We start from the raw sequence: 57,671 nt of genomic DNA on the forward strand, positions 1-57,671 counted from the left end.
AGTAACGTTCGTAAAATGTGACGATGATGCGAATATTGAATTCGTGAAGGCCGGGCTTCTTCTGAAGGATGGAGTCCGCGTCAGTGCGGACGTTGTTGTCTTGCCGACTTTCCTCAAGCCGCGGCCGGGTTCTGACAAGCTTGCCGAGCTTCTGCGAATTCCGGTAGACGCTCATGGTTTCTTCGTCGAATCCCACATTAAGCTGAGGCCCGGCGATTTTGTTGAGAGAGGCATATTTGTAGTGGGAAGCTGTCATTCACCTGCAACCATTCTCGAGTGTGGCACGCAGGCCATGGCTGCAGCCTCTAGAATTTCCCGGTTTCTCGGGAGCGAAATCGTGAAAGCCCCGCTTTTCTCGAAGATTGATGAGAATGTGTGCAGGGGTTGCAGCCGGTGTGCCGAAGCGTGCCGGTGGGACGCGATAGAAATGGTGACGCTCGACAATGGTCTCAAGCGTGCGAACGTTGACGAGACCCTGTGCACCGGTTGTGGAGTTTGCTCGACCGTGTGTATAAACGGAGCGCCCTCTCTCGCGCCGGTGACGCAGAGGCAGATAAAGGCGATGGTGGAAGTCGTTGGAGCCTAGAACTAGCGGGTGCCCAGCGCGAGCGTAGAGGATGGAGGTTTCGGGCGATCTGTGGAGGTCGCCGGGCATGCCTGGACGCGTTTGGACGCCGAGAGGCCATAGAGAGATCGAGACACTATGAAGAAGGATAACGCGAAGGTGAGCCGTCCATCTAACGTCGTCATATTCACCTGCAATTGGTATCCGGCAATCGCCGCAGACAACGCTGGGGTCGTCGGTGAAGAATATCCTGCGGACACCAGGATAGTGACATTGACGTGTGCCGGACGGCTTACTCCAGCTCTCATTCTGGATGCCTTTGGCTCGGGTGCGCAGGGAGTGCTGGTGGCGGCATGCAAACCGGAGATGTGTCACTACGTGAACGGAAGCTCCACGTGCGAGCAGGTGGTCGCCGATTCGAAGGAGCTTGTCGGGCTTCTCGGAATAGGGTCTGAGAGGATTTACCTGGCGACGTTCGACACGGAAGAGGGGAAGCGTTTCGCCGACTGCGTGAAGGAATTTCACCGGAAAATAGTGGGGCTCGGCGCCGTCGCCGTGGAGCGGTAATGAGTTGCAGCCGGAACTTCTCGTGGAGGTCAGTTTGAAACCCGACGCGGGTCTGGAACGAAAAATCGCGGAGACCAAGGCCTACAACTGCGTTGAGTGCGGGATTTGCACGGGCAGTTGCCCCGTCTCCCGCGTAAATCCGAATTTTTCGCCCAGGCTTATGGTTGAGAAACTGCTCCTGGGGCCTCAGGACGAGATTCTGGCTGACAAGGAACTGTGGTCCTGTCTCACGTGCAAGACGTGCAGTGTTCGCTGCCCCGCGCAGGTCGACTACAACGAATTCATGAGAGCGGCCAGAGTGGCGGCGCGACAGGAAGGCTTTGAGGGGGTCGACACACACGCCGGTGTCTTGCGTTCCATCATGGAACTGCACGCCAAGGGCTTCAGACCCAAGAGTACTCGCTGGCTCGACGCCAGCCTCCGAACGTGCACGCGAGGCGACGACTTCTACTTTGTCGGATGCCTCCCATACTTTGACGTAGTGTTCAAGAACATCGAACTGGAAAGCACTCCGGTTGCGCGGTCGGCGGTCAGGTTGATGAATTTGGTGGGCATCACGCCTGTCGTTTCCGAAAACGAACGCTGTTGCGGTCACGATCTGTACTGGTCGGGGAACCACGACGATTTCGTCAGACTGGCGAAGTACAATCTGAAGCTCATCTCCGGTTCGGGCGCGAAGAGGGTGATCTTCACGTGCCCGGAAGGATATTACACATTTAGTAAGCTATATCCGGAGGCTCTCGGCAAGCTCAAGTTTGACGTTCTGCACGTCACCGACATCCTGCTCGAGAAGGTGAAAAAGGGCGGGCTGGTATTGCACGCGCCTCGTTCGGGTGCTGAGCGAACGTCCGAGTCCGGCGCCGAACCGCTCAAGGTGACTCTCCAGGATCCGTGCAGGATGGGAAGGATGATGGGACGAACGGAAGAAATGCGGGAGTTGTTGGCTCTGATTCCAGGGGTCGAGCTCATCGAAATGCCGAGGAATCGCGCCAACGCAGTCTGCTGTGGTTCGAGCGCGTGGATCACCTGCACGCTCTGCAACAAACAGATTCAACTCGACAGGCTGGCCGAGGCAAAGGAAACAGGGGCGTCTACTCTGATCACAGCCTGCCCGAAATGCAGGATTCATCTGACGTGCGCCCAGTACGACAAGGACAGGGAGCTCAATATTGGAATCAGGGACATCGTTTCGCTTGTGCTGGATGCCGCGGGATAGGGGCGCGGCAGGTGACCCTTGGAATGCTTCGCCCTTTGGGAGGCGATTCTCGAGGAGGGAGAGCGAGTGGCTGAGGTACTGGTAATAGGAGGAGGCATAGCGGGGATTCAGGCCTCTCTGGATCTCGCTGACATGGGGGTAAAGGTCTACATGGTTGAGCGCAGGCCGAGTATCGGCGGCGTAATGGCTCAACTGGATAAGACGTTTCCCACGAATGACTGCTCCATATGAATACTGGCGCCTAAGATGCTGGATGCCGGTCGGCATCCCAACATTGACATCCTCGCGTACAGCGAGATCGAGAGCGTCAAGGGTGAGGTGGGCGCTTTCTCGGTTACCGTGAAGAAGAAAGCCCGCTTCGTGAAAGCCGATGTGTGCAACGCCTGCGGCGACTGCGCGGCCAAGTGTCCGCGAAAGGTCGGCGACGAGTTCGACATGAAGTTGAAGGACAGGCGGGCCATTTACCTATATTTTGCGCAGGGAATCCCTGCCGTCATGACGATCGACAAGGACAACTGCACGTTTTTCGAGAAAGGCAAGTGCAGGCTGTGCGAGAGGGTGTGCCAGAAGGGTGCGATCGATTTTGAGCAGAAGGACGAAACGCTTGAGCTGTCGGTCGGAGCAATAATCGTGGCCACCGGTCTTGACGTGTTCGATCCGACGCCGTTGACCCAATACGGCTACGGTCGGATCAAGAACGTCATCACAGGGTTGGAGTATGAACGACTGATCAACGCGACCGGTCCGACGGGCGGGCACCTTTATCGGCCCTCGGACAAGACGCTGGCGAAGAAAGTGGCGTATCTCCAATGCGTCGGGTCGCGGGACCTCAACTACTGCAAGTATTGCTCGAGCGTATGCTGCATGTACGCGATAAAGGACGCGATGCTGGCGCGAGAGCACGATCCCGAGGCGGTCTCTTACATTTTCCACACGGACTTTAGAAACGTGGGAAAGTGGTTTCAGGATTACGAGATAAAGGGGCGGGAGATCTACGGCATCAATTACGTCAGGGGACGAGTGGCGGAGGTGGAAGAAGACAAGAGCGGGAATCCGATCGTCTGGTACGAGGACACGCGGAAACGGGAAGTGAAGTCCCTCAAGGTCGACCTCGTCGTTCTCTCGGCGGCGGCTACGGCGGCCAAAGGTTCCGACCGACTGGCAGAGATTCTGGACATCAGACTTGATGAGAATCGGTTCGTGAGTGTCGGCGACCGAGAGCCCGCCGATACTTCCAGGCCCGGGATATTCGCCTGCGGTTTTTGCAACGGGCCGTGCGACATTCCGGAAGCCGTTTCGCAGGCAAGCGCGGCCGCAATGAGGGCGGCGGAGATGGTGTTGCCGGAAGTAAGTGTGGCGTCAGGTTCTTGAGCGAGTGATGCGCGGAAGAATGCGTGCACGTGAAGGGGGGGAGAGAGAATCTCGGTCCGGAGACGGACTGTCAGAGTGGGGGGCTTCGAGGTGTGCGAAGTACATAGGAGCGAGTGAGAGATAGTCGATGATGAGTGAGTCAATGAAGGGCGTCCGATCCGACGACGACGTGGCTGCGAGCAGCGACGAGATCCGCATCGGTGTCTTCATATGCAAGTGTGGGACAAACATTGCGGGTTTCCTCGACACCAAGGTCGTGTCCGATTATTCCCGCACGCTTCCAAGCGTGGTCTTCTCGCGGGAGAATCTTTTCTCGTGCTCGGAGGCGGGCGTGACTGACATAAGGAACGCCATCAAGGAGCAGAACCTCAATCGCGTGGTCGTTGCGGCCTGCACGCCTCGGACTCACGAGCCGGTGTTCCGGGCCGCGTGCGAGGAGGCGGGACTCAACAAGTACCTCTTTGAGTTCGTGAACATCCGTGAACAGTGCTCCTGGGTTCACAAGGCCAGTAGAGAGATCGCGACCGAGAAGGCCAAGGATCTCGTGCGGATGGGAGTTGCAAGGGCGACGAGACTCGAGCCCAAAGAAGAGATCACCGCAGACGTGGCGCGAGTAGCCCTGGTCATCGGTGGGGGGATATCCGGTCTTACATGCGCTCTTTCCCTCGCAAGAAGAGGGTTTCCTGTCAAACTGGTAGAGAGAGAAAAAGAGTTGGGCGGGCTCCTCACGTACGTCAATAGACTCTATCCTTCCAACATCTCTGCGAGCGAGTTCATTGCAGAGAAGATAAGAGACGCCCGGCGTGACCTCAAGATTGAGATAATGACCTCCAGCATCGTCACGGACGTTAGGGGCTACATCGGCAAGTATGAGGTGTCCGTGTCCTCCTCCGGCGAAATGACGAAGTTTGTGTGCGGCGTCATCGTCGTTGCAACCGGGGCCGAAGAGCTCATACCGGATGGCTACTTTGGGTACGACGGCAAGAAAGTCATAAGGCAGATTCAACTCGAGGAAATGATGAAGCGGGGAAAACTCGAGGGTAAGCGATTCGTGATGATTCTGTGCGCGGGGGCCAGGGTGCGAGAGAGAATCTACTGCTCGCGGATTTGCTGCACGAACTCGATAAAGAACGCAATGCTCATTAAGGAGGCCGTGCCCGACTCCTCCGTACACATACTATACAGGGATCTGCAATGCTACGGCGTCAAGAATGAAGAAATGTATCTCAAGGCGAAACAGATGGGTGTGCGATTCGTCAATTATTCCCTCGATAATCCACCGGTCGTAGAGGCCGGCAGAGTAAGTGTGCTCAATCCCCTCACCGGAAGAAAGATGGTACTAGATGCGGATCTTGTGATTCTCTCCTCGCCGCTCGTTCCGAGAAAGGGAGTCGAGAAGGTCTCGCGAATGCTCAAGGTGCCCCTCGACGAGAACAAGTTTTTCCTCGAGGCCCACGTGAAGTTGAGACCCATGGATTTCGCGACGGACGGGATCTACGTTTGTGGGACCGCCCATTGGCCCTCGTCCACGAGCGAGAGCATCTACCAGGCGTTGGGTGCTGCGGCCCGCGCTTCCATTCCGCTGACGAGAGGATACGTGAAGGTGGAGCCGATCGTCAGCGAACTTGTGGACGAGGATGCTTGCAGGGGATGCGGCATGTGTGCAGCGGCGTGCCCGTACGGGGCAATCGAGATCGTGGACACGGAGAAGGGGCCCAAGGCCAGGATGACAAATGTTGCATGCAAGGGGTGCGGCGTGTGTGCCGCCATGTGTTACAAGAGCGCGATTGGCATGAGCCATTACACGGACGAGCAGCTCGACGCGCAGGTTAGAGCGTACTTAAGAGGAGAAACATGAGCGAGTTCAGGCCCAGAATCTTGGCGTTCTGCTGCAATTGGTGAGCGTACGGGGCAGCGGATCTCGCCGGGGTTGCGAGACTTCAATATCCACCTGAAGTAAGGGTGATACGAGTCATGTGCTCGGGTAGGGTGGACCCGTCCATCATGATGGGAGCGTTCCTCAACGGAGCGGACGGAGTCTTCGTGGGCGCATGCCTCTTGGGCGAGTGCCATTACACGGACGGAAACTACCATTCTCAGGCGAGGATCTTTGTCGCGAAAAAAATCCTCTCATGCTGCGGCATAAATCCGGACAGGCTCGAGATGAGGATGATGTCGTCGGCCGAGGGCAATAAGTTCGTAAGATATGTGACCGAATTCACTGACGCGATCACAAAACTGGGCCCGCTGGGCGATAGCGAGCATCTCACCAGAGAGGAGCTTCCCCTCAAGCTTCAGGTCGCGAGAAACGTCGTCGAAGGGAAGAAGCTCAGGTGGGTGACGGGGAAGAAGGTCGAATTCTCCGGCACGGGCAACCTGTACGGCGAAGTCTTCACGGAGCACGAGCTGGGAAGAATGTACGACGAGATAGTAATGGACGAGTGCACGATCCAGGAGATCGTCCTTCGCGGGAAAGACGGACTTGTCTCGGTGAAGGAACTTGCGAGAACGCTGAAGGCTTCGCCGCTCCGAATCCTGAGAGAACTCGTTGACATGCGAAGGATGGGGATGGCGGAAATCGAAAGAATCGAGGGCAAGACACCGCTTTGGCGAGTCAGGGCAGAAGGGCAGGCCCTTTCTGCAGTGGAGAGCCGTGCCCTCGATGCTCGAGGTTGCAGCGAAGAGTAGGATAATCCGGAAATGGCACAGGGAATGACGGAACAGACGAGAGACTCGAGCCCCGAGAACCGCGCCGTCCTCGTGGTGGGCGGCGGGATTGCGGGGATAGAGGCGGCTCTCGAACTCGCCGAGGCCGGCGTAGAAGTCTATCTCGTGGAACAAAGCCCCACCATCGGCGGCGCGATGGCTCAACTTGATCGGACGACCGCCTCTGACGTTTCTGCTTTGTGCGAGCTTGTGCCGAAGATCGAGGCTCTGAAGCGGTACCCGAACATTCATCTCGTCACGAATGCTGCGGTCGAGGAGGTCAAGGGCGAGGTCGGAGCTTTCGAAGTTGTGGTCAGGCAGGATCCCTTCAGGGTCGACGAGAAATGCACGTTCTGCGGCGCCTGCGCCGTCGTCTGTCCCATAAAGCCATTCGACACGTTCAACGAAGGCCTCTGTCTCAGGACCGCCATAGACTCACATAACTGGGCGTCACTCCCGCGTCTTTACAACATCGAGAAGGAGACGCCGATATGCGTAGAGACTTGTCCCGCGCACGTTGACGTGAGGACTTACGTCGGGCTCATCGCAGACGGGAAGTACGCCGAGGCCGTCGAAGTCGTGAGGCGGACGAACCCCCTGCCGGCCGTGTGCGGTCGAGTCTGCAATCACCCTTGCGAGAGCGCTTGCAACCGCGGCAAGCAGGACGAGCCTATCGCGATAGACGCGCTGAAGAGATTCGCGAGCGACTACGAAGTCGACCTTAGAAAGCAGGGTAAGATTCCCCTGCCCAACCCCACGAAGAAGAAATCCAACAGCAAAGTCGCCGTCGTCGGCTCCGGCCCAGCCGGTTTGACCGTTGCCTACGACCTCGCACTGAAAGGGCGCGAATGCACGATATTCGAGGCCGCTCCCGTACCGGGCGGTATGCTCTGGCTCGGGATTCCCGAGTACAGGCTGCCGAGGCACGTCATAGAGTCCGACGTTGAGTACATCAAGGCGCTCGGCGTCGAACTCAAGTTCAACGCACCAGTGGGGAAGGACCTCACAATTGACGATCTCCTGAAGCAAGGCTTCAGAGCGCTGTTCTTTGGCGTCGGCGCGCACAAGGGGCTGAAGCTCGGCGTGCCGGGGGAGGACGAATTCGAGGGGATTCTCGATTGCGTCGTCTTCCTGAGGCGAGTCAATCTCGGCGACAAGAGAAAACCCGGCGAGAAGGTCGTAGTAATAGGTGGAGGCAACTCTGCGATCGACTCCGCTCGGACGGCGTTGCGTCTCGGTTGTCAGGAAGTGAGCATACTTTATAGGAGAAGCCGCAGAGAGATGCCGGCGAATCCCTGGGAGATCGAGGAGGCCGAGAGAGAAGGCGTGAAGATTCATTACCTGGCCGGGCCGGTCAAGATGCTGGGCAGAAACGGCAGGGTCAGCAGCATGATATGCACAAAGATGAAGCTGGGGAAACTCGACGCCAGCGGGAGAAGAAGCCCCCTCCCCCTTGAAGGTTCCGAATTCGAGATCGAGACAGACTGCATCGTCCCGGCAATCAGCCAGGAGCCTGAGATATCGTTCCTTCACGAAGGGCACGGGCTGAAGATTTCAAAATGGAACTCGTTCGTCGTGGACGAAAGAACCATGGCCACGAATCGCGCCGGCGTTTTTGCGGCAGGTGACTGCGTGACCGGCCCCGCCACGATCATCCAGGCAATAGCCGCGGCGCACGTGGCCGCGGACTCGATAGAGAAGTACTTGGAGGGATGAGCTGAGCGGCGGGCACTTGTGGAGTTCGGACACTGGCCGCAGAAGGTCGGTGCAGAAATCAACGGTTCTTCGCCGGCGCGACCGAGAGTGATTCTGGGCACAAATGAAGAAGAGCAAGTTCATAACTGATTTTGGCGACATACCGGCACCGAGAGAAAAGATGCCGCACCTACCTCTCGAAGAACGAAAGGGCTTCGAAGAAACAGAGCCCGGCCTTGAAGAAGAGAGCGCTATCAGGGAGGCCAAGAGATGCCTCAGTTGCAGGCGTTGTATCGGGTGCGGTCTCTGCCTTGCGGAGTGCGACCCGCGCGCGGTTGTCTACGACGAGAAGCCCCGAATGCTCAGGCTGAAAGTGGGTGCGATAGTGCTCACGCCTGGTTTCGACGAATTCGAGGCCGGGAGAATCCGCGAGCTTGGTTACAGGCAATTTGCAAACGTGATCACCAGTATCGAGCTGGAAAGAATGTTGAGCCGGACCGGGCCGTACGGTGGGAAGGTTCTCAGGCCGCATGACGGCGAAGTGCCGACGCGGATTGCGTTTGTGCAATGCGTGGGCTCGAGGGACGAGGCACTCGGTGCAGACTATTGTTCCAGCGTTTGCTGCATGAGCGCGATGAGGGAGGCCCTGTCGCTAGTGAGACAGATAAACGACGCTCGCGTGACGATTTTCCATCGGGACATGAGGCCGTTCGGCAAGGGTTCGGAGGAATTCTATCAGACCGTATTGAAGGAACCGAGGGTCGATTTGATTCCGGCAGCGGTATCAGGAATCGAGGAAGCCCCCGAGAGCGGGAACCTGGTGGTGGAGTTTTCCTCTGCCAGCGTGGCGAGTGACGCGGTGGACTCTTCCGTCGGCGGCGCGAGGCGGGAAGAGTATGACTTGGTCGTTCTCTCCGTAGGAATGAGACCTTCTTCGACGGCGCGAGCCATCTCCCGGAAGACCGGAGTCAGACTCAACAAGTATGGCTTCTGCCAGACGAGTGCGTTTGCGCCGATTCTAGCAAGCAAGGCCGGAATAGTGGCCGCCGGCGCGTTTACCGGTCCGAGGGACATCGAGCAGAGTGTGTGCCAAGCCGACGCGGCCTCCGCGGCGGCGTTGCGGAGCATTAACGGCGGGTCGCTCCCGGCCGGCGACGTGATTCGCGACACTGCGTATGGCGGCGAGGGGCCTTCCGGAGAGACCTCGGCAGGAGACGTTTCGCCGCCCGCCTCTTCGTCTGTTTCTTCATCTGTTCTCGTGATCGGAAGTGGAGTCGCAGGCCTCACTGCGGCCATCGAGCTATCCAACTCGGGCCACGAAGTCACGATTATCGAGAAAGAGCGAGAGCCGGGCGGAATCGCGGCGAGATTTCCTGTTCGATTGGAGGCGACACCAGAGAAAAGCGGATCACGCGGCAAGAGCGGTGCCTCTGATAAGGGCGGTCAGTCCGAGGGGGACGCACATGGCAAGACCCTGATTTCATCTTTGCTCAAGGCCGTGGAAGCGACGGGTAGAGTCAAGGTTCTGACGTCCACCGAACTCGGAAAGTTCTCGGGAGAGGCCGGACACTTTTCCGCCGTCCTGCGTTCGAACGGGAGTGAGAAAGAAGATGAGTTTGGTGCCGTAGTGATATGCACCGGCGGAAGGGAACACATTCCGGAGGAGTTTCTCCACGGAAAAGACAAGAGAGTCGTTACACAATTTGAATTCGAGAACATTTTGAACGCTGGTGAACTCGAGGCTTCGTCAATAGCCATGATTCAGTGCGTCGGTTCTCGCAGTTCTGATTGGCCCGTGTGCTCACGCACCTGTTGTGAGCAGGCTCTGAGAAACGCGCTCAAGGTGAAACAACTGAAGCCCGAGACAAAAGTAGTCGTCTTTCACAGGGACATCCGGGTTTATTTTGTGGAAGAAGAGTTGTTCTCTGAGGCCAAGGAGAAGGGGATTGAGTTTGTGAGGTTGAGGGATGGCATCTCGGCTCGTGCTATGGCCGCTGGGGCGGCGAGAGTGGCGGGGGAGGCTACGCCCACCGAGACTGTTTCGGCTGACTACGTTGTCTTGAGCACGGGTTTCAGGCCGCATCCCGGAGTAGCAGAGCTCGCCAGCATGCTGGGAGTTGAAATCGACGACAAGGGATTCTTCGCCGAAGTTCATCCCGGCCTGAGGCCCGTTGAATCTTCCAGGAACGGCATCTACATCTGCGGCCTCGCCCATTCTCCCCAGAGCATCTCGGAGACTATTGCACAGGCGATGGCGGCCGCCAGGAAGGCTTCTTCGGCGGTGAAGAGACTAGCGGCTAACGTAGATGAGCCGTGCCTATAGAACATGATTGACACGCAGCGGGGCTCGGGATAGCATTTTGATCCGTAATGCCAAGCGGGTTGTGTTGCGAGAGTGCGAGTGATGACGTAGGACAGACGTTTAGGCACGAAAGGAGGAAACGGAGAGGACATGCATGCAATCATCGGTCTTGTCGTTCTGGTGCTGGATGTCGTCGCGATCCTGGATTGCCTCAAGAGACCCATGGAGGTAGGCAAGAAGGCTCTGTGGATCATCTTAATCCTGGTGCTGCCGTTGATCGGGATGATTCTGTATTTCCTGCTAGGCAGAGGAAAATAGAAAGACGAGTCATCTCCCGGCCCGGAATCTAGTCGGGCAGGCAGGAACTAGGCGAGGTAGCAACAAACGTAAGGAGGTCGTTGTGAAGAAGCTCATCGTATTTGGTTTAGCGGGTTTGTTGATGCTTGGGAGTCTTAGCTGCGGCTGGACTCGAGCACAGAAGGGGGCAGCCATAGGTGTTGGCGCCGGGGGCGCAGTCGGCGGTGTTATCGGAAGCAAGGCTGGGAACACTGCGGTCGGCGCGATCCTGGGCGCGATGGTTGGTGGTACTGCAGGAACGTTCATAGGCAAGTACATGGACGACCAGGCAGCCAAACTGCAAGAGGATCTCGATAACGCGAGGATCGAGCGCATCGGCGAAGGCATCAAGGTCACCTTCGATTCAGGGATTCTATTTGATTTTGACAAATCCACTTTGAGATCTGCAAGCCAGGAACAAATCAAGAAGTTTGCTGAGGCTCTCACGAAGTACGAGGACACGGATATCTTTATCGCGGGGCATACCGATGCTACCGGCTCGGAGGATTACAACATGACGTTGTCGCGCCAGCGGGCGGAGTCGGTCGCGAACTACCTGGAAAACCTGGGCGTGGTCCGGACGCGCTTCGCGATAACGGGATTCGGGGAGACCCAGCCCATTGCGAGCAACTACACCAGTGAAGGCCAGCAGCTCAATCGCCGGGTCGAAGTTGCAATCTATGCAAACGCCAAGTTAAAGGCAGCCGCCGCGGCAAAGACGCAGGGCTAAACCGATCGGAATCAAGCTTCACGGTATAAACGGGGGTGTTGGCTATCTCGTCCTCGTGCGGATGAGGTGCACACCCCCGCAGTCTAACCGAATTGATCTTCCTGGGCGTGGCCTTAGCGTTACCTTATCTGCTACCCACGTTCTGCGGATCTTTGTCCCGCTGCTGAAATCTAACGACCGTTTCTCTCCATGCCTGTTCGAGGAGAGGCGCGATCTTGTCCCAGTCGTATCGTTCCTCGACCAGTTTTCTCGCCTTCGCGCTCAGTGATTGTGCCAGCGATTTGTCGTTCAAGAGGCGGATCACATAGCCGGCGAACTCTTCTTCGCTTCGCGCTATGAGGATGTGTTCGCCCGGCACGACCTCTAGACCCTCTGCGCCCTCGGGCGTCGACACAACGGGAAGGCCGGCTGCCATGGCCTCGAGGATCTTTATTCGTGACCCTCCAGCGATTCTCACTGGAACGATGCAGAGGGTGGAGCGAGAAAGGTGTGGTCGCACGTCCTCGACTGTTCCAGTGAAAACGGCGCGCTCACCGGCCAATCTCCGCAAGAACGGCGGCGGGTCCTTTCCCAGAAAGGTGGTCGTTACTCCAGGATCCTTCTCGAGAACTCTAGGGAAAATTGATTCCATGAAGTAAGCGACCGCGTCCTGATTGACAAAGGCGTCGAAGGATGCGGAGAACACCAGAGACTTGCTCGCGAGGTCTGGTTTCACGGAGTCGTAGTAATGTACATCGATGCCGTTGGGAATGACGGTGACCGATTCGCAACCGTAAGACGTCTTGAACTTGTAGCGGTCGTCCTCGCTTACGGCGCCGACGTGATCGAATCTTCTGCAGACCTTTTCCTCGAACCTGAGCATCTTCCGCCATTCGAGATGTAGAAGAGCGCGCTTAATGGGGTTCTTTTCGTGTTGATACAGTCGTTGCCACGGCATGGCTTCTATGTTGTGAGAGGAAAGAAAGAGAGGGCGATCTTGCAGCCCAGTCACGTACGCTCCGTAGTGAGTCCACTCGCAGTGAATGAGGTCGAAATCCTCCTCTTTCACCAGCTGGTTCAAAGTAACGAGGTAGTCCCGGCGGAAGTGTTTCTTCATGACAAGCGGCGTGGAGGCGAACATGTTTGCGAGTGCCAGAGAATAGAGTCTGTAGGCCGGCACGAAAGGGTTTCGCTTGGGTAAGGTCAAGAGTCTGATTCCTAGAGATTCAATTTGTTTGCGCGCGCCTTCTTCACCGGAAGGATCGGCGAAGCAGAGATATGTTATCTTATGATTGCGTGCCGCCCTGGCGAGGAGATGGTAACTTCGCAGTCTCTTGCCTGAAATGAGGGGATAAGGAATCCATTCATCGAGTACCAGGACTTTCAATAGTGCCTCGCCGAGACAGAAGTTCCGCCGTCAAATTTGGTTCCCACTCAAGAGTCGCAAGACGTAGTATAGCCAAAACGAGCGCAGTTTCAATAATATGTTATCTACATCTCAGCAAGTCATGTGGTAGAGTCATCAAGAGGAGCTGACGTTCGCATGGCAGATAATCCGTCGCCCGAAAAAAAGCCCAAGGCCACGCCCCGGACAACGCGGGCCCCAACGCCCGACACTGAGCCCATGCCCGGGTCCGAATCTAAGACGGAATCTCACCCGACAATCATTACGGCCGGTCACATTTATGATTATCTTCTCTGCCCTCACAAGGTCTATCTGGACGAGTTTGGCGACAGGTCGCGCATGGATCCCGAATCGGATTTTGAGAGGGTCCTTTGGGACAAGGGCATGGCACACGAAGAAGAGGCTCTTGAGCGATTGGGATTTGCCGTCGCCCAGATAGAATGTGAGGGTTTCGAGGAATGTGAGAGGGAGACTCTTCGTCTGATGAAGGGCGGGGAGGGCTTCATATATCAGGGTCGACTTTCGGCTCCTTCCATGCGGGGGAGTCCGGACTTGCTCGAAAAGGTCCGGGGCAAGTCCCGGCTGGGCGCGTATCACTACGTCCCGATAGACATGAAGTCTGGTTCGGCGTACGAGGACGAGGAGACGGGAAGATTCAAAGAGCATTACGTTCTACAACTGTCCTTTTACGCCGATATTCTTGAGAAGGTGCAGGGTGTGAAGCCTGAGACGGGAAAGATAGTGGACGGCGAATTCCACGTCGTGTCGGTGGATCTGAAACCCTTTGAGAGGGAATACTTCGAGCGGCTTTCCGAGATACGCGACCTTCTGTCCGGAAAAGCGGAGTCTGAACCCTGCATAGGCGGCGTGTGCGCGCAGTGCCATTGGCGCAGCTTCTGCTATCGTTGGGCGAAGGATCGGGACGACGTCAGCTTGGTCCGCAAGCTCAACCGTCCAAGGAGGAGCGCCCTCAGAGAAAACGGAATCCGGACCGTGAGCGAGCTTGCGGAGCTTGGAAACGCGAAGAGGCTCCCCAAGTTTGAGGGCATTTCCGGCAGAGCTCTAGAGCAATTCGTGAGAAGAGCCGTCGTTTTCAAACGAGGCGAGCCGATCCTTCATTCTCCGGTCGAACTTCCACGCAGGAGGTTCGAGATTTTCTTTGACATCGAAACGGAACCGCTCGAGGAAATATGCTACTTGTACGGGATAGTCGAAAGAGAGGGTGAAGAGCAGCGTTACTTGAGCTTCTTCGCCGATTCGCCGGACGAGGAAGAAAGCGCGTGGAACGCGTTCTGGAAATACGTGTCCGGCTTGGAGGATTTTCAAGTCTACCATTACACGTCATACGAAAAGACCGTCCTTACGAGTCTTTCCGAACGATACGCGTGCGATCCCGCTTTGTTTGAAAGGTTCTTTCAGGAGAGCACAGACCTTTACGGTCTCGTGGACAAATGCACCGAATGGCCTTCGCATTCGTATTCCATAAAGGCAGTCTCGAAGCTTCTCGGGTTCGAGTATTCCGAACGTGACCCAGGCGGTCTCAAGGCGGCCATGTGGTACATAGAGTATGCGAAGGCTCCCGGCGCCAATCGCGCGCTCAGGGAGAAGATCATTCAGTATAACAAAGAGGATTGTGAGGCGATGATAGTCCTCAAAGATTGGCTCGCGAAGAAGAACGAAGAAGCGTTCGGCCGATAGCGAGGCACGGGATAATGACAGAGAACAACCGCATTGAAGGAAAAGGGAACACGAAGAAGGCAGTCGGGGACGCCGGACGCGGCGCCAAGCAAGAGTTGGAGAGAGTGGCGATTCCCATCAGCGACATGTCCTGTTCGGCCTGTGCCGCGGCGATTGAGAAGTCCCTGAGAAAGAAACGTGGCGTGATCGAGGCGAACGTCAATTTCGGAACCGAACAGGCCAACGTGACCTTCGACCCCGCGGCCGTTAGTATCGAGGAACTCCTGCGCGACGTGAGGAAGACCGGTTATACGCCCGGCGTTCCAAGAACCGCACGGGTGGGAACGGGGAGCGGCGACGAGAATGTGAGAGCAATGCGAATCGCTCAGAGAAGAATGTTCTGGGCATGGCTCCTTGGCGGTCCCGTCATCGTTCTCATGATCGCGGAAATGATGTCCGGCCACATGGCTTTCGGTGTTCATGGCACGGCCACCGGCATTCACGGAATGATCTCGGGCTCCCACGGCGCGGTCCTTGGCCCCCGTGGTGTCGCCTCCGCCCTCAACTGGATCTATCTGGCCCTTTCGGCTGCGGTTCTTTTCTGGCCGGGAGGGAACACTTATCGCGTCGCAGTCAAAGCGATTCTTCACGGCTCGGCAAACATGGATGTCTTGATCTCGATGGGCACCGCTTCCTCTTTCCTGACGGGTCCGGCGAACCTCGCGGGTGCTCCCATCCAGAACTACGCTGGAGTCGCGGCCATGATCATGGCGTTTCATCTCACGGGAAGATACGTTGAAGCCAAGGCAAAAGGCAAAGCCTCGCAGGCCATAAAGAGACTGCTCGAGCTGGGAGCAAAGACCGCGCGAATCATTGTGGGGGGCGAAGAGAAAGAGGCGGCTATAGAAGAGGTCAAGGCCGGTGACGTCATGGTCGTGAGGCCGGGCGAGAAGATGCCCACGGACGGAGTCGTTGTGTCCGGAAAGAGCGCCGTGGATGAATCAATGGTGACGGGTGAATCCATGCCGGTTTCCAAGAAGGAAGGAGACGAAGTCGTAGGCGCAACGATAAACCAGAAGGGCATTCTGTATGTTGCGGCGACGAGAGTCGGAAGAGAGACCTTCCTGGCGCAAGTCATAAAGATGGTCGAAGAGTTTCAAGGCTCGAAGGTTCCGATACAGGAGTTCGCCGACAAAGTCACCGCCGTGTTTGTCCCCATTGTGCTGCTTGTAACCCTCACGACTTTCCTGCTCTGGCTTGGGCTTCCGCATTTCTTCTATTCCGTGGCTCAGTGGGCGAGCGCCTTTCTGCCCTGGGTCACGCCGGACGTCGGCCGCGTTTCACTCGCCATTTTCGCAGCCGTGGCAGTTCTTGTAATTGCGTGTCCCTGCGCGCTCGGGTTGGCAACCCCGACCGCCATCATGGTCGGAAGCGGGATGGGCGCCGAGCGGGGCATTCTCATTAGAAGCGGCGAGGCGATTCAGGCACTGAAAGACGCCGACATCATTGTCTTCGACAAAACGGGCACCATCACGAAGGGGAAACCGGCGGTGACGGACGTCATTCCGGTGTCCTCGCTGGGTGAGACGCGCTTCCTCAGTCTCGCCGCTTCGGTGGAAGCGGCGTCGGAGCATCCGCTTGCCGAGGCGGTTGTCGAACGCGCGCGGGAAGGGGGTGTTTCCTTCCTGGCGGTCACGGATTTCGAGGCGATAAGCGGGAAGGGCGTTGTCGGGGTCGTGGACGGCAAGAGGGTATTGATGGGGAATCGCGCTCTCATGGAAGCGGAGCGCGTCGATTACTCGCTTGTCGAGGAAGAAATCGCCAGACTCGAACATGACGCAAAGACGACGGTGATGCTCTCCGCGGACGGAACCATCTGCGGCGTCATCGGTATCGCCGACACTCTCAAACCGGACTCGGAGACCGCAGTGACCGAACTCAAGCGAATGGGCCTTCGGGTGGCGATGCTGACAGGCGACAATGAAAGAACGGGTCGTGCGATTGCGCAAAGCGTCGGAATTGACAGAGTGCTCGCGAACGTCCTACCCGAGGCGAAGGCCAGAGAGATCCAGCGTCTTCAAGCGGAGGGCCTGAGAGTGGCGATGGTAGGTGACGGTATCAATGACGCCCCGGCCTTGACTCAGGCGGACGTTGGAATCGCTATCGGCACCGGTACGGACATAGCCATCGAAGCTTCCGACGTTACACTCGTGAGAGGCGACCTTTCGTCAGTGGTATCCGCGGTCAAGCTCTCGCGAGCGACGTTCAATAAGATCAGGCAGAATCTCTTCTGGGCCTTTTTCTACAACGTGGTGGCAATCCCCGTCGCCATGCTCGGGCTCTTGCATCCCGTTATCGCCGAGATCGCCATGGCCGCAAGCTCGGTGAACGTGGTTACCAATTCCGTGAGACTGAGGCGAACGAAAATCTAGCCGTCTTTTTCCGCACACGGTTCTGTTTTTCGTGAGGGGCCGTCTCTGATAGAATCGATAGAATCTATTCGCGGCTCAATCCTGTTCAACACGAAGATCGGGTTCCCATGAAGATCGTCTTCTCCGAGAAATGTCTCGAGTATGCGAGTCCGGGGCACCCGGAGAGTCCGGACAGGGTGAGACTTGCTCACGAATATCTTAAAGATGGATACGAATTCGTAGAACCGGGAACGGCGAGCGAGGCAGACCTCTTGCTCGTGCATTCAGAAGAGCATCTGCGCAGGCTCAAGAGTCTTCGCTTCCTCGACCTGGATTCGCCTCCGTATCCCGACATCTACAAGTACGCGGCGCTTTCGGCGGGAGCGGCAATTGCTGCCGCGAAGAAGAGCGGTTTTTCGCTCATGCGACCGCCCGGCCACCACGCCGGTCGCTCGAGCGTCGCGGGCTTCTGCTACGTCAACAACGTGGCGATTGCGGTCAAGAAACTCGCAAGGAAGACACTGATAGTAGACATAGACGGCCATCACGGGAATGGTACAGAAGAGATCTTTCTTGGGGACGCAAACGTTACGTACGTTTCCCTTCACAGGCATCCTCTTTATCCAGGCACGGGACTGGACTCTCGGGACAATTGTCACAACTATCCGCTGCCGGCCTTCTGCGGAGACGAAGCGTACCTGAAGACCTTCGAGAACGCTCTTGATTCAATCGGCATGGACGGCGTGCAACAGGTCGCCATTTCCGCGGGGTTTGACGCTCACGAATCGGACCCACTGGCTTCGTTGGGTCTGAGCAGTCACGCATATAGGAGAATCGGAGAGATCATCTCAAAGCTCGGCGTACCGGTGTTCGCGGTTCTGGAGGGCGGGTACGACGGGACGGCGTTGGGACCCAACATAGAACAGTTATTGCAAGGCATGGCGCAGAAAGAGTAAGCTGTGAGACACGCTGAGAGCGAGAGCGTGCGGACACAAGCGGCGCGCGGACGACCGGTGCCTCTGCGGCTACGGTTCCGTCTCGCGCGGTGTTGACGTGGCAAGGGAGGGCGAGCGGAGGCGTTGCGGCGGCAGAGCCGCGGTGGCTGCATCTGGGAAAGGGCAAGCTTGCATGGACAGCGGCAGTACAGTAATTGACGAGGGAGTCATTGATCGTGCAATCAATGGAGACAAAGAAGCTTTCTCGGTGATCGTGAGAGGAACCGGCGCGCGCGTACTTCTCGTTGCGGAGAGAATTCTACGGAATCCCGAGGATGGGATCTCTGCTGTTCACAGTCTTTTTGTGATAGCCTTCTCCAGTCTCAAGAAACTCAAGAGCAAGGGCTTTCTCGAAACCTGGCTCCTGCAGATTCTTGTCGGTATTTGCGGTGAAAGGCTGAAAGAGAAGGGCCGGAAGGCCAGGGCAACAGCCGTGCCGGGACATTCGGAACCCGAGATCCATTGTGGCGCAGGCGTTGCGACGGCCGCCGTGACTTCAGCCGAATCTGCCTTCCGTCGTCTTTCTGAGATAAGAGCCAGAAGCGAGCACGTGAGACGAGCGGTCGACGGCCTTCCTTTCAAGGAGAGAACCGCCGTGATGTTCCGCGATTGGGATGGTGTGAGCGCGATCGAAGTGGCCGAAATACTTCGTGTGAGCCGCGACGACGTGCGAAAACTCCTCGTGGGTGCCAGAAAGATCCTGGCCGCTACGCTCGAAGCTTCCGAGGGTTGGTGTTCCTACGCGCAAGATATCCGAAGTGCCAGAACAATGGCCGCAGGCGAGAACGGTGCTCTCGTGAAGAGCAAGAGTCACAACAAGTGCGGAAAACACTCGGAGCTACTTTGGCTTTTTGTCGGCGGCGAGTTGGGCCAGACGGAGCAAGTGGATCTGATTGCTCACCTGGAGCGTTGTCCCGCGTGTCGCGAGTGTCTTGCCCGCGCCTCGGTCGTTCTTGAAGCAGTGAGGGAGGCCGCTCCCGTGGAGGACGAGCCGCGGCTCGCACCAGACACCCTGTGGAAGGAAATTGAGCCGCTGCTGGCGGTCTAGGTGTCGCCATCGATAAGAGATCCTCAGCGTCGCGCAAGGTTCAATCGAGAATTGGCGCAGTAGAGCATTTCTTGAGCTGTCATCCCGGGCTCACTTTACTCGCGGCACTCACAATACAGGTCGTCACCCGCCTCGTCTATCTCATATACCTCCACAGAAATCCTTTCTTCGCCGACCCGATCTTGGATTCGCGACTATACGATTCCTGGGCGCTCCAGATAGCTGCCGGTGATTGGCTTGGACACGACGTTTTCTTCATGGGTCCGCTGTACCCCTATCTCCTCGCCCTGATCTATCTGGTCGTCGGACACAATCCGTTTGCCGCCGTGGCAGTTCAACAGGCAGTGGGAGCGATCAGTTGTCTGCTCGTATTCCTCATAGCAAGAAGGGTGTCCGGCGCGCTTGTGGCCCTGACGGCTGCAGTGATCCTCGCATTCTATGGACCCTTACTCTTCTTTGAGGGACTTCTCCTCCCGGAATCCCTTGGTATCTTCCTGAGCATGTTGTGGCTCTACCTTCTAGTCAGAGCTGAAGCAGGAATCGGACTAGGAACGTGTCTATGGACGGGCGTGTTAGTGGGGTTAGCGGCGCTTGTTCGAGGCAGCGCCCTCATCTTTCTCGTAGGGATTCTGTCATGGTTTGCCATCAGGCTGGGCATCAGAAAAACGAGGACGTGGCTCCTGTTCATGGGGGTGCTGGCAGGAACAGCGGTGGCGATCGCGCCGGCGACGCTTCACAACTACGTCGTAGGACATGACCTGGTCATGATAACCTCAAACGGGGGCCTCAACCTGTACATAGGAAACAACGAGAAGGCCAATGGACTCTACAACCCCATCAAAGAGCTCCGAATGGTCGGGGCAGATCCAGAGAGCGATTGGACGGGGAAGCATCACGCAGAACAGTTGCTGGGTAGAACCCTAATACCTTCTCAAGTCTCGACCTACTGGATGAACCAAAGCGTTCATTTCATTGTCGGCAAACCGATCAAGTTCATCACGCTCCTGTTGCGTAAGCTCCTGCTCTTCTGGAACGCGTACGAGTTTCCGCAGATCGACGATTACTACATTTGGAGAGACGCTTCTCGCTTCCCCTTGCCACTGATGTCCTTTGTCTTCGTGGGACCTCTTGCCATCACAGGAATAGTGCTCACTTTGAGAAAACGCGAAAAATTCCTTCTCCTGCACATTTTTGTTGCCACGTACACGGTCTCCATATGTCTCTTTTTTGTCACGGCACGCTACAGAGTTCACATCGTCCCGGTGCTCGCAATATTTTCGTCCTACGCACTGTGGTGGTTGATAGATCGCATCGACACCAGGCAGTACCGGCAAGCGGGCCTTGCGTTGTGCGTCGTGATCGCCTCGGTGGCGCTCACCGGGAGGCCGATGCTGTCCGCTCTCGGCATCAGCCCGTCAGTTAAGTCGTGGTATTGGCACTTCTCAAGAGGCACGAAATTCCTGAATGATCCGAGCAGGCTGGATGACGCGATCCGGGAGCTGACGCAGGCCGTGCAACTGAATCCACGCAACCCCGAGGCCTTCAACAATCTTGGCATGGCGTACGAAAAGAAGGGTGTGCCCGCCCGGGCAACGGCCATATTCCAAGACGCGCTTCGGATCGACTCCACTTATGTCGAGGCGCGATACAACCTCGCGTTCTTGAAACAAAAGGAAGGAGATTACACCTCTGCCATCCAGCTTTATCGAAAGGTACTGGAGTTGCAGCCGTATCTTCCTCGGGCTCATTTCAACCTCGGCATATGCTGTTTTCGATCCGGCGATCCGGCCGCGGCGGCCTACGAATTGCGCAAGACCCTGGAATTGGAGCCCGGGAGCGCCGAAGCTCACAACCAGCTTGGCATCGTCCGGGGCGAGCAAGGTGCCCTTGACGACGCGGTCGAGGAGTTCGAGGCCGCCCTTCGACTGAATCCGGGTTATCCCGCCGCCAGGGCGAACTTGGAGCTGGCGCGGAAACTCGAATCCGCACGCCGTCGGTCATCCGCGCCCGTCCATTAGTCATTATGTGACGCAAACCCTCGAAGCACCGCCGTCCCACAACTCGCTTGACAAAAACGTTCAATCGGCGCATCATTTCTTGGTGTTTCTTGTTGTGTGTCACTGGATGGAACTCTTTAACAGCGGGAGGGGAGGTAGAAGTTAATGGAAACTTCATTTCCTGATTGCAGAAAGTGCCACGATGGCGTTCTTATCCCTTTGAGCGATTACGGGCGTGACGGTGCTCCAATCACATACAAGGCGTGGGTTTGTTCAAACCCGAACTGCGGCTTTAACGTAAGAATCGATAACGGCGAAATTAGTCTGGGTCGTACGGTCGGTCCTTCGAGCAAGTGACCCGTTCTGATATTCCGCTCCCGTCGGCCAGAGGCAGGCCTATCAGAACACTTTCTAGGTCACGACTCTCGTGACCTAGTTCGGTTTGGTGTCCCTGAATGATCAAGGCCATCATCTTCGATCTCGACAATACTCTCACTGATTTCGTCAGGATGAAGGACACGTCCGTCGAGGCAGCAGTGGACGCGATGATTGATGCCGGCCTCACCCTTCCTCGCGACGAGCTCAAGGGGAAGATATATGCCGTCTACGAGGAGGAAGGCATAGAGTATCAGAACGTTTTCGACAAGCTCCTCCAGCTTGAATTGGGGCACATCGACTACAAGGTGCTGGCCGCCGCGGTTGTGGCCTACCGTCGCGCGCGCGATTCCTCCCTCGTACTTTATCCTCACGTGATTCTTGCGTTGATGGAGCTTTTGAAAAGGGGCCTCAAGATGGCCGTCATCTCCGACGCTCCCAGGGCGCAGGCGTGGCTTCGTCTATGTCACCTCAATCTCCAACATTTCTTCGACCACGTAGTCACATTTGAAGACACTGGCGAGCGAAAGCCTAGTGCCCTGCCGTTCAAGAAAGCTCTTTCACTTCTTCGCGTTGATTCTTCAGAGGCTCTGATGGTAGGCGATTGGCCCGAAAGAGACGTCGTCGGCGCGGCAAAAGTTGGAATCAAGACCGTGTTTGCGCGCTACGGCGACACGTTCGGAACGGTCCACTCCGGAGCGGATTTTGAGATCGGCGACATAATCGAACTGGTTGAGATTGTGGACAAACTTAATGTCCCGGGGCAGAGCCAGGACTCAACGAGAGCGACCTGTTCAGAGCGCTAGTCTCAAAGCCGCGATGATCTCCGGCTCGCGATGGCGCAATCTATCGTGCCGACGCGCCTCATCGTAATAGCGCGCGTGGCACGTTCCGGCAAGGCAGTCCTCTGTCTGATAGCGTGTTCTTCGCCGGTGCCGCGTGAGCGAGCGGCGACGGCGATTTCTTCGTCGTTTCTCGTTTGGAGGATCGGGAGTTGGCCTTCTCTGTCGGCATCGACATAGTCGAAATCGAACGGATCCGGCAAGCAGTAGACGTGCACGCGGAACGCTTCTTGAGGAAAGTGTTTTCTTCCGAGGAAATTTCCTTTTGCCTCGGTCGAGCCGACAGCATGGCGTGTCTGGCCGCTCGCTTTGCGGCCAAGGAGGCCTTCAAGAAGGCGATTCGGGCATCGATTCCGGTGGCGTGGCGAGAGATAGCAGTCCTGCCGGAAAGCGACGGCGGTCCGACCCTGAGATTAGTGAGTTCGCTCGGCGACAGACTCGACGGGCATTTCACTTTGAGTCTGAGCCATTCGCGCGACTACGCCGTTGCGGTTGTGCTCTGGGAGAGAACTTGATTGCACGAATGCTTCATGTGAGCCCTCGATTTCGGCAAAGGTGACAAGGAGCTTCAGTGAAAATCGCCACGCCTGAACAAATGCGGAACATCGACAAACGAGCAATGGAAGAACTCGGCGTTTCAGGTCTCACTCTTATGGAGAAGGCCGGGGAAGGAGTCCTGATCGTCATAGAAAACGTCGTGGGTGATGTGAGAGGCAAGAGTTTCGCCGTCTTGTGCGGAAAGGGGAACAACGGAGGAGACGGATTCGTTGTCTCAAGACTTCTTCGCGAAAAGGGCGCTCATGTCACGGCATTCTTGCTTGCCAGAGCAGACGAGGTTTCGGGAGACGCGTCCGTAAACATGCACCGCTTTGCTTCGATGGGAGGAGAGCTACGGGAGCTAACCGAAGTCGATCTTTCTAAGGATCTGACCCCGGCACTTGGCAAGTCACATTTCGTTGTGGATGCGATCTACGGCACCGGCTTCAAGGGGCGCACCTCCGGTACTGCTGCACAGGCCATTGACTTGATCAACTTCTGCGGTCGCACGGTTTTCTCCGTCGATGTGCCTTCCGGCCTTGACTGTGACACGGGCAGGTCTGAGGGAAACTGTGTAAAGGCTCACGCCACGGCAACGCTCGCGCTTCTCAAGAAGGGTCTTGTGTTCTATCCGGGCCGCAAGTTTGCCGGAGAGATCTCTCTGGCGGACATCGGAATTCCGAACGAATGCGTCGAAGAAGAAGAAATCGAGCTTGAGCTCACGGACAATCTACTTGCGAAGGATTGGTTCCCAACTCGCGAGCCCGACGTCCACAAGGGTGACTGCGGCAAGATCGCCGTTGTCGGCGGTTCGGTTGGATTGACGGGTGCGGTGGCGCTTTGTTCTATGGCCGCCGTACGAACCGGAGCCGGCCTTGTGACTGCCGCCATTCCAGAAAGTCTCAACGACATTCTTGAAGTCAAGATGACCGAGCCGATGACCAGGCCTGTTCCGGAGACCGAGGAACGTACACTCTCGATCGAGGCCAAGGACGAAATTCTCCGCCTCGTCGAATCTTGTGACGTGCTCGCCCTAGGTCCGGGTCTCTCCAGACACTCGGAAAGCGCGGCGCTTGCCCGAGCAATAGTATCATCCGTCACAAAGCCGATTGTTCTTGACGCCGACGGCCTCAATGCGTTTGCGGGTCACACTGAGCTCCTCGCAGAAAGCGGACAGCGACTCATCATTACGCCCCACGTTGTTGAGATGTCTCGTCTGTCCGGCGAAGAACCCGATACCGTACTCCGGGACAGGGTCGGTGCAGCGAAGCGCTTTTCCGCGAGACTCGGCATCGTGGTCCTGCTAAAAGGAGCTCCGACCGTAATTGCGCAGCCGAACGGCACGACCTACGTCAACCCGACCGGGAACGCCGGCCTGGCATCCGGAGGCTCCGGAGACGTCCTTACAGGGATCATCGCCGGTCTCCTGGGGCAGGGGCTGTCTCCTGTCCGTGCGGCGGCACTTGGTGCATACCTGCACGGGCTCTCGGCAGACGTGGCGAAGGAGAAGTCCGGCGAAGAGGGCATGATAGCCAGCGATCTTATCGAATGCATTCCTGAGGCCATCCTACGGCTCAGGGCCGGATGGCAAGCGGGTTTTACGAGGGTGGGCTAGCCTGCACTTGAACGTGCATCTCTCACGTTTGTGCAAATGGCCGAGTCTCGGTGGGACTTCTCCCACTTTCGAAGGTGACTATCCTTGAGTGCTCAGTTCCAACACAAGAAAGACATAATCGAGACGGGTCGCAGACTTTATCTGAAAGGATTCGTTGCCTCTCACGACGGCAACATCAGCATTCGGATCGACGCGAGAGAGATCCTCACAACGGCAAGCGGAGTCTGCAAGGGCCTTCTGAGTGCGGAAGACGTCGTACTCGTCGACACGCAGGGGAAGAAGATCGCCGGGAGGGGAGAGCCCTCTTCTGAACTGAAGATGCACCTCCTTGTCTACGAGAAGCGTCCTGACGTCAGGGCCGTCGTCCATGCGCATCCGCCAGTAAGCACGGGGTTCGCCGTTGCGGGCATTCCGCTCGCGCAATGTATCTTGCCGGAAGTAGTGGTGAGTCTAGGCGCGGTGCCTGTCGCAGCCTACGGCACGCCTTCCACGTACGAGGTTTGCGAAGCCATAAGGCCGTACGTCGAGAAATCTGAAGCATTCTTGCTCGCCAATCACGGCGTCGTGACGTTGGGGGAAGATGTCCTGCAAGCCTATTACAGGATGGAAACCGTGGAGCACTTCGCCAAGATCCTCCTGACGGCGAGGTTGCTCGGAAACGTAAACGTGCTTTCCCGCGAGCAAGTGGAAAAACTGATGGAAGTGAGAAAACAGGCGGGTGTGCGAGGAAAATTCCCGGACTGTGAGAGCTGTGGATACTGTAGCGGAAGCCCAGGAAGCATAGCGGGAGCCACGACCGGAGCCGCCCCCCGAGCCGCGGTCCGACCGGCCGTCCCGACAGGAACCAACTCATCTCCCGAGGATAGAGAACTGATAACTCTCATCACAGCAGTTATCAAGGAGATGACTCAAGGGAAATAGGGGAGAGAGAAGCTTTCCGATGTGGGGACGAGAGGGTTTGCTCGCGTTGGAGACGCCCCAGAGGGACAATCGAATGGCCTTCGTCGATTTGACTTGAGACCGGCCAGCTTACGTGGTATAATATTGTCAGTAGGGATGCGCACTTTGTTTTCTGCTGCGCTGAGGGTCAGCCCTGGATTACGACTGAGCCGCTGGAGTGGGTAAACTCTGGCGGCTAGTCTTTTGGCGGGCGCACCTTGGTTCCTGGCGGGTAGGCTCTGGTTCCTGCCGGGCACGCTTCAGTTCCTGACTAAAGAGACAGGCCCGCAGAGCCGGGAGACAGACAGGGACCGAGAGAGGAGTAGATCACGAGAAGCATAACTCATTGTCCTCTCTGCAGGAGCACCAATCTCAAGAGACTCCCCTTCGAGTACTGGTACCAGCACGAACCGTTCCCGGGCTGCCGATGCACCGGTTGCGGACTCGTTTTTCTTTCCGTCCAGCCCGACAGGGAGACACTGGAAGAAATGTACGGCGCACAGTACTTCGAGAGCGATTTCCGCTGCGGCTCTGCGCCCGCGTCTTATTTCAGCGCCGAGGAGCCTTTTGCGAGAGAAGCAGCCTCGGCTCTCAAGCTGATCCGCGAACTCACGGGGAAAACCGGGGGTAGGTTGCTCGAGATCGGTTGTGCCGGAGGATGGCTTCTCAAGGCCGCGCGAGAAGCCGGATGGAAGGTCAAGGGAGTCGAGATTTCACGGGAGGCGGCGGAATTCGCTCGGGCCAAACTCGGCCTGGACGTCTTCTGCGGCAGCCTTAGCGAGGCAGCGTTTCCTCCTCACAGTTTTGACGTGATCTACATGGCAGACGTGCTGGAGCACATACCGGATCCGGTCGGTTTCGCCGGCGAGTTGCGAAGGATCGTTGCGCCCGACGGTCACGTGGTCGTTTGTGGCCCGACCGCGCTCAATGCCCTGTGGCGGAGGCTCGGTGTTCTTGCCTACGGTTTGTTCAACAAGACCAGGTCGATAGCGGCGGCGCCGTATCACCTTTTCGAATACAATCCCCAGACCATAACGCGACTCTTTGAGAACGCCGGGTTCGACGCGGTTCACTTAATGAAGAAAAAGATTCCCCCTGGACTCAGATCTCGCGGGATTGAGGACTTCCTCGTTCTTGCAGTCGAGCTCGTGAACTATCCTGTCACTCTGCTTTTCGGGCTTTGGAGTGATAGGGTCGTTCTTTGTGCGACGCCTCGCGCGGGAGACGCAAAGGGATCGAGACCTTCGCTGGTCTGTCCATGACAATTGTGTTATGATCACCGGTGGCGGGGTGGTTGTCATTCATGGAGAGTGCGCAAGACATGACCCGAGAGAGTAAGATCAGTGCCAGACTGGCCACGTTTCTCCGTGGGCGTACCGTGCTTCTTGCCGCGCTGTGTTATGGATGCTGCCTATCTGTTGCGCTCTTGAACTCGCCTTGCGTTTCGGCTGCACTGCTGAAAATCGATTTTGACCAGCGCTACCTCCACGAACCAGGGTGGGTCATCAAAGATCACGCTTTTATCAAGGTCGATTCTGTCTATCACGTGTTCTACCAGCGAGGGCCTGATTATTCCAGTTCTCGCCTGGCGGTTGACAGCATAGGGCATGCGACGAGCCTGGACATGAAACACTGGAACATTCACCCTCCGGTACTCGCTGTCCAAAGTCACACGTGGGAAAATGCGGCGGTGTGGGCGCCGTTCGTCATGGAAAACCCTGCCGGCGGCTACATCATGTACTACACGGGCGTGGACTCCAACGAGGTGGAACGGATAGGGGCTGCGACTTCGGAAGATTTGTTCACGTGGACGAAGTATGCGGGCAATCCGATCTTCAGACCCGACACCGCTTGGTCGGCTTGGGACAGCACTGTACAGTACTCAAGTTGCCGCGACCCCTACGTATACTGCGAAGACGGAACCTACTACCTGCTCGTGACGGCCCACGCGAACGACGGAAGCGGGGTGGTAGCCTCCGCGATTTCAACGGACCTCTTCAATTGGACGGACAACGGTCCCATCTACACTCACTCCGGCACGGATCGGTGGCACGCGATTGAGTCATGTTTTCTCATCAAGAGAAACGACACGTACAGACTGTTTTTCTCCGAACAAGACAGCCCGCCGGGCACGTCATACATGGCTTCGGACTCGCTCTATTCCGGCTGGGACATCAGCGCTCGCCGGGTTGTGGACTCGGGCATCGCCCCGGAGATCCTGAATGGCGACGGCGTCGAGCTGTTTTCCAGATTCAGCAAGTTCTTGAAGGGAGACACCGTCAACACGGCTGTCAAGATAGACACGTTGCGATGGGATGATGACCTCCCCAACACCGAAGGTCCGCATCCCTTGGCCGAGCACTGGTACGATATCAGCGGCGAAGCCCTCTACTACCAGCCTGCCTTCGGAGACAATTCGTGGCAGCGAGGTGGCGAACACTGCGGATATATCGGGAATTCCTGGCTGGGAACCATGGAGTACTTCCAGGGACCGCTTCAGGCCGGTTGGAGCGGTTGGGCGTTGGGGGAAGACGCGCGAGGCTCCGCCAAGAGCTATCCTTTTACGATTCAAGCTGACAGTATCAGCCTTCTCGTAGGCGGCGGCAATCACCCCGACTCCGCTTTCGTGGCGCTCTACAGGGCTTCTGACGATTCCTTGCTTTTCAGCGAGACAGGAAGGAATTCCGACACGATGGACAGAAGAGTCTGGCTGGTGCGTTCTCTCAAGGGAGAGAGTGTCTATCTGAAGATAGTCGATGATGCGTCCGGCTATTTCGGGCACATCAACTGCGACGAGATAGCAGAGTTCTTTGCCCAGCCCGACGTTACCCCTCCTTGGGTGAGCCTGTTCGAGCCGAGCGGCGCCGAAACCCTGGTTCAGGGAGAGCAGTTCGAGATACGCTGGAAGGCCGGAGACGAAACCGCAATTGATTCCGTCGTCCTCGAGTATTCGCTCGACGGCGGTTCGACCTTTCCATATCTTATAGCCCGGCCGTCGCCGCAGGACACGTCTTACCTTTGGAACATTCCCCAGACGTATTCCGATAGCTGCCTGGTGCGAGCGACTGTCTATGATTGGGGCCCCAACAGTACGAGCGATCAAAGCGACTCACTTTTTAGAATCGTGGCGTACATCGGAGTTGACGAGAATCCCTCCAACGCTCCTGCAATAGAGAGGAAACTCGCCTTAAGCGTTCAAGGACAGAATCCTTTTGCGGAGCGAACTTCGTTCCGCTTCAACCTGCCTTCGTCGTTCGCTGGAAGACGATTCTCTCTGGACGTGTTCGACACGGCCGGGAGACACGTTCGCGATCTCACACGAGGAACATGCCCTGCAAACGGCGCAGCACTCTCTGCCCCCTGGAACGCCTGCGATGAAAGCGGAAGACTCGTAGGTTCGGGAATATACTTCGTGCTGCTCAGGGTCGATGGCACCCCACTCCTCACCAAGAAAATCGTCCTGCTCAAGTGAGTGCCCTGCTGAAAGCGCACAATTCCAGCCGGCAGAGGGGAACCTGCCGGGGTCAAGCAACGACGGTTGACTCAAGTTTTTTCGTTTGCTTCAACGCGTGCCAGATGATAGACTGCCTCGTTCTAATTGAATGTAGGTGCACTTCTGATGTCAGGAGGTGAGCTGGATGCCATACGAAATAACAGAGGAGTGCATTGCCTGTGGAGCATGCCAACCTGAATGCGCTGAGGGTGCAATCAGTGAAGGCGATCCGATATACGTGATTGACCACGCAAAATGCACCGAATGCGGCTCGTGTGCAGAAGTCTGCCCGGTGGAATGCTGTGTGCTGAAATAGGCGCGAGCACCAGGCGAGAGAGGTCTGCTACGACGCTTGCTTCTCGAGAATAATAGAGGGTGGTGTCGAATTTCCGATCTGACCGTGTGCCGTTCGGAAACGTGGTTTGTCCTTCTAGTGGTTTCTTCGACACCACCCTCTTTTCTAGCTTATGCCATTTTGCCGTAAGCTCATCGCACAGAGGTCGCTTTCGACGTAGTCTCACCGCATTACCTGCCGGCGGAGGAGAGCTTGGACAAGGTAATAGAAATAGTCCGTCAATTCGGCCTTCTTATCTTGGAGGTAGCTCCGTACTTTGTCCTCGGAGCTCTTGCCGGAGCGACTCTCAAGAGTTGGCTCCCGCTAAGCATTGTGGATCGCCACCTGAAACCGGGAATAAGATCCATACTGGCCCTCTCGGTTTTGGGTGGGCTACTACCGGTTTGTTCCTGCTCCATGATGCCCCTGGCTCGAGCAATGAGAGAAAGGGGGGCGGCCCTGGGCGCCGTTATGGCCTTCCTTGTCACGGCACCAGTCGTGAGTCCGGTCACAATTGCTCTCACGTGGGGATGGCTGGGTCCGGAGTTTGCGGTCGCCAGGGTCGTGGCTGCCTTCGCGGGGGCGATTGTCCTGGGCATATCGATAGAGCGTTTCACGCGGCGTCCGGTCGAGTCGGAGGCGCCGTCCTTGCCCAAGGGATCAATCGTGTCCAGTGTAACTTCGTGTGGCTGTGCGAACGCATTCTTTCCCAACCTTCTCACGATACTCAAGGATCTATGGGGTTACCTTTTGATTGGGATCGCGATTTCGGCAGTCATTTCGGTGCTCGTTCCCACAGACCTCATACCTTCATTGCTGGGGAACGGCCCTCTGGCTTTCATTCTTGCAGCGGTTGTGGGCGTGCCGATCTACGTGTGTAGCGGCGAAGAAGTGCCCATTGCAAAGGCGCTCTTGAGTGTCAACCTGTCGCCGGGTGCCACCTTCACGTTTCTTCTCTCTTCAACTGGAACTTGCCTACCGACTATTCTGATGGCGTCAAAGTTCTTGGGTAAGAAGAACGCCGCCCTTTACGCCCTGTTCTGGCTTGTCTTTTCTATAGGCGCCGGGTTGGTATTCGCGGCTGCGTGGTAGGACCTAGGCCGTCTTTCCTTCTCTGAGTGGCCTGACGTTTCTCCTGGCCCCTCCAATCTCTCTGCGTGCGCCGGCCGCGAAGGGCACTGTTTCTCCCGGAACCTCATAGGGGTCGGCTCCAAGCACTCTGTGCAGGAAAAGGTACAGAGAATGCCAGGCATGAAAGAGTTCTCTTCTGTCCTCCTCACTCACCGCCAAAGCAGAGTCAAGGGAAGGGAACAGCTCGAGAATCTCTATGAAGTCCTTTTCCTTCGTGCTCGCTTCTCTCCTGATGTCACCCATGCCGTGAATGGACTTCAGAAAACTGACCGAGTTGGCCACCGCAACCTTGGCCTTGAGAAAGGAGTTCTCCGCTGCCGGAGACAATTGAGGTTGCGTACGCGAGAACGAGAAAAAGAAGCCCAGTTCTTCCCAAGACACAAGTAGTCTTCTCAACTTTCTGGTGGTCTTGTTCGGGTGCGCGGCCCAGAGAGCTCTGGCGAGGCCGGGCCTGCCCGAGAGATAACCGGTCTGCCCCGCACTTTGCAGTCTGGAAATCTGACGTGGCGGCGTGGTTACGAGAGGCACGGTGGTGTCGCCGGGGGTGGCGAGGTCGGAGGCGACTGTGTTTGAGAGCGGCACGGTCGTCGAAGGCTGGGAACACGATTGGGACGTCTTGGGTGAGATCTGCAGCCTGAGCTTGCCAAAGAGATTCATCTAAACCTCCAGTTCGCAGCTTCGGAGATGCAGCTCGGATCCACACGCAACGCCGCGATCCAAACACGATGCATTGAGGCATCACTTCTTGAGAGAGCGCGCGTACTCCATTCCCGTCTCGAGAGCCTTCCTGTTGAGTTCATAGAAGTCCTTTCTCGGCACGGAAATGGGGATGGCTTGGAGAACGGCCTCCTTTGAGACGACACATGTATATTCTATCAGGGCTCCGAGTGCAACCATATTCGACACTCTCGTGTCACCGAGGTCGTCGGCAAGTTTCGCAGCCGGCACCGGCAACACTCTCACGTCACTTCTCTGCGGAGGTCTATCGATGAGCGAGCTCTCGTAGAGAATGAGGCCTCCCGGGACGACGTCAGACTCGAACTTCTCAAGAGAAGGTCTGTTCTGTGCGATCAACACCGTGGGGCGCGATACAAGCGGTGAGCCCACCTTGGAATCGCTCAGAATGACGTGGCAGTTCGCGGTGCCGCCACGCATTTCCGGCCCGTATGAGGGCAGCCAGCTCACCTGATACCCCTGTCTCATTCCGGCCTCGGCGAGCACTAGCCCGAGAACGAGAATCCCCTGGCCGCCAAAGCCTGCTATCTTGAACTGCGGGTTTCTGTTCTCCGGAGACGGAAAGACTTTCGGGAGAGGCGACTCTTTCTCCTTCTCTTCCCAACCGAGAATTCTCTTTATCTCGTCAAATGGTGGCGCACCGTCAGGGTCTTTGAAGAAATAGGGAGCCCTTTCCGAAGTCACGTCCTTGAAGACCCCGAGCTTGAAGTTTTGTGTTAGCACGTCGGCGACCCAGCGTTTTGCGTCGCGCGGTTCCATTCTCCAACCCGTCGGACAAGGAGAAAGGACTTCGACAAGCGAAAACCCCTTTCCGTCAACCTGGCACTGGAGAGCCTTTCTCACAGCTTTCCGTGTCTGATTGATGGACTTCGTGTCGGCGAGAGAGACTCTCTCTATGTACGCAGGACTTTCCAGTACGGAGAGGATCTCGCAGACCTTTATGGGATATCCTTCGTTCCTGGGGTCCCTTCCCCTGGGCGACGTCATCGTCTTCTGCCCGACGAGACTGGTCGGCGCCATCTGGCTTCCCGTCATGCCGTAAATCGCGTTGTTGACAAAAAACACCGTGATGTGTTCGCCCCTGTTTGCGGCGTGGAACACGTTGTTCCATCCTATCGCCGCGAGGTCACCGTCGCCCTGGTACGTTATCACGATCTTGTCGGGATGAGCGCGCTTGATACCGGTCGCGGCCGCTGGAGCTCTTCCGTGAGCAACCTGTACGTTGCCGACGTCGAAGTAATAGTAGGCGAACACGCTGCAACCCACGGGGCTAATGAAAATGGTCCTGTCGCTCAGACCCATTTCGTCGAGGGCCTCGGCGATCAATTTGTGAAGATTGCCGTGCCCGCAACCGGGACAGTAGTGAGTCGTGATCTTGTCCGTCCCAGGTTTCCTTTGGTAACTGTCGTAGAATGTGCGTGGTTTCTTCAGAACTTCAACTGCCATACGTCGGTACCTCTAGCTCAGGTTTTCTCCCTGATCTTTTCCAGCAACTCCTCCGCCGTCGGGACGGAGCCTCCGTACCTGGTGTAAAGATGTACGGGCCTTCTCCCCTCTACGGCGAGACGCACGTCGTCGACCATTTGTCCGGTCGAGAGCTCGCACACGAAAAACGCGTCGACTTTCTCCGCGAGTTCACGAATCTTCTTGGTCGGAAACGGCCAGAGACTGATGGGGCGCAGCAAACCGACCGGGAGCCCGGCCGTCCTCGCCGCATTCACGGCGGTGTGGAGTATTCTCGATACAATTCCGTAGCCTATCGTCACGACTTTTGCGCCGTCCAGTTTGTATTCCTCGAAGCGAACCTCTTTCGCCTCCACGTCGTCGTATTTTCTCTTCAGATGGCTCACGTGCTCTTCAAGTTCCTCCGGCGACAGGTATATCGAGCTTATGAGGTTGCCCTTCGTTTCCTTGTCACCCGTCACGGCCCAAGACTTCTCGGGTGGCGGGCTCAGCCTTTCCGGTAGCATGAGTGGCTCAATCATCTGGCCGACGAAACCGTCGGTCAGTATTCCGACGGGATTTCTGTACTTGTCGGCGAGCTCGAACGCAAGAATTGTGAGATCACACATTTCCTGGACGCTGTTCGGCGCAAGCGTGATGACCTTGTAGTTTCCGTGCCCCCCGCCTTTCACCATCTGGTTGTAATCGCTCTGCTCAGGCGCGATGTTGCCCAGTCCGGGGCCTCCGCGCATGACGTTCACCACAACGCAAGGCAACTCGGAGCCGGCGCAGTAGGAGATGCCTTCCTGTTTTAGACTCATACCGGGGCTCGAAGAGGCCGTCATGGTCCTCTGGCCGGCGGACGAGGCGCCGTAGACCATGTTTATCGATGCAATTTCGCTTTCGGCCTGTATGAACGTGCCGCCGGCTTCGGGAATCCACTTCGCGGCGGCGTGGGTGATCTCGCTGGCAGGCGTAATCGGGTAGCCAAAAAATGACCTGCAACCCGCCAGAATCGCTCCTGCTATGATGGCGTCGTTACCTCTCATCAGCTTTCGCTTCATTCGGCTACTCCTGCTTTCTCGCCTTCTCTTGATCTCTGTCCCTGCACATTCTTCCTGCGTGTTCCTTCTGACATTTCTTACTCGTCTTCGGTCTTCTTGTCGTCCGTTGTCTTGGTCTTCTTGTAGACCTTGATCGCACCCGGCTCGGGGCAAGCGTAGAAGCAAATCCCGCAGCCGGTGCAGCCTTCGCCCGCGTAGGTAGCTGGATGGTAGCTGCGCTCGTTGAGACTCTCTGACATGACAATGCACTTCTTCGGGCAAGCATCGGCGCACAACTGGCAGCCCTTGCATTCGGATGGGAAGAACTCAACGTAGGGAGGCTCGTGCGGTGGAGCCTGCTCGTCAGTCTTCTCAGTGGTTTCTTGGGCCATCGGCGACTCCTCCGATTATGTGCTAATAGTTAGGTTGGCAATCCGGAGTGAGCGGCGCGAATGCCCACTCATAAGCGTCCGCTCCGGAAGCGACACGCACGACTTGCGCGCGAGGGCGTAGCCTCCCACTCGTGTGGGACGTGCGTTGTTCCAACGCACACGCGGAGCGTCGTTCTGGATACGCTCGGCGCAACACAGCCAAACACACCAGTATAACAGGAAAACGAGGGACTGTGCAAGAACGGAAGCGAAGCCTGGAGACAGAATCGCGTTCCCATTGTGATAGGGAAGAGGCCTCACTGCTAAGGCAGTGAGGCCTCGTACTACTTGCGCGCTTCAAGCAAGGGGTGATAGAGCCAAGCAGCCTTTACCGATACAATACCTTGATCTTACCCCAGGTCGTTTCTGTCACTGTGGTGGGCCAGGTATTATAGTAGGTGTCAACAAAGCCCGTTCCTGTTACCGTGTAGGCCGCCCCGGGCCAAGGGTCAGCTTGGATTATGATTGTTCCTCCGACTTTGTCCTTACCCTCAACGGGAGAGGCTCCAGAACCAATCTCGGTCCAGTACGTCTTCACGTTGTGGTTGTGAAGTCTCGTGAGACTTTCAGACCTAACGTAACCATAGCCGTTGCTGCCCAAAGAAATCACGGCCACCTCTGGGGTAGTCGCATTGAGCCAAGTGTCGTATGAAGACGTAGCAGAACTATGGTGATGGACCTTGTACACCTCCACGTCTCCCACCTCCGGCCCGACCGTGGGTTCCACTGAGGGACTTGCCGTGAGGTCACCTCCCATCACCTCATCAAAACCGCCGTACGTGATCTTTAGAACCATACTGAGTGCATTTTCGTCCGTCCCGCCGTAGACCCCGGCCCCATTCAAATCCACGCACTTGATGACGACGGGATAGGCTGAACCGGCGTCAAGCGTGATGGTTTGACCCTTAACCATCGTCTGCCTCTTACTGCCCAGGCAACTCACGTAGTTGTTGTAGGTCTGGGAGGTATAGGAAGAGCCTCTGTCGTATCCGGCGATGTTCAACGCGACGCCGGCACTAAGAAGGTTGCACAGGCAGCCGATGTGGTCGGAGTGGTAATGTGACGCAAAGTGGTAGTCAACGCTTGTTATCCCCAGACTTTGAACATAGTTCACGATCGGCGAGCAGTTATTGTACGGGCCCTCGTCAACCAGCACGACTTGGCCCAGCGGGCTGATGATGATAGCCCCGTCTCCCTGTCCGACGTCGACGTGGTGTATCTGAAGCTTACCGTTTCCCAGCGCCGCCAGCAGACACGGGGCCCACAGGGCTAGCAACGCAACACTGAAGATTGCGACAACGAATCGCCTGTCCAGAGAAAGACCTCTGCTCTTGCACATATCCTCCGTCCTTCCGTCAGGTTCTACACCAAGTGAGCTGGGGCTCTCACCGGCTCGCTCCCCAGCGAATAGGCTACCGAAACGGCAACCTTCCTTCCGACACGTGTCGTTCAAGTCCGTGGGGACTCGACGACACTCTGTTACGCCTCTCTAATACATTATTATATCAGAAGATATCCCGAGAAGCAAGGAATTCAGCGGGTCTGGACGGCCAGCACGGCACAACCGCCCTATTCTTAATGAGATAAGAGCGTTCGGTCCGGGGGGGAGTCGTTCCCCGTTTCTCGTCGGCGCGACCGCGCACGGTCAATTCGACGTTGACCGGGAACCCCGCTTGTCATAGTCTGTGAACGATGCGGGTTTCCTGAGAAGGCGCCTTGTCACCGTCGCGAGCGGCAGGCGTACGTCCATCGCCTATCAGGCGACCCTTCGCAGGTGAGGACCTGTAGCCTGAGGGAGGTTCGTCATGAAGCAGTTTACTCATGCATGGTTGGCGTTTGCGGCGATCAGGAGACTGGAGGACGTGAAGCTATCTACCGCAGATCGGGAGTGTGCCAACTCCCTGACCAGGTGGTTCAAGAATCACAAGGACGGCGTGATAAGGGGGGCATGGTATCCCGATTCAATGATAAAGGACATGGCGAGCAGTCACGTTCTGAAGATCACACCAGCCGAAAAAGATCAGAGCAAGAATATGTTCAAGGCGCTCCCGGCCACGTACTTGATCCAGGAATGCACGAAGAAATCTCCGCTGAGAGAGAAGTCCTTCGTGATAGACAAAGAGACGAATCTACCCGATCGATGCGAGTCCATCGCGCATTCGGTGATAGACCATCTCAAGACACAGGAAGGCGAAGAGAAGGGGTCGCCCGTCTCGCCAAGCGACAACCAGATCGCTCTAATACTCTTCATGTTGAGCCACTACGTGGCAGACGGGCACGTGCCTTTTCATTGCGACGCCAGAATGTTTTCGAAGGGGAAGAATCTCCACGCGCACGTGGAGGGCCGGTGGGACGAAGCCGTCAGACACTACTATCGAATTGACGAGGACAACGAACGATTCTTTTACGACTCCAATGGATATCCTTTGATGTTTTCCGGTACGGACGAAGAATATGAGTCTTCGTATCTGAGAGCCGTTGATGACTCTCTGAAGAACAGGACGTTCACCAAAGAGTTTGGGGACAAGAACAACAACGTTTGGGACTTCATGAGCGCCGTATGTCAGCATTCCTATCTTCTCTCGTACTCCATGATTCCTCAGGGGTATGACCACACAAACGTTACCCTGAAGAACTGGGAAGCCCTGGGTTCGGCACCGTTTGGGGAAGTCAGCCGGGCGATTCTGTCTGACGCGATTGATTCGATAGCGCGGGTTTGGTTCAGGGTCTGGCAGAGATATGTGAAATGGGAAGCAGAGCAGAGGAACACAACAAAACTGCAAGGAGGTCTAGCGTGCTGAAGGAATTCAAGGAATTCGCCATGCGTGGCAACGTGGTAGACATGGCCGTGGGTATCATAATCGGCGCGGCCTTTGGTACCATCGTCAACTCGCTTGTCTCCGACATCATCATGCCGCCCATCGGTCTGTTGCTGGGCAACGTGGACTTCACCAATCTTTTCATAGTGCTGAGACAGGGCGCCGCCTCCGGCCCCTATTCTTCTCTTGCTCAGGCCCACGAGGCCGGTGCCGTCACGATGAATTACGGTGTTTTCATCAATGCAATCATAAGCTTCCTCATCGTGGCCTTCGCGGTGTTCCTTCTCGTTCGGAGTGTCAATAGACTGAAGCGCCCGGTGAAGCCTGCTGCTGCCGCGCCGGCGACGAAAGAGTGTCCTTATTGCCTGTCCGGCATTGCACTGAAGGCAACGCGCTGTCCATTCTGTACCTCTACGCTGGCCACGGTTTAGACCGGGGTGAAGCTATAGTGTGCGGGCAACCATAACCATGCGCATTCCATCTCTGATGCGCCGCGACACAATCACAAATGCTGAAAAGGCGAGAAAGGCGCAATCTGCCTCTCAGAAGCGAGGACAAATCTGGGTTCGGTGGGTTCGTACTCGAGACCGACGCCCCGAGGGAAAGGAGTTCAAGCAAATGCACGGAACGTGGATACGATCGTCGATATTGTGTGCTCTCATAGCGCTTACGTCGGTGACTTGCCTCCTATGCTGTTCCAAATGGTCACCGCAGAGGAAGCCCGTTGAGTTGCGATACTTTCCGATTGACGACATGGCGGGAATCATCACCAGGTCACACGTTGAGATCGATACCATGATTTCGAGCGACGGCAATGGATCTCTGCGAATTGCAGCGCAGGAATCCACGGTGGTGCGCCTGTTCGAAACGGGCGACGTTAACGTTGAGAACGCCACGTTGATCTATCAAGCCAGGCTCCGCACGGAAAGAGCGGAGGGTAACGTGTACCTGGAAATGTGGTGCAGTTTTCCTGGCAGGGGGGAGTTCTTCTCGCGCGGACTCACGATGCCGCTGACCGGTACCACGGATTGGACGACGGTGGAGATACCATTCTTCCTGCAAGGGGGTCAAAATCCTGACAATTTGAAGCTCAATCTGGTCATCACCGGGGCGGGAACCGTGTGGGTTGATGACGTTCGTATCATCAAGGCGCCACGCGGGCTTTAGCCGTGCCTTTTCCTACCGAGAGTGCGGGGCATGGTTCAGGGTGCGGGATATCGCCAGGGCGCGCGCATCGTTGTTGGCGGGTAAAAAGGTCTCCGGAGCGGGCAAAATGATGCTAGAATTAAGAGCTAGCCATTGGTCGCGTTGCGTCGCGCGGCGAGTTCGACGCGCCGCCGATTGCCTGTGCCCTCGGAGACCATGCACGAGTTAACAGTAGCCCAGAGAATTCTTGAGATTGCAGAAGAAAAGGCCAGAGATTCTGGCCTTTCCAGGATTACGGGAATAAGAGTCCGCGTGGGCTCTCTTACGACCGTAGTTCCTGAAGCCCTTGACTTCTGCTTTGGCTTTGCGAGGGAAGATACTCTTGCCGGAAATGCGAATCTCGTAATCGAGGAGGTTCGAGCCGAGGCACGATGCAATTCCTGTGGCATTGTTTTTCCGGTGGAGCAATCCTTCTTTCTCGTTTGTTCTTCCTGTGGTTCTTCTGACACGGCCCTGCTGAAAGGAACGGAGCTTGATTTGTTGAGCATAGAAGGAGAAATCTAGATCGCACGCAGTCGCGGCTACCCGCAGGCGCCGGATCGCCGTAGATGGGAGCACCAATGAAACAAGTGAAAGTACTGACGAAGATTCTTGCGGCAAACGACATGATAGCGGCGGAAAACCGTGCTCTACTCGACTCCCACGGTATCTGTTGCATCAACCTCATGAGCTCGCCGGGTGCGGGCAAGACCACCCTTCTCGAGAAGACCGCACAAATGGTTTCTGGTTCTATTTCGCTGGGAGCGGTGGAAGGCGACTGCGCTACTTCCTTGGATGGCGAGAGACTCAGCGCCGCGGGCATACCGACCGTTCAGGTAAACACCGGGGGTGGATGTCACCTGGACGCCGGGATGATAAAGAGCGCCCTGCGCGACCTCGATCTGGAGAAAACAGACCTTCTTTTCATAGAGAACGTAGGCAACCTGATATGTCCCTCTTCGTTCGATCTCGGGGAGCATCACAGAGCCGTAATGCTCAGTGTCGCCGAGGGTGACGACAAACCGCTCAAATACCCCGGCATGTTCATCAGTTGCGACGTGATGGTCCTCAGTAAGACGGACCTCGTAGATAAGTGTGATTTCGATCTCTCTGCCGGCAAGCAGAATGCCCTCAGAGTGAACCCGCGACTGAAAATCCTCGAGCTTTCGAGTCTGGAAGGCGCCGGAATGCGAGAGTGGACAGAGTTCTTGGAGAAACTGGTCGAGGAAAAGAGAGTTGAAAAGCGATAGGCGCGACGTTTCTCCTCACTCTTCTCTGCGCTACGAAGCGAAGATCCTGGGGCTTGTTCAAGGCGTGGGCTTCAGGCCACACGTGGCCAGGCTCGCCAGGGGACTTAATCTCACGGGCTTCGTCATCAACGACGGCACCGGCGTGTTCGTCGACATCGAAGGTCCGCAAGAGAGACTCGAACAGTTCTTCGTGCGGCTCGAGACGGAGGCTCCCCCACTTGCAAGAATCTCGACAATCGAGAGACATCGGAAGCAACCAGTCGGTCATCGATCTTTCTCCATTCGAGAGAGTCTGAGACCGTCTCAGAGATTTGCCCTAATCTCCCCCGACATTGCAACCTGCGAGGACTGTCTCGGGGAGTTCCGCGATTCTTCCGACAGACGTCACGGGTATCCCTTCACGAACTGCACCAACTGTGGTCCGCGGTTCACGATCGTGACCGACGTGCCCTACGACAGGGTTCGCACCACGATGCGAGATTTCAAGATGTGCGACGCCTGCCGCAGCGAGTACACCGACGAATCAGACCGTCGTTACCACGCGGAGCCTATCGCTTGCCCGACGTGCGGGCCGTCGATTCGACTCGTGACCAGGGCGGGGACGGCGGTGCTCGGAGAGCCGATCGCGGAGACCGTCGCACTGTTGAAGGAAGGCGCCATCGTTGCAGTCAAGGGCCTCGGTGGTTATCACCTGGCGTGTGACGCCAGGAACGCTCTGGCCGTCTCCACTTTGAGGAAGAGAAAGTGTCGAGAGGAAAAACCGCTGGCGATCATGGTTAGAGACATCGATGCGGCCAGGGCGATCTGTATGATGTCCGAGAAGGAGGAAACTCTTCTGACTTCGCCGCAAAGGCCGATTGTGTTGCTCCAGAAACGCGGAGACATTCTCGTCGCGGACGAGGTCGCTCCACGGAACAAGTACATGGGTGTGATGTTACCGTACACGCCCCTCCATCATCTTCTTCTCGAGGGAACGTCGCCACACGAGGTCTCGGCCCTTGTCATGACGAGCGGCAACCTCACGGACGAACCGCTCGCATACAAAGACGAAGAGGCCTTGGTGAGGCTGGGCGCCGTGGCCGACTATTTTCTCTTACACGACAGGGATATTGTCACGAGATGCGACGACTCTGTTGCAAAGATTCTTCAAGGCAAACCTCAGATGATTCGACGTTCCAGAGGATATGTGCCTGACGCGATTCACATGTCGTTCGCGGGGCGACAGCTTTTGGCAGTGGGAGCGGAGCTCAAGAACACTTTTTGTCTGGCGAAAGACGATCTTGCGTTTCTAGGCCATCACATAGGAGACCTCAAGAACTTGGAGGCCTACGAGGCCTTCAAGACAGGAATAGAGCATCTCAAACGACTACTCTTCATCGAGCCCGAACTCGTCGCTCACGATTTGCATCCCGACTACCTCTCGACTCGCTACGCCTTGGAGAGTGGCTTGCCATCGCTTGCCGTTCAACATCACCACGCGCACATCGCGAGTTGCATGGCGGAAAACGGGATAGGAACGAGAGTGATCGGTCTTTCATTCGATGGAACGGGCTACGGTCCAGACGGTACGGTGTGGGGTGGCGAGTTTCTAGTTGCAGATTTCGAGACGTTCGAGAGACTGGCGCATTTTGCGGCGGTGGAGCTGCCTGGAGGAGAGGCCGCCATAAACGAGCCATGGCGCATGGCCGTGAGCTATCTTCATGCCACCTTCGGGGAGAAGTTGGCGAGAATGAACATCCCCGTCGTTGAGAGAATCGGGGACGATAAGACTAACGCCATTGTTCGTATGATTGAGCGAGGGGTGAATTCACCGCTGACTTCCAGCTCGGGAAGACTCTTTGATGCAGTCTCATCGCTTGTCGGCCTCAGGGATTTTGTTTCCTTTGAGGGCCAGGCGGCGATGGAGCTCGAAATGGTGGCTTCGGACAAGCCCTGTTTGGAGCCCTATCCGTACAGGATTGTGGAGCGAGCCAAGCCGTCGCTTCCAGACGTCGCCGGCAAGGCGACACCCACCTGGATACTGGACCTGAGCGCGATGATAGAATTCATCTGCGAAGACGTCAGGAAAGGGGAAGCCACCTCAGACATTTCGAGAAGATTCCACGAGACTCTTTCTCGTGCGACTACGGAAATGTGTTGTCTCATTCGAACGAAGACCTCTATCAAAGATGTTTGCTTGAGCGGTGGCGTGTTCCAAAATGCCCTTCTTTCCACCCTCCTGGTCGACTCGCTGGATAAGGCGGGATTCAAAGTGTATCTTCACTCTCTGGTACCCCCTAACGACGGCGGGATAGCGTTGGGCCAGGCGGCCATCGCTTCTTTTGCTGCTCGCACGCAGGTGACTGGTGCGCAGGCCGAGCCGGCGGACGCGATTGACGATGCTGCTCGCCGGACAGACGGGGCTCGTGATAATGCCGCCAGAACTAAGGAGTGACAAACGATGTGTCTAGCCGTCCCGGCCAAGGTTGTGGAACTCCGCGGAGACACGGCGACGATCGACATGGAAGGTGTTCGCAGAGAAGTCAGTGTGCTGCTTGTTCCGGACATCAAGGCCGGCGAGTATGTAATCGTTCACGCCGGCTTTGCGATCGGGAAGCTTGACGAACACGAGGCGCTCGAGAGTCTGAAGCTAATCCGGCAGGTGCTTGGGTCTGGAGAAGAAGGGGTGGGCGGCTAGAAGAGGGGTGCAGAGTGGCACGATTCACAGAAGAGTTCGAAAACCCCGAAGACGCGCGATTGCTGTTGAGTGAGATAAAGAGTCTCGCTCGATCCTCCCGCAAGAAAGAAATCCGATTCATGGAGGTGTGCGGTACCCACACGGTTGCGATATTCCGTTACGGGATCAGGGAGCTTGTTCCGAAGAACATTCACCTTCTCTCTGGTCCCGGCTGTCCGGTTTGTGTCACACCCAATTCCTCCATCGACCAGTTCATAGAACTCAGCCGAATGCCAGGCGTGATTGGCGCGGTTTTCGGCGACATGATGCGCGTCCCGGGAAGCGATTCCAGCCTCGAGATCGAAAAAGCCGGAGGAGCGGACGTCAGAGTAGTTTACTCAGGTCTTGATGCGCTCAAGGTGGCCAGGGACAATCCTGACAAACAAGTCGTGTTCTTTGCCGTGGGATTCGAGACGACCGCTCCCACCATAGCCGCAACCGTGCTTATTGCCGCGAGAGACGGAGTCGAAAACTTCTTCGTGCTTCCGGCGAACAAGCTTATTCCTCCTGCCATCAGAGCCGTGCTTGACACGGAAGACCTGGTGCTCGACGGCCTCATATGCCCCGGTCACGTCAGCACGATCATAGGCTCTAGAGTCTATGAGTTCATTCCTTCCCGGTACGGAATAGGTGCCGTTGTGACGGGGTTTCAGTCGACCGACATTCTTTTCGCGATCTCTCTTCTCCTCCGGCAAATCGTGGAGGGCAAACCGCGCGTTCAAACCCAGTACTCCAGGTTGGTGAGCGACGACGGAAATCCTGCGGCGCTCAAGATCATGAACCGAGTGTTCGAGCCCTGCGACTCTTCCTGGCGGGGGCTGGGTTCGATTCCCCAGAGCGGGCTCAATCTTCGCCCGGAGTTTGTAAGGTTTGATTTCTCTAACAGACTCGACGCCACCGTTCTCAAATCGAAAGAACCTGAGGGCTGTCTTTGCGGTGAAGTGCTCCGCGGCAAGAAGGAACCCGTTGATTGCCCGCTCTTCGGCAGCTCGTGTACCCCCGAGGCTCCAGTGGGAGCCTGCATGGTGACGACCGAGGGTACGTGTCAGGCCTACTATCGTTACAGGGGGAGAGTACGTTGAGGAAGGACCGGAATCGCGAAGAGGGTGATGGCCGGACGCTGGACGAGAGCGGGGTGGAGAGGCAGACCCGAAAAAGGGAAGGCAAGAGCGCCGGTTTCATCACGCTTGCTCACGGAAGCGGGGGGAAGGCCGCGCATGAGCTGATCACCCGTTTTTTTCTTCCGTATTTTGACAATCCTATCCTGCGCGCCATGGATGATCAGGGGGTTTTCGAAACGGAGAAGGGAAGGCTCGCCCTCACGACGGATACGTACGTTGTGGACCCTCTCTTTTTCCGCGGTGGAGACATCGGAAGGTTGGCGATATGCGGTACTGTGAATGACTTGGCCGTGTGCGGCGCCAGGCCTCTCTACCTGAGTGCGGGCTTTGTCATGGAAGAGGGTTTCCCCCTCGAGAAACTCGACAGGATCCTCTCGTCAATGAAGGAAGCCGCAGAGGAAGCCGGGGTGGCAGTCATCACCGCAGACACCAAGGTAGTCGAAAGGGGTGCGTGCGACGGGCTTTTCATCAACACGTCCGGCGTTGGAGTAGTGCCCGCCGGCGTCGAAATCTCTTCCAGGTTTGTTGAGAGCGGCGATGCCGTGTTGGTGAGCGGGGCCATCGGTGAACACGGGATTGCCATCATTAGCGAAAGGGAAGGGATCAGTTTTGAAACCGACGTCGCCAGCGATTGCGCGCCTTTGTCGGAGATGGTCGGCGCAATTCTGGCGCGTGGTCTCAGGCCTCACGCTATGAGAGACCCCACGCGCGGCGGTCTTGCCACCACTTTGAACGAAATCGCAATGGCTTCCGGCGTCGAGATCGAGATAGAAGAGACCCTGGTTCCCGTCACCGTTCCGGTGAAGAGCGCGTGTGACCTACTCGGGTTTGACCCTCTGTACGTTGCCAACGAAGGAAAGCTCGTGGCGTTCGTTCCGGAAAGTGAGGCTCACGAAACGCTCGACGTGATGAGGCGGAACAAGTACGGAAAGAATGCTGCCATGATCGGCAGAGTCGTTTCAAGGGGGGAACCCCGCGTCTACATGAAGACCAGGATCGGCGGGCGGCGCTTCGTGGACATGCTTGTCGGCGAGCAGTTCCCGCGTATTTGCTGAGAACGCCACCGATCTGTAGACACGCTTGGCGGCGAGAAATATCCGTACAGTCGTCTTAGACACCGTGGGCGGCGTGCCTCATGTGGTGAGTGAGTAGGGGCGACCGCGTGCTGCGCGAAGGCCTACAACTTGTACCCTATCTTCCTCAAGAAGTCTTTTCTATCTCTCGCGTCATCCTCTGACTCTATGCCCTTGGGCCTTGAACCATCAACTACCCCGAGGATGGCTCTGCCCAAGTCCGTCTCGGCGACAATCACTTCAACGGGATTGGCCGTTGCGCAGAATATGCCGCACACTTCAACACAGCTCTTGACGGCCTGTAGAACGTTGATTGGGAATGCTCCCTTCATCACGATGAAGAAGCAGTGGCCGGCTCCGATACTCAGGGCATTTCGCGCGGCAACTAACTTGAGATCGTGATCGTTACCCTCCACCCTGACGAGACAAGGTTCGGACGCCTCACAAAATGCCACGCCGAACTTGATCGTCGGAGCGGAATTTATCAAGGCTTCGTAGAGATCCTCTGCAGACTTTATGAAATGAGTCTGCCCTATTATGACGTTGGCGTCTTCGGGCGTCTCTATTTTTACCTGCTTCAGTTCCATTACAATCATCACCTCTCTCGTGTGATACGTCCACGTGATACGTCCGCCCGCAAGGGGAGAGTGGCCGGGCAACCCTCTCAGAAATCGAGGATATTAGGCTTGCCACGCGAAGTCAAGTCGCAGAGAGATCGTATGTGCCATCGGGCCGCCCAAAACCGGCAAGGATGTCCCCCGACATCTAGCCCGCCAAGATGGAGAAGAAAGGGGGCGGCCCCTGGCGAAGCCGCCCCCAGAAACATCACGTATCGTCGCTACGGCCTGAGCTGACAATTGTCGCCGGTCGTTGCTAGCCTGTCCTACTCACGACTCGATTCGGCCATCGCAGCCGTATCCTGCTTGTCCGAATACAAGACCCGGAGCCTCGGCGCTCCCTGCGACCTGTCAGCCGAAAACACCCCGCTGAAAGGCTCCGACACCTTAACAACTATACCGAAGTTGCTCGAAGGCTCAGCCAACCACCCAGCTACAAAATCCGTCACGTCCAGATACACGGTCTCACCGTCGCCGGTTGGTGCAACCCAGTCCGCAGACGCACCGTCATCCCAGTCACCTCCAGCCTTGGCCCAAGGCTCACTCCAACCCACGCTCACGGCATCCCACGCCGTAGTCACACGAAACGCCTCAAGTGACACTACGCCAGCCTCACCGCTACTGCTCACATCAAACGACACGCAGGCAAAGTCCACCACCTTCCCCTCCAACTCCTCCGGTAACGCAAACTCTACCAAGAAACGCGTGTCCCCAGACCCTTCAGAGGAACTAATCGCAGCCACGTCAGCAGCGTCCACGAAAAGCTCTTTCGCCCCCACTGACGTGATAGACACTGCAAGAAGCAGTAAGAAGAACGGCAACATGACTCTCGTCTTCATATTCTCACCTCACTTACTTCAAGACCACAAGCTTCTTGGTCACACGCTGCCTCCCTATCACCGCCTCGTACACGTACACCCCGGAGGCTACGCTTCTATTGTCTTCTCCTCTCCCGTCCCAACTCACCGTATGCACCCCTTGAAGCTCGCGGCCTTCTACCAATGTCTTCACAAGACGCCCTGATACGTCAAAAACCCGCACAAGCACGTGCGTGCCGTCCTCAGGCACCCCGTACTCTATCGTCGTCACCGGATTCATCGGGTTCGGATAGTTCTGAACGGCGTAGCCGGCGGCCGGTGTGGCAAGAGTTCGCCCCGGCATTCTCAACGCAAACGGCATACCAGGATCCTGCGTGAGAAACGGTACCCAGTCCACCTTCCCGTAAAAGAGCATCAGGAAATACGGATCGTCGGTCCCCCACCAGTTATACTCCGCCTTCACGCTGTCCGCCGTCCTGTTCATAACCCAGTAGCGACCCACAAGCTGACTGTCAGTGAAGATCCGATTCACCCCAGAGTCAGGCTGCGCTCCCATGTCCGCATGCGCACTGTTCTTCACAACAACACCAAAATACGTGTAGTCGGTGATGCTGTTCCTCTTAATCCCCACCTCCGCGCTTCCCTCTACGCTTATGCCAACTGTCCCGTTGTCCGCAAACACGTTCCGCTCCACTTGAAGATCGGAGCTACCGTAAACCTTCATCCCGGCAAGTACGTTCTCGATTCTGTTGTACGAAACCGATCCAGAAGTGATACCTGAGCTCTTGATCCCGTAGCGCAGACCCGAGGATGAGCCGGTTATCACGTTGTGGTTCACGTCTACCACCAGGCAACTCAGTAGCTCAATGCCACTCACTCCGGTGCTACCAACGTCCAAAGTGTCGTAGCTGAGATACACGTCAGACTTGGAGATCTTGATCCCGTCGTTCGTGAAGTCCCTAAACACTCCGTGAGCCACCGTGAGACTTTCATACTCCGCCCGAAGCCCATTCTGGAAGCCGGAAACGAAGACGTTCTCCACTGTGGTCCTACCCCTCACGGTCTCACTCACGCCGACCAGATCGATGCCGCACTCTCCGCCTCCCGCACTGCACCTAACACTGTCACCGACGAGCGTGTCAGCCAGGCAGTACTGCACGTAGATCCCGGTTGTTCCCGCGCCAGTCATGTCAAAACTCGACCCCTTCACCGAACACGTGCACGCAAGAGCCCCAAAGAACTGAAGACCCGTGTTTGAGATATCCAGTAAGCGGCATCCATCGGCATACAGGTCCGTGTATGCACAGCGGAGCCCATACTCGTGGTCCGACACGGTCACGCTGTCAAGACACAGCCCCACTGTCTCCATCACCCCGTAGCCCTTTATCCCGCACGTCAGACTATCTGCATCGCCGGAAATGGTCGTGGTACTGATGGAACCATGAGAACCCTGAGAAAGAAAAACCCCAACACTGTTCTTCCGAGAGACCCCGATGTCGCTACCCACGATCTCGAATAATGAGCTTTCTCCGGATGCATTAAGACCATATTCCTCGCATCCCACCATTGAACAGTCGGTAAGATACGCGCTCGAAGCTTCGCCAGGCATATTGACACCGCATCTCGGATGTCCTGCTATTGAGAAGTTATTGAGATGGGCGATCGCCCCTTGCCCCATCTCTACTCCCGCCTCTACGTTCTCGCCTTCGAGGCTAGTGTTAGTGACCTCGAGCACGCCGTCTACGCCAGTGAGGTCAATCCCGTAGTCTCCATCACCGCTTACCGTACAGTTCTCCAGTCTCACTTCCGCGTAGTCTCCCACGCGCACCCCGGTGTTGAGATCACAATTATCCAGAGTCAACGTCCCGTAGTCCGTTGCACGCACCCCGGTGTCGCTGTTGAAGCTTTCCAGAATGCTGTTCGAAGCCACTAACTCGCTCCCCACGCCTATGACGTCAATAACGTGCTCCGCACAACTAGTGATCCAACAACTGTCGAGTGCAACACTCCCGCTATCGCTCACGATCACTCCCACGTCTCCATACTTGAGCGAACAGCACTTCATCTCCAGGTTCCCACTGCAATATATCCCTGCCCAGTCCCCAGGCTCTGGACTCTGCGCAGCCGGCACAAACCTGATAGGTTCGCCCGGGCTACCAACCGCATTCAGATCACCCGCCACTCGAAGGCTGCACGCCTCCGCAATGCTCACGTACGTGCCGGGCTCAACAGCCAAGTCTGCACTCGCTTCAACTGTTACGTTTCCATTGACACGAATTGTGTCCATCCAGATAAAGTCGCCCGAAATAGAGCCATGAGTCCAATACGGCACCACCTCGTAGGCATATCTGTAGTCCCACTCACTGTAATCATCCCCGCTCGGGTCGGGATCCCGGCCCGTTAGGCCCAGGATCACCAAGGCAGCCTTCACCGAGTCGCCGAACTCTTCCACCGCAATGTTCACCTGCCCGCTACCAGCAGGCACATCAAGCTTCTTGACGTCAATCACGTCCTCCCCAGACTGAAACACGTGCTCCGCCGAGGAATAGGTGATGACAGATACCTGAAGCCTCTGCCCATACGGACCAAGCGGGAGCACGTCGTCCTGGCCTTCGGGTTGCCGCACAAAAACCTTGAGACTACAGGGACCGTCTGATCCGCTCTGAAAGTTGTACGTCGACTTAAACAGAATATAGTCGGCGCCCCAGGCACGTAGTGTGATGCTCGTATCAGCCGCTGGTGGCCCCGTCCATAGCGAATCGCTAGGATGACGGTATTGCGTAACCCATGCCCCACGATTAACCCACGTGCTGTCCAGCACATGCTCGTTCGGCAGAACCCCCGAGTTCGGAGCTCCAAGATCGATGTCTCTGAATAGACCCAGATCCTGGTAGGGACTAAAACCACGACCAAAACCAAGCGTAACCGAATCGCCGGGAGCAATTCTTGTCGTGTCATCCAGTGCCTTAGCTATGGACCAATCCTGGAACAGAGCACAGAGTTTGCCCATACGCGTGCTATCCCCAGGAGCCAGCTTCGTGTGCCACGGCTTTGTAGGATCAATCAAGACTTCGCCGAGCTGGTACATACCCCGATCCGCAGTGTAAGACTGAGTAACTGCTCTCAACCACTGATAGAGAAGATCGTCCTCATAACTCGACTCGTCAGTGTTGAATTGCTGCAATAGATAGACTGCAAACAACCTCCACATCCCGTACGGATTAAGGGCATCGTAGCCCTGCCCAAGAAGGCTTTGGCCACACGGAAGGTCGTACTGGAGCTGCCACAAGTAGCTGCTGTCCGGCGCCACGCCAGAAAGATACTCCGCTGCCGTTGAGAAGAACTCGTTCGGCCAGCCTGTGCTCTGCATGCCTGTATTTGAGCGAAAACACATGTGCTGGTACTCATGATTAAACCTCAGATTGCAGGCCCTGCCTGACTTGTACCAATTGGGATTCCCCGCGTCTAACCCGTAGGGGCCATCGTAACCCTGAAGGCTGTTAAAGTGGTAGGCTGTGATCGTGCTTGTACTGTCCTCGTCCCAGTCCCAGAAACCTGATGGATACAGTCCAACACACGTGGTCCAATCACCCGGCAACTCGGCCTCGTTACCGGCAAGATAAAAGTCAACGTGGTTCTCCTCTGATGAGTCGGGATAGCCGAGATTGAAAAGGACGTTCGACGGATCCTCCCCGGGCCGCTGGCCATACGGATAATCCGGCCGCGCAAAATAGTTGTAGATGAGTGCAAAATCGTGATAGGGTAGACCGAATTCATTATCCCACAGTCCGTCAAGCTCCCAGAGTAAATCATCCACTGCCTGCTCCGTGTCTCCCACTACTGCTCCGATCCTCGACAGAACCACAGGTGAAAGCAGAAGATTGAAGTCATACTGGATCCGTTCCTCGCTCGAATGGTGATACGGAGCGAAGTTGAATGTCGTATCTATTGTTGCTTCGCTAGACTGAGGACCCGCCGGGAAGGTGATCCCGGTACCGTGTCCTCCAATAGCCAGGAGACTCGGAGGAAAAAGAAGGAAAATCGCGACAACAAGCAGAAACAAAGCAAATATCAGTGCACCTCGCCTGTACATGACTGCCCCCTCCTGTCAGCGCGCGACCTGTCAGCTATAACAATCGATGTGAAAACCTGTCAGCGCAATACAACTAACTTCTGGACGCCACCTCTGGCACGCCCTCCTGCCAAGAAACGAGCAAAGTAGACCCCGGGTCTCACCTCCTTACCCTTCTCGTCCCTTCCGTCCCACAATACCTCTCCCTCTCCCCCAGGACACTCTATGCGCCTCACTAACCTCCCGGATATATCCATAACCTCGAACTCCGCCTCTCTCCTGGCCCCCGCGTAATAACCCAACATGAAACCCACACCTGACGGATTGGGCCTCACTCCAATAAAACCTGCTCTCGTACCTCCCTCACACGGCTTCACCAACACCGGTCCCGCTTCCTCGCACAACTCCACAAAAGGCGACTCTACGTCCAACCAGTATCGATACCTCCTGCCCAACTCCACCGTGCTGTCTACAAAACTCTCAACGTCCACCAATGGCTCTACCGTGTACACCAGCTCCCTCTCCCCCTCTGCATCAGGCTCTCCACAACCACCTGCGTCTGCACGATACACCTCGAACCTCACCTGCCCCCGACAGCTCCACTCAACCACCACCCGCTCTCCCTCTACACGAGCGCTGAAACCCTTGACCCACGGCTCGTACAGAAAATCATCAGAATACCGAGCCCAAATGTCATAGTCGCTCCCACTGGGACCACCGCTCCGCCTCCACACTACCCACACCCTACCTCCTCCTACACCCACGTCCGGCCACCCATCTAGTGCCACAAGCTCGCTGTCAGGCTCCGTCACCAACTCCTCCCCCTTCCACCAGCAACCCGACCAACGGCTTATGTACACGTCCCCACGATACACGTTGTTATGATCTTCCCTCGGCCACACTACTACAGGCCCACCGTCCACAGTGCCGCTCATCATGGGCTTGTAGTCCCACTCACTCGGAACTGCGTGAGGTAACGGTATGGGACCGCTGATACTCCAGCCCTCACCATCCCAAAAAGCTCCACGAATATCGGAAGTGCTGTCAAGGTACACTATCCAGGGGCCCTCACCGCCGCTGAAACATATCGAAGGACCACGGCCCTTAATGGAGAGAAGGGACTCCGACCAACCTGTGTCACCCCGATAGATGCAGTGAAGCGTATCTATATAGTCCATCGCTTGCCATACAACCCAAGGTACACCTGCGTCAAACACCGCTATGTCTGGATACCCGTCCTGAATCTCCGGATGATCTATGTGCTCCAATGATGACCATATCCCATCCACACGACTGCGGAAGAAGAGATCGTAGTCATACTTCGTCCCCCTCTTCACAGGGGTGCTTATCACCCCCCAAACCAACATCGTGTCCACGCACGCCATCTCATAGATCTGTCCTTCCCCGCCTCCCGCATACAGCGTCTCGGGCTCACACCAGCCTGCACCGGCCCAGTGCGTCGTCAACACGTCACAGTAAGGCGACGTCCCTCCTCGATACCGCTCCCAAATCACCCACGGAATGCCATCTCCCCCAATCGACGCTCCCCCCAACCATGCATCCTTCTGCACATTGTCCGGGTGCACCCTCTCCTCGGGCGTCCAACCATCCCCTGTCCAACGAGAGTACATAATCTCAAAATCACCCTGACTAGCGTCAATACCCATCCAAAACACCCAAGCCGTCCCCACACTGTCAACTACCACCCTTACGCTCAAGTCGTCAGAGGTATCCTCCACATTAACCTGCATCTCAGGACTCCACATGGCTGCAAAAACGGAAGATGCTGTTGAAAGGAGAAAAGCGCAAGACAGAACAGAGGTTGTCAAGAGCAGTACTGTGCGGTCGAGCAGATGTGTGCGGCTAACACCGCGGCCAAGCCAGCGGTCACGCCCACGGCCGTGATCGCCTCTGGAACCCAGCCTCCCGCCTTGCCTGCGTGAAATAGCCCCCTCACGAGCGGACCACATGTCACAAACCTCGAGTGAAACCAATGCACACTCCGCCGTAAATCAAACTTCTGCCGCAGCACAAAGCTAGCGCTCCCACCGCTCTCTGTCAACACATTTCTGAGAGTACAGGATGACCCCGCATTGACCGTGCTGTGCCTTGCGAACGCATAACGCGGGCGGCCAATTGGGATGTCTTACCACACGCCGATGTGCGTTGACACGACAGCGGTAGCGTTGGATAATCGCTTGAGGCCGGCGAAAACAGAGGCCGCGACGGAGACTGAACCCGAAAAATGGACCCGATGCCGACAATGTCACAATCGCGCAGGGAACTTCTCAAAGAGAAGCTCGGCGAGCTCTATCTGAGCTACGATGCAGGTTATGTAGACTCGGACCCTATCCAATTTCCACACAGGTACGGCGACGCTCGTGACAAGGAGGTAGCCGGCTTCATTGCTTCCGCACTTGCGTACGGAAGTGTCGCGACGATCAAGAAAGACTTGGAGATAGTATTCACAGTCCTGGGGGCCGATCCATACGATGCAGTGCTCACGGCAAGACCCAACGAATTGCTCTCTGCTCTCGGGGGATTCAAGCATCGCTTCACCACCGCCAGGCACCTGGCCTGGTTTCTTCTCGCTACAAAGGAAATCCTGTCCAAGCACGGGAGTCTCAAAGCGTTCTTTCTCGAGGGATACTCGAAAGACGCGCCGACTATCAGGGATTCCTTGGGTTCTTTCGCGGGAAGGTTCCTTCGATACGGAGGCCGGACGATTTATCGCAGCGTTGAGGATGCGCGAGACGACGGGGCGCTCTTTCTTGTCCCCTCGCCACTGACCGGCAGCGCCTGCAAGCGGCTCAACCTTTTCCTCCGGTGGATGGTTAGGACCGCCGACAAAATCGATTTTGGCCTCTGGCCGGAGGTAAGTCCTTCGCAGCTTGTGATTCCTCTCGATACTCATGTGGCTCGTCTTTCTCATTACTTGGGACTTACGAGGCGCAAAACGAGCGATTGGAAGACGGCGGAGGAGATCACGCAAGCCCTCAAGACGCTTGACCCGCGGGATCCTTTGAAATATGATTTCTCTCTTACGAGACTCGGTATTCTGCGGGACTGCGTGGTCAGGAAGAATGACACAAAATGCAGAGAATGTCTGCTTGTCGGGATTTGTGAAAGAGGAGCCGCAGTCGCGAGAGGAAGGGCGCAGGGAGCGAGCTGAGGGACGTTCGGGCAGCTAATCGGGAGAAAAACCTCGTATGAATTCTCTTGCAAGGTTCTTGAGACACAGTTTCCTCGCGGGGATCCTCGTGATAGTCCCTCTGGGCGTGACCTATCTCATCCTGAAACTGGTGTTCAATGCCGTTGACAACATCCTGGCCCCATACATCGAACGGCTTATCGGACTTGACATTCCAGGGCTCGGCGTTGCCGCTACGATAGTGCTGGTGTTTCTGGCGGGGCTGGTTGCGACAAACGTTCTTGGGAAGACGCTGCTCAACTATTTTCACAGGGGTGTGTCAAAGATTCCCGTGGTGGGTAGTGTGTACGTTTCCGCAAAGCAGGTGATAGAGGCTCTCGGCACGGCCGACACACAGTCTTTCAAGAGGGTAGTGTTCATTGAGTATCCTAGGAATGGACTTCTAATGATGGGTTTTGTTACCAGGGAGCACTACGCGGTCATTGACAAACAAGGAAACAAAACCGAGGTAATAAACGTCTTTCTTCCGACCACCCCAAACCCAACAACGGGCTTTCTCGTTGTATGTAGGTCGTCGGACGCCATAAGGGCAGGCATCACCGTGGAGCAGGGAATAAAGCTGGTCGTTTCCGGGGGTATAGTTGCGCCCCCAGAGCCACTCATGGTCGAGAGCACCGAAGCGCTGCTGAGAGAGAACGAAACGTCCGCGTGACGCTACGACCACGTTCCCGCTGATAGCCGCCGCTGATTGGGTCGCGCGACGCCGCACCGCGCTTCCCTGCGACCCGCCCCCAAGCTTTGAATCGCCCTACTTTTTTTCTGCCGGCCGCTCTGCCGCCAGTTCCGAAAGTATCTTCTCGTATCTCGGGTCAGACCTCACGTTGTTGAGGTCTGAGTCCGTGCGAGCCAAAGAACCCAATTTGGGGCTGAGTCTCAAAGCTATTTCCAGTTCCTTGAGGCTATTGTCAGCGTCACCGGCCAGCGACAAGAAGCAGGCGAGGTCGTAGTGCGCGTCGCCGTAGTCTGGTCTATATTCTACTGCTTTCCTGGCTGCTTCCACTGCTTCCTTGTACTTGCCTTGACCGTAAAGAGCGCTAGCTTCGTTCAGTCTTGACATGGCATGTTGAATCTTGAGAAGCCTGCCCAGTTCCTTAATCGGTTCGGAGTTATCGTCTACTCTCAGGTCAATATAGCGGTCGTTGAATCCTGCATATCCGCCGCTATCTCTGACCACAAAGAGCGCGGCAGATTGCTGACCCCTTGAGTCTCCACCGGCGGACTGTCCGGCTTCGAGCGCGGCCAGGAGTCTGTCGGCCAGCTCACCTTTCGCTTTCTCGAATGCCTCGCCCATTGCCGCCACAACCTGCTCGCTGACAAGTATGTTTCCCTGCGCCGAGTAGTGCGTACCGGTTTTCCCGCCGGCCCAGGGATTGCAGCCCTTTCCGGTGTACGTGGCCGCGTTTCCCTCTGCGTCCACAATACCAACCTGACGCCTGTCTCTTCCTTCGTCCGCGGACGTGAGTGCTTCAATGACTTCGGCCGGAGTTTTTCCGCTTGCCAGGAGCTCAAGGCCTTTCGGACCGTAAGTGGTGTTACCAAACGCCTGCGTGGCGATTGCACCGACACCGGCCTTGGCCCACGGCACAACGGAGCCGACCGCGAAAAACTTGGACTCTACCGCCACGCCCAGGTCCTTCGTCTCCGGGTCGTAGGCTACGATGGAAAACGTAGCCACGGGTACCTGATGAAAGGGAGGCGCAGGCAGAATGGCCGGCGCCATCGCAGGAGCCAGAACGGCCACAATTGCAGAGACCAAGACCAAGAGTGTGAAAAGTGAACAGCGTGACATTTTGCCTCCCTCCTCGAACGGGGCCATGAATCGACGGTGGCGGCGAGTCTGTCTGGAACCTGCCGAAAAAGTTAACAAACAGCGGGAGCCGGGTCAACATGCTTTTGCCGGTCGGAGCGAAAGTCGCTGCGTCTCTGCGCGTGTACTCAGGCATGCATCTTCAGTTGCGGTAGCGTTCCTGTGTGGGGAGGAAGGCGGCTTTGGTGACCACCTTGGAGAGCATTCTGGCGTGTGTTTCCTCGAGTCCTGCAATCTCTCTCTCGAGTTGTCTTGCCGACAACTTTTTCTTTCTATTCTGAATCGAGCGCAGAAGTTCGCGGAATTCCTTACCCGTTAGGGCCTCTCTCTTCACAAGAATGTCCTTCAATTTGAACAATTCATAATAGTGCGACGTGAGCACGTCGAGCGCTCGCTTTTCTGCTTCGAGCACCATGAAGTCGATCTGTCGTCTCAGAGCTTCTCTGTCGTGTTCTTTGTCGGGCAGCACGTAGCCGTTTCCGAACCCTATCTCCGTTACTGCGTAGTCCAGGAGATCCCTGAGCACCTGAAGATCGCTCGAGGCGCCGTCGGTCTTTTCGTTCTCGGGGTACATCAGTTCCTCCGCAACCCGGCCGCCGATGAGCGTGGCGATTCCGTCGAGGAGCATGTCCTTGCTCATCAGGTATCTGCCCTCTCTTTGATAGGGCCTCGTGTAACCGAGTTGCTCCCCCTTGCCCACGATTGATATCTTGGCCACCGGGCTTGCGTTGGGCAGAAACTGGGAGACCAACGCGTGACCCAGCTCGTGGACCGCGACTATTTCTTTTTCCTTGTCCGTCAACCTGTGAGTGCTTCCGGCTCCTTCAACGATTCTGTCGAACGCCTCCCGCATCTTGTCTCCGTCGATTCCGCAGCGACAGCGTGCGGCGACCGCGAGTATTGCCGCGTCGTTGAGAAGATTCTCTATTTTTTCGGGCGTGAACCCCGCGGTGTCGCGCGCCCATCTGTCCAGATCAAGGGTTCTCTCGATGAGTTTTTTTCTTGGGTTTTGAGCGAGTACCTTTCTGCTCGTGGTAGTGTAGATTCGGAAAATTTCGAGTCTTGCCTTGAAATCCGGTTTGTCAATGGGCAAGACTCTGCCGAATCTCTCGTGTCTCAGAAGCGAGGGGTCCGGTGCCTCCGGGTTACTCGTGGCTCCTATGATCAGCACGTCGTCGGCGCCGGCGAAACCTTCGAACAGCGCGCGGAGGGCAAAGGTGGCGTAATCCTGCCCCGCAGCAGGAGCGGGCAGTACTTCGTCCACCAAGATGACGAGAGGAGAGTTTTCCTTGAGCGCCGCAATCGCCTGTGCCATGCCTTCCGAGCCGAGCTCGCCGTACATTGCCACGAGATCCGTTGCATCTATCTTGAGCATGGGCACACCGGCTTCGCCGGCCATTGCGATTGCAAGGGAGGGCTTGCCGGCACCGTGGGGTCCCTTGAGTAGCACACCCTTCGGCAGTCTCGCCCCGATTTCTCTGAATCTGGAAGGAGTCCTGAAGAATGCGACGAATCTCATCAGCTCCCTCTTTGCGTCAATGTTTCCTCCGACGTCCTTGAACCTGAGAGAGGGCCTGAACTTCTTGAGCGTGAACTTGGGGCTTGAGGTCTTTTGCTCGGACACCACCCCGTCCCCGAGGGTTCTTTCCTGCCGCAGATCAGACTCGGGAACGTCGACTGAAACCGTCGTGGCTATTTCGTACGCTCTTTTCATGAATTCCGAGAAGAATTTCTTGGAGAAACTCGAGGCCATTTTCTTCATTTCTGGTTCGGCATGGAGCCCGAACGTACCCTTCTTCTGTCCGATCTGAAGCCGCGAGTACATTCTGCCCAGATACTCAGCCAGCGCCTTGACGGGATTGTGAAGCTGACTTAGGTCCATCATGTTTTGTGCGATCGATTCACCGATGAGTTTTTCCAGTTGCCGGCGCTGGATCTGCGGGAGGTCTTTCTGCCCCGGCTTGCTCTGAACAACAAGGGAAGCAAGAGACTTCGCCATTTTCCTGGCCTCATCTCTTGTCAGGCCGGTGCGTGACGCGCCGCTCTGTTTCTTGGTGGCGGATTTATTGAGAGCTCTCTTGTTGGCGTTCATTTCTATGCCGTCTCCTCCAACGCGCTCATGAAGCTTCCCGCGCTCAAATCGTTCGACCGGCTCGAGACCCTTGGTTCGCCCAACTATACTATCGGCATTTTCCGGGACGGAGTTCGCCGGTTACTTCTTCCTGCCGGTTGCTCTTTCACCAGCTATTTTTTCCTGACGTAGGCCTTGTAAACCTCCCCGTCCTCCTCGACGCCCAGAAACTCGTTCTTCGTGGCCCTGCACCAGGCCGGCATGTCTTCCTTTATTCCCTCGTCAGTTGATATTACTTCCAGTACTTGGCCCGGCTGCATTTCCTTGATTTTCTCGGCGGTTCTCACAATGGGCATCGGACAGAGAAGACCGAACGCATCGAGTGTAAAGTCAGCCTTCATGGTGCCTCCAACAATGCGAGGGAGCGACGTCGAAGCCGTCGTTCCCCTGCGGTCCCGGTAGAACGAACGTAGTGTCTCAAACGAATAGGTTGATTCCTGATTCAGACGCCTCCGAAAGGTAAGTTGCGACGCCGGCCACGCGATCCACTTGTTCGACTAACTGGTCCTTGCTGATTCCCATCAGCTCCATCGTGGTTGTGCACGCGATCAGTTTGACACCGCTTTGCTCGGCGAGCGAAATCATCTCCTGAACGCCAGGCATTCTATATTGCTTCATTAACTTTTTCATCATGAACGGGCCTATTCCGAGCATGTTCAGTTTGGAAAGAGGGAGCTTGCGGGCGTCTGGAGGACTCATCATGGAGAGCATCCTTCTGATAAGACCTTTGGCCCTCGACGGGGTGTTCGGACGTTTAAGGATATGGATACCCCAGAACGTGAAGAACATCGAGACTTCCATGCCCATTGATCCCGCTCCGATGGCGATATTGAAAGCAGCCATCGCTTTGTCCATGTCGCCGCTGAAAACGACAAGTGTGACTTTCATCGAACCGCCTCCTTGAGCCTGAACTTGCGAACCGTCTCGTTGGCC

The 57,671-nt window shown here is 56.5% G+C and carries 48 protein-coding genes and 1 pseudogene (1 of these 49 running past the window's edge); 35 read left to right on the forward strand and 14 right to left on the reverse strand.

All coding sequences use genetic code 11. From position 1 onward, the window contains the following. The 11 genes and pseudogenes from NTX17_08495 to NTX17_08545 form a co-directional block, all read left to right on the forward strand. Positions 1-586, forward strand: the end of a protein-coding gene (locus tag NTX17_08495; protein ID MCX5801410.1) for a 4Fe-4S binding protein. 1,082 nt of this gene lie to the left of the window's left edge; the window shows 586 of its 1,668 coding nt (coding positions 1,083-1,668); the start codon falls outside the window, past its left edge; it ends in the stop codon at positions 584-586. A 117-nt stretch (positions 587-703) separates the two neighbouring features. After that, positions 704-1,132, forward strand: coding sequence for a hydrogenase iron-sulfur subunit (locus NTX17_08500; protein MCX5801411.1), 429 nt, complete (start codon positions 704-706; stop codon positions 1,130-1,132). 4 nt (positions 1,133-1,136) lie between these two features. Continuing rightward, positions 1,137-2,348 (forward strand): (Fe-S)-binding protein, encoded by a 1,212-nt coding sequence (locus NTX17_08505; GenBank protein ID MCX5801412.1) that lies wholly within the window; start codon positions 1,137-1,139, stop codon positions 2,346-2,348. Between the two features lie 66 nt (positions 2,349-2,414). Further along, complete coding sequence (locus tag NTX17_08510; GenBank protein ID MCX5801413.1) at positions 2,415-2,579, forward strand: FAD-dependent oxidoreductase; 165 nt, start codon at positions 2,415-2,417, stop codon at positions 2,577-2,579. Positions 2,580-2,594: 15 nt separating this feature from the next. After that, positions 2,595-3,719: an FAD-dependent oxidoreductase gene (locus tag NTX17_08515; GenBank protein ID MCX5801414.1), complete on the forward strand. Its 1,125-nt coding sequence runs from the start codon at positions 2,595-2,597 to the stop codon at positions 3,717-3,719. A gap of 142 nt (positions 3,720-3,861) precedes the next feature. Further along, complete coding sequence (locus NTX17_08520) at positions 3,862-5,577, forward strand: CoB--CoM heterodisulfide reductase iron-sulfur subunit A family protein (GenBank protein MCX5801415.1); 1,716 nt, start codon at positions 3,862-3,864, stop codon at positions 5,575-5,577. Between the two features lie 59 nt (positions 5,578-5,636). After that, positions 5,637-6,407: pseudogene (locus NTX17_08525) on the forward strand (hydrogenase iron-sulfur subunit). Between the two features lie 12 nt (positions 6,408-6,419). Further along, entirely contained in the window at positions 6,420-8,141 is a 1,722-nt protein-coding gene (locus tag NTX17_08530; protein MCX5801416.1) for an FAD-dependent oxidoreductase, read from the forward strand. 103 nt (positions 8,142-8,244) lie between these two features. Further along, positions 8,245-10,443 carry an FAD-dependent oxidoreductase gene (locus tag NTX17_08535; GenBank protein MCX5801417.1) on the forward strand — a complete coding sequence of 733 codons (2,199 nt, stop codon included), beginning with the start codon at positions 8,245-8,247 and terminating at the stop codon, positions 10,441-10,443. Between the two features lie 129 nt (positions 10,444-10,572). Next, positions 10,573-10,740, forward strand: coding sequence for a PLDc N-terminal domain-containing protein (locus tag NTX17_08540; protein ID MCX5801418.1), 168 nt, complete (start codon positions 10,573-10,575; stop codon positions 10,738-10,740). A gap of 82 nt (positions 10,741-10,822) precedes the next feature. After that, entirely contained in the window at positions 10,823-11,488 is a 666-nt protein-coding gene (locus tag NTX17_08545; protein ID MCX5801419.1) for an OmpA family protein, read from the forward strand. 124 nt (positions 11,489-11,612) lie between these two features. Here NTX17_08545 and NTX17_08550 read toward each other — a convergent pair whose 3' ends face one another. Next, positions 11,613-12,854, reverse strand: coding sequence for a glycosyltransferase (locus NTX17_08550; GenBank protein MCX5801420.1), 1,242 nt, complete (start codon positions 12,852-12,854; stop codon positions 11,613-11,615). 156 nt (positions 12,855-13,010) lie between these two features. On the opposite strand from NTX17_08550, the gene NTX17_08555 reads away from it, so the two are divergent. From NTX17_08555 to NTX17_08615, 13 genes are all read left to right on the forward strand, one after another. Then, entirely contained in the window at positions 13,011-14,570 is a 1,560-nt protein-coding gene (locus tag NTX17_08555; GenBank protein MCX5801421.1) for a TM0106 family RecB-like putative nuclease, read from the forward strand. A 14-nt stretch (positions 14,571-14,584) separates the two neighbouring features. Next, positions 14,585-16,981, forward strand: coding sequence for a heavy metal translocating P-type ATPase (locus NTX17_08560; protein ID MCX5801422.1), 2,397 nt, complete (start codon positions 14,585-14,587; stop codon positions 16,979-16,981). Positions 16,982-17,088: 107 nt separating this feature from the next. Then, positions 17,089-17,916: a histone deacetylase family protein gene (locus NTX17_08565; protein MCX5801423.1), complete on the forward strand. Its 828-nt coding sequence runs from the start codon at positions 17,089-17,091 to the stop codon at positions 17,914-17,916. Between the two features lie 97 nt (positions 17,917-18,013). Continuing rightward, positions 18,014-19,003 (forward strand): zf-HC2 domain-containing protein, encoded by a 990-nt coding sequence (locus NTX17_08570; GenBank protein ID MCX5801424.1) that lies wholly within the window; start codon positions 18,014-18,016, stop codon positions 19,001-19,003. A gap of 71 nt (positions 19,004-19,074) precedes the next feature. Beyond that, complete coding sequence (locus tag NTX17_08575) at positions 19,075-21,021, forward strand: tetratricopeptide repeat protein (GenBank protein MCX5801425.1); 1,947 nt, start codon at positions 19,075-19,077, stop codon at positions 21,019-21,021. A 434-nt stretch (positions 21,022-21,455) separates the two neighbouring features. Further along, positions 21,456-22,181 carry an HAD-IA family hydrolase gene (locus NTX17_08580; protein ID MCX5801426.1) on the forward strand — a complete coding sequence of 242 codons (726 nt, stop codon included), beginning with the start codon at positions 21,456-21,458 and terminating at the stop codon, positions 22,179-22,181. A 188-nt stretch (positions 22,182-22,369) separates the two neighbouring features. Then, a complete protein-coding gene (gene acpS / locus NTX17_08585; GenBank protein MCX5801427.1) occupies positions 22,370-22,732 on the forward strand; it encodes a holo-ACP synthase in 363 nt (120 codons plus the stop codon). A 56-nt stretch (positions 22,733-22,788) separates the two neighbouring features. Then, positions 22,789-24,369, forward strand: a complete 1,581-nt coding sequence (locus NTX17_08590) for an NAD(P)H-hydrate dehydratase (GenBank protein ID MCX5801428.1) — start codon at positions 22,789-22,791, stop codon at positions 24,367-24,369. A gap of 84 nt (positions 24,370-24,453) precedes the next feature. Continuing rightward, entirely contained in the window at positions 24,454-25,290 is an 837-nt protein-coding gene (locus tag NTX17_08595) for a class II aldolase/adducin family protein (protein MCX5801429.1), read from the forward strand. Positions 25,291-25,796: 506 nt separating this feature from the next. Then, entirely contained in the window at positions 25,797-26,570 is a 774-nt protein-coding gene (locus tag NTX17_08600) for a class I SAM-dependent methyltransferase (GenBank protein ID MCX5801430.1), read from the forward strand. A gap of 59 nt (positions 26,571-26,629) precedes the next feature. Continuing rightward, complete coding sequence (locus NTX17_08605; GenBank protein ID MCX5801431.1) at positions 26,630-28,780, forward strand: family 43 glycosylhydrolase; 2,151 nt, start codon at positions 26,630-26,632, stop codon at positions 28,778-28,780. A 166-nt stretch (positions 28,781-28,946) separates the two neighbouring features. Beyond that, positions 28,947-29,117 (forward strand): 4Fe-4S binding protein, encoded by a 171-nt coding sequence (locus NTX17_08610; GenBank protein MCX5801432.1) that lies wholly within the window; start codon positions 28,947-28,949, stop codon positions 29,115-29,117. A gap of 231 nt (positions 29,118-29,348) precedes the next feature. Continuing rightward, positions 29,349-30,227, forward strand: coding sequence for a permease (locus NTX17_08615; GenBank protein MCX5801433.1), 879 nt, complete (start codon positions 29,349-29,351; stop codon positions 30,225-30,227). Between the two features lie 3 nt (positions 30,228-30,230). Here NTX17_08615 and NTX17_08620 read toward each other — a convergent pair whose 3' ends face one another. The 5 genes from NTX17_08620 to NTX17_08640 all read right to left on the reverse strand — a co-directional run bounded on the left by NTX17_08620 (position 30,231) and on the right by NTX17_08640 (position 35,257). Further along, positions 30,231-30,923 (reverse strand): hypothetical protein, encoded by a 693-nt coding sequence (locus NTX17_08620; protein ID MCX5801434.1) that lies wholly within the window; start codon positions 30,921-30,923, stop codon positions 30,231-30,233. Positions 30,924-31,004: 81 nt separating this feature from the next. After that, complete coding sequence (locus NTX17_08625; GenBank protein ID MCX5801435.1) at positions 31,005-32,447, reverse strand: 2-oxoacid:acceptor oxidoreductase family protein; 1,443 nt, start codon at positions 32,445-32,447, stop codon at positions 31,005-31,007. A 17-nt stretch (positions 32,448-32,464) separates the two neighbouring features. After that, positions 32,465-33,508, reverse strand: coding sequence for a 3-methyl-2-oxobutanoate dehydrogenase subunit VorB (locus NTX17_08630; protein MCX5801436.1), 1,044 nt, complete (start codon positions 33,506-33,508; stop codon positions 32,465-32,467). A gap of 77 nt (positions 33,509-33,585) precedes the next feature. Beyond that, positions 33,586-33,879, reverse strand: a complete 294-nt coding sequence (locus NTX17_08635; GenBank protein MCX5801437.1) for a 4Fe-4S dicluster domain-containing protein — start codon at positions 33,877-33,879, stop codon at positions 33,586-33,588. Positions 33,880-34,246: 367 nt separating this feature from the next. Then, complete coding sequence (locus tag NTX17_08640; protein ID MCX5801438.1) at positions 34,247-35,257, reverse strand: hypothetical protein; 1,011 nt, start codon at positions 35,255-35,257, stop codon at positions 34,247-34,249. A gap of 466 nt (positions 35,258-35,723) precedes the next feature. Between NTX17_08640 and NTX17_08645 the strand changes: the two genes are divergently transcribed. The 9 genes from NTX17_08645 (at position 35,724) to hypE (ending at position 44,064) form a co-directional block, all read left to right on the forward strand. After that, positions 35,724-36,719 carry a hypothetical protein gene (locus NTX17_08645; GenBank protein ID MCX5801439.1) on the forward strand — a complete coding sequence of 332 codons (996 nt, stop codon included), beginning with the start codon at positions 35,724-35,726 and terminating at the stop codon, positions 36,717-36,719. After that, the gene (gene mscL / locus NTX17_08650; protein MCX5801440.1) at positions 36,713-37,168 is read left to right on the forward strand and encodes a large conductance mechanosensitive channel protein MscL; all 456 of its coding nucleotides are present in this window, start codon (positions 36,713-36,715) and stop codon (positions 37,166-37,168) included. The genes NTX17_08645 and mscL overlap by 7 nt, the downstream gene beginning before the upstream one ends. 187 nt (positions 37,169-37,355) lie before the next feature. Next, complete coding sequence (locus NTX17_08655; protein ID MCX5801441.1) at positions 37,356-37,904, forward strand: hypothetical protein; 549 nt, start codon at positions 37,356-37,358, stop codon at positions 37,902-37,904. 195 nt (positions 37,905-38,099) lie between these two features. Then, on the forward strand, positions 38,100-38,447 hold the full coding sequence (gene hypA, locus NTX17_08660; GenBank protein MCX5801442.1) for a hydrogenase maturation nickel metallochaperone HypA: 348 nt from the start codon (positions 38,100-38,102) through the stop codon (positions 38,445-38,447). A gap of 56 nt (positions 38,448-38,503) precedes the next feature. After that, complete coding sequence (hypB, locus tag NTX17_08665) at positions 38,504-39,172, forward strand: hydrogenase nickel incorporation protein HypB (GenBank protein ID MCX5801443.1); 669 nt, start codon at positions 38,504-38,506, stop codon at positions 39,170-39,172. Further along, positions 39,159-41,606 (forward strand): carbamoyltransferase HypF, encoded by a 2,448-nt coding sequence (gene hypF / locus NTX17_08670; GenBank protein ID MCX5801444.1) that lies wholly within the window; start codon positions 39,159-39,161, stop codon positions 41,604-41,606. The genes hypB and hypF overlap by 14 nt, the downstream gene beginning before the upstream one ends. Before the next feature lie 6 nt (positions 41,607-41,612). Beyond that, positions 41,613-41,849 (forward strand): HypC/HybG/HupF family hydrogenase formation chaperone, encoded by a 237-nt coding sequence (locus tag NTX17_08675; GenBank protein MCX5801445.1) that lies wholly within the window; start codon positions 41,613-41,615, stop codon positions 41,847-41,849. Positions 41,850-41,863: 14 nt separating this feature from the next. Beyond that, on the forward strand, positions 41,864-42,970 hold the full coding sequence (gene hypD / locus NTX17_08680; protein ID MCX5801446.1) for a hydrogenase formation protein HypD: 1,107 nt from the start codon (positions 41,864-41,866) through the stop codon (positions 42,968-42,970). Between the two features lie 53 nt (positions 42,971-43,023). Next, positions 43,024-44,064 (forward strand): hydrogenase expression/formation protein HypE, encoded by a 1,041-nt coding sequence (gene hypE / locus NTX17_08685; protein ID MCX5801447.1) that lies wholly within the window; start codon positions 43,024-43,026, stop codon positions 44,062-44,064. Between the two features lie 122 nt (positions 44,065-44,186). On the opposite strand, the gene NTX17_08690 is transcribed toward hypE, so the two are convergent. The 4 genes from NTX17_08690 to NTX17_08705 form a co-directional block, all read right to left on the reverse strand. Beyond that, entirely contained in the window at positions 44,187-44,669 is a 483-nt protein-coding gene (locus NTX17_08690; GenBank protein MCX5801448.1) for an adenosine-specific kinase, read from the reverse strand. Between the two features lie 296 nt (positions 44,670-44,965). Continuing rightward, complete coding sequence (locus tag NTX17_08695) at positions 44,966-45,538, reverse strand: DNRLRE domain-containing protein (protein MCX5801449.1); 573 nt, start codon at positions 45,536-45,538, stop codon at positions 44,966-44,968. Positions 45,539-45,551: 13 nt separating this feature from the next. Next, entirely contained in the window at positions 45,552-49,610 is a 4,059-nt protein-coding gene (locus NTX17_08700) for a right-handed parallel beta-helix repeat-containing protein (protein MCX5801450.1), read from the reverse strand. A 59-nt stretch (positions 49,611-49,669) separates the two neighbouring features. Then, on the reverse strand, positions 49,670-51,340 hold the full coding sequence (locus NTX17_08705) for a hypothetical protein (protein MCX5801451.1): 1,671 nt from the start codon (positions 51,338-51,340) through the stop codon (positions 49,670-49,672). Between the two features lie 512 nt (positions 51,341-51,852). Between NTX17_08705 and NTX17_08710 the strand changes: the two genes are divergently transcribed. Beyond that, positions 51,853-52,761, forward strand: a complete 909-nt coding sequence (locus NTX17_08710) for a TIGR02757 family protein (protein MCX5801452.1) — start codon at positions 51,853-51,855, stop codon at positions 52,759-52,761. A 37-nt stretch (positions 52,762-52,798) separates the two neighbouring features. Beyond that, entirely contained in the window at positions 52,799-53,452 is a 654-nt protein-coding gene (locus NTX17_08715; GenBank protein MCX5801453.1) for a DUF502 domain-containing protein, read from the forward strand. Between the two features lie 96 nt (positions 53,453-53,548). Here NTX17_08715 and NTX17_08720 read toward each other — a convergent pair whose 3' ends face one another. From NTX17_08720 to NTX17_08735, 4 genes are all read right to left on the reverse strand, one after another. Further along, on the reverse strand, positions 53,549-54,520 hold the full coding sequence (locus tag NTX17_08720) for a DUF1028 domain-containing protein (protein ID MCX5801454.1): 972 nt from the start codon (positions 54,518-54,520) through the stop codon (positions 53,549-53,551). Positions 54,521-54,749: 229 nt separating this feature from the next. Next, the gene (locus tag NTX17_08725; protein ID MCX5801455.1) at positions 54,750-56,699 is read right to left on the reverse strand and encodes an ATP-dependent metallopeptidase FtsH/Yme1/Tma family protein; all 1,950 of its coding nucleotides are present in this window, start codon (positions 56,697-56,699) and stop codon (positions 54,750-54,752) included. A 152-nt stretch (positions 56,700-56,851) separates the two neighbouring features. After that, positions 56,852-57,079: a sulfurtransferase TusA family protein gene (locus tag NTX17_08730; protein ID MCX5801456.1), complete on the reverse strand. Its 228-nt coding sequence runs from the start codon at positions 57,077-57,079 to the stop codon at positions 56,852-56,854. Between the two features lie 76 nt (positions 57,080-57,155). Further along, positions 57,156-57,626 carry a DsrE/DsrF/DrsH-like family protein gene (locus NTX17_08735; GenBank protein ID MCX5801457.1) on the reverse strand — a complete coding sequence of 157 codons (471 nt, stop codon included), beginning with the start codon at positions 57,624-57,626 and terminating at the stop codon, positions 57,156-57,158. Positions 57,627-57,671: the final 45 nt, after the last annotated feature.

It is taken from the genome of Candidatus Eisenbacteria bacterium (genome assembly GCA_026388185.1).
Taxonomy (GTDB): Bacteria; Eisenbacteria; RBG-16-71-46; order JAFGJU01; family JAFGJU01; genus JAPLKG01.

Coding starts and splice junctions, on each gene's coding strand:
- NTX17_08500 (MCX5801411.1), top strand. CDS start 704: ATGAAGAAGGATAACGCGAAGGTGAGCCGTCCATCTAACGTCGTCATA.
- NTX17_08515 (MCX5801414.1), top strand. CDS start 2,595: ATGCTGGATGCCGGTCGGCATCCCAACATTGACATCCTCGCGTACAGC.
- NTX17_08520 (MCX5801415.1), top strand. CDS start 3,862: ATGAAGGGCGTCCGATCCGACGACGACGTGGCTGCGAGCAGCGACGAG.
- NTX17_08530 (MCX5801416.1), top strand. CDS start 6,420: ATGGCACAGGGAATGACGGAACAGACGAGAGACTCGAGCCCCGAGAAC.
- NTX17_08535 (MCX5801417.1), top strand. CDS start 8,245: ATGAAGAAGAGCAAGTTCATAACTGATTTTGGCGACATACCGGCACCG.
- NTX17_08540 (MCX5801418.1), top strand. CDS start 10,573: ATGCATGCAATCATCGGTCTTGTCGTTCTGGTGCTGGATGTCGTCGCG.
- NTX17_08555 (MCX5801421.1), top strand. CDS start 13,011: ATGGCAGATAATCCGTCGCCCGAAAAAAAGCCCAAGGCCACGCCCCGG.
- NTX17_08560 (MCX5801422.1), top strand. CDS start 14,585: ATGACAGAGAACAACCGCATTGAAGGAAAAGGGAACACGAAGAAGGCA.
- NTX17_08565 (MCX5801423.1), top strand. CDS start 17,089: ATGAAGATCGTCTTCTCCGAGAAATGTCTCGAGTATGCGAGTCCGGGG.
- NTX17_08580 (MCX5801426.1), top strand. CDS start 21,456: ATGATCAAGGCCATCATCTTCGATCTCGACAATACTCTCACTGATTTC.
- NTX17_08600 (MCX5801430.1), top strand. CDS start 25,797: ATGTACGGCGCACAGTACTTCGAGAGCGATTTCCGCTGCGGCTCTGCG.
- NTX17_08605 (MCX5801431.1), top strand. CDS start 26,630: ATGACCCGAGAGAGTAAGATCAGTGCCAGACTGGCCACGTTTCTCCGT.
- NTX17_08610 (MCX5801432.1), top strand. CDS start 28,947: ATGCCATACGAAATAACAGAGGAGTGCATTGCCTGTGGAGCATGCCAA.
- NTX17_08620 (MCX5801434.1), bottom strand. CDS start 30,923: ATGAATCTCTTTGGCAAGCTCAGGCTGCAGATCTCACCCAAGACGTCC.
- NTX17_08625 (MCX5801435.1), bottom strand. CDS start 32,447: ATGGCAGTTGAAGTTCTGAAGAAACCACGCACATTCTACGACAGTTAC.
- NTX17_08630 (MCX5801436.1), bottom strand. CDS start 33,508: ATGAAGCGAAAGCTGATGAGAGGTAACGACGCCATCATAGCAGGAGCG.
- NTX17_08635 (MCX5801437.1), bottom strand. CDS start 33,879: ATGGCCCAAGAAACCACTGAGAAGACTGACGAGCAGGCTCCACCGCAC.
- NTX17_08640 (MCX5801438.1), bottom strand. CDS start 35,257: ATGTGCAAGAGCAGAGGTCTTTCTCTGGACAGGCGATTCGTTGTCGCA.
- NTX17_08645 (MCX5801439.1), top strand. CDS start 35,724: ATGAAGCAGTTTACTCATGCATGGTTGGCGTTTGCGGCGATCAGGAGA.
- NTX17_08655 (MCX5801441.1), top strand. CDS start 37,356: ATGCACGGAACGTGGATACGATCGTCGATATTGTGTGCTCTCATAGCG.
- hypA (MCX5801442.1), top strand. CDS start 38,100: ATGCACGAGTTAACAGTAGCCCAGAGAATTCTTGAGATTGCAGAAGAA.
- hypB (MCX5801443.1), top strand. CDS start 38,504: ATGAAACAAGTGAAAGTACTGACGAAGATTCTTGCGGCAAACGACATG.
- NTX17_08675 (MCX5801445.1), top strand. CDS start 41,613: ATGTGTCTAGCCGTCCCGGCCAAGGTTGTGGAACTCCGCGGAGACACG.
- NTX17_08690 (MCX5801448.1), bottom strand. CDS start 44,669: ATGGAACTGAAGCAGGTAAAAATAGAGACGCCCGAAGACGCCAACGTC.
- NTX17_08695 (MCX5801449.1), bottom strand. CDS start 45,538: ATGAAGACGAGAGTCATGTTGCCGTTCTTCTTACTGCTTCTTGCAGTG.
- NTX17_08700 (MCX5801450.1), bottom strand. CDS start 49,610: ATGTACAGGCGAGGTGCACTGATATTTGCTTTGTTTCTGCTTGTTGTC.
- NTX17_08705 (MCX5801451.1), bottom strand. CDS start 51,340: ATGCAGGTTAATGTGGAGGATACCTCTGACGACTTGAGCGTAAGGGTG.
- NTX17_08710 (MCX5801452.1), top strand. CDS start 51,853: ATGTCACAATCGCGCAGGGAACTTCTCAAAGAGAAGCTCGGCGAGCTC.
- NTX17_08715 (MCX5801453.1), top strand. CDS start 52,799: ATGAATTCTCTTGCAAGGTTCTTGAGACACAGTTTCCTCGCGGGGATC.
- NTX17_08720 (MCX5801454.1), bottom strand. CDS start 54,520: ATGGCGCCGGCCATTCTGCCTGCGCCTCCCTTTCATCAGGTACCCGTG.
- NTX17_08725 (MCX5801455.1), bottom strand. CDS start 56,699: ATGAACGCCAACAAGAGAGCTCTCAATAAATCCGCCACCAAGAAACAG.
- NTX17_08730 (MCX5801456.1), bottom strand. CDS start 57,079: ATGAAGGCTGACTTTACACTCGATGCGTTCGGTCTTCTCTGTCCGATG.
- NTX17_08735 (MCX5801457.1), bottom strand. CDS start 57,626: ATGAAAGTCACACTTGTCGTTTTCAGCGGCGACATGGACAAAGCGATG.